The sequence below is a fragment of the Streptomyces sp. NPDC042002 genome (genome assembly GCF_055588305.1).
Genome location: NZ_JBVJCT010000019.1, coordinates 57672 through 113564, shown reverse-complemented (window position 1 = coordinate 113564; position 55893 = coordinate 57672). Strand labels below are relative to the sequence as shown.

Sequence of the window (55893 nt, the reverse complement as noted above, 5' to 3'; positions counted from 1 at the left end):
GGTCGCCGTCCTCGGGATCGAGCGCGCCACCGGGGAAGGACGGCTGCCCGGCGTGTGATCTGAGGGTGCCGGCCCGCTCCATGAGGAGCAGCTCGGGGCCGTGCCGGCCCTCGCCGAAGAGGATGAGCACCGCGGACTGACGGCCCGTGCCGTTCGCCGGGGGCAGGAAGCGGCTCAGCTGGAGCGGTTCCACCGTCTCCGCGGCGTGCGCGACCGGCCCCAGCCAGTCGGGCAGACCGTCCTTGCTGAGCACCGGCCCGCCCTGCGTGTTGCTCGCGTCCTGTGTGTTGCCTGCGCGCTTCATCGCCACCCCCGTTCTGCTGATCCCAACGCCCGCCGGGGCCGTGTTCGTTCCGTCATCCGGCGCCCAGTGGGGGTGCGGGGATGCCGCCCGCGTCCAGATAGGCCTGCGGCGGGTTGAGCCGCTGGCCGGGGAAGCCGCCCTTCTCGTACTTCAGGAGCTTCTTCGCCTTCTCCGGATCGGTCTCGCCCTCCCCGTACGCCGGGCAGAGCGGGGCGATGGGGCAGGCGCCGCAGGCGGGCTTGCGGGCGTGGCAGATCCGGCGGCCGTGGAAGATCACGTGGTGCGACAGCATGGTCCACTCGCTCTTCGGGAAGAGCCCGCCGACAGCCGCCTCGATCTTGCCCGGCTCGGTCTCCGCCGTCCACCGCCAGCGCCGCACGAGCCGCTGGAAGTGGGTGTCCACGGTGATCCCGGGCCGCCCGAAGGCGTTGCCGAGCACGACGAAGGCGGTCTTGCGGCCCACTCCGGGCAGTTTGACGAGGTCTTCGAGGCGTCCGGGCACCTCGCCCCCGAAGTCGTCCCGCAGGGCCTTGGAGAGCCCTATGACGGACTTGGTCTTGGCCCGGAAGAACCCGGTCGGGCGCAGGATCTCCTCGACCTCCTCCGGGTTGGCCTCGGCGAGGTCCTCGGGGGTCGGGTACCTGGCGAAGAGCGCCGGTGTCGTCTGGTTCACCCGCAGGTCGGTGGTCTGGGCGGACAGGACCGTGGCGACGACCAGCTGGAAGGGGTTCTCGAAGTCCAGCTCCGGGTGGGCGTACGGGTACACCTCGGCGAGCTCGCGGTTGATTCGGCGGGCCCGGCGGACGAGGGCGGTGTGCGACTCGTTCCGCGGCGGCTCGGGGACGACGGGCTGCACGGGTGCCACCTTCTCGGCGGCCGTTTTCGCGGGCGCCACCTTCTTGGAAGCCGCCTTCACCGAGACGGCCTTCTTCGAGACGCCCTCTGTGGAGAGCGCCTTCTTGGAGACCGCCTTCTTGGAGACCGCCTTCTTCGGCGTCACCTGCTTGGCGGCCGTTTTCGCGGGCGTCGCCTTTTCGGCGGTCTGACGGGCGGTCTTCTTCGCGCTCTCCCCGCCGACCGCCTTCGACGCGGTCTTCGATGCCGCCTTCGGCACCGCCTTCACCGGCGTCGGTTTTGTCGCTTTTGTCGATTCTTTGGTTCCGTCGGGGGCCTGTTCGCCCACAGCGGAATCGCGACGTACAACCACCCGCCCAGCCCCCTTGGCCTGTGCTCTCACCGGCGATTTGGACACCCGGCCAGCCTAAAGCCCGGCACTGACATCCGCCCCGGACCCTGAAGATCGGCCCCCAATTGGCCCCCTGCCACACTGGTTGGGACGCCAGTGCGGCAGACTTGTGACTGATCACACTGTTTGGAACGTCCGGCAAGATGGGGAACACGGTCCCCTGGTACCAAGGGGGAGCAAGATCCCCTGAGCAGGTCGACAAGGAGAGAACTCGTGGACGACGTTCTGCGGCGCGCCCCGCTCTTCGCGGCGCTCGATGACGAGCAGGCCGCGGAGCTCCGCGCCTCCATGAGTGAGGTGACCCTCGCGCGAGGTGACGCTCTCTTCCATGAGGGCGACCCCGGCGACCGCCTCTATGTGGTCACCGAGGGCAAGGTGAAGCTCCACCGCACCTCCCCCGACGGGCGGGAGAACATGCTGGCCGTCCTCGGCCCCGGTGAGCTGATCGGCGAGCTGTCGCTGTTCGACCCGGGCCCGCGCACGGCGACCGCCACCGCGCTTACCGAGGTCAAGCTGCTCGGCCTCGGCCACGGCGACCTCCAGCCGTGGCTGAACGCGCGGCCCGAGGTGGCCGCCGCCCTGCTGCGTGCCGTCGCACGGCGCCTGCGCAAGACCAACGACCAGATGTCCGACCTGGTCTTCTCCGACGTGCCCGGCCGTGTCGCGCGCGCCCTGCTCGACCTGTCGCGCCGCTTCGGCGTGCAGTCCGAAGAGGGCATCCACGTCGTGCACGACCTCACGCAGGAGGAGTTGGCCCAACTGGTCGGCGCCTCCCGCGAGACCGTCAACAAGGCGCTCGCCGACTTCGCGGGCCGCGGCTGGCTCCGCCTGGAGGCCCGCGCGGTGATCCTCCTGGACGTGGAGCGGCTCGCCAAGCGCTCGCGCTGACACCTTTTGGCCGGCTGACATCTTTGGCCGTACGTCGACGGGGTCCCGCCTCCTTCCGAGGCGGGACCCCGTCGTCGTAACCCTCCTGGGGCGCGGCCCGTCGGAGCTCGCCCCCGAGGTCGTGGCCCTCCGAAGCGGAACCCGTCCGCTGAACCGCCCTCTGGGCCGGGACCGGTCGCCGCGGCCGACCGCGGCTCTCCTCGCCCCGGCGCGCTCAGCCGTAAATGATCTGCCGTAAATGATCTGCGCCACGAGGGAGCTTCGGGGCACAGTGTGCGCATGGCCGCTCAGGGGCACCGCAGGGGACTGGACGCCGAGGGCTACATCGAGCGCGAGGGATCGTCCGCGCGCGTCCCGTACGCCTTCAGGCCGGTCGTCGCGGCCGCTCGTGACCGCTTCCTGGACCTCTTCGGGGCCCGGTTGAACGGCGCGTACCTCTACGGCTCGATCCCACGCGGAACCGCGCGCGTGGGACGCTCCGACCTCGACCTGCTGCTGTCCCTGCGTGACGAGCCGACCGACTTGGACCGCGCCGACGCCCGCGCGCTCGAAGCGGCGCTCGACAAGGAGTTCGCCGAGATCGACGGGGTGGGAACGCTGCTGTTCAGCCGTACGCGGCTGCTGAGCGACCTGGAGACCTACGACCTCGGCTGGTTCGTCGCCTGCCTCTGTACTCCCCTCCTGGGCGAGGATCTGGCCGAACACCTGCCGCGCTACCGCCCCGGCGCGCTGCTCGCCCGCGAGACGAACGGCGACCTCGCCCTGATGCTGCCGCGCTGGCGCGAGCGGATCGCCGCCTCCGCGGACACCGACGAGGCCAGGCGCCCGCTGGTCCGCTCGATGTCACGGCACCTCGTACGGACCGGCTTCACGCTCGTCATGCCGCGCTGGAACGGCTGGACCAGCGACCTCGGGGAGATGGCCGAGGCGTTCGGCGCGTACTACCCGGAGCGGGCCGCCGACATGCGGAACGCGGCCGTCCGCGGATATGAACCGACCGGCGAACCGGCCGCGCTCCGCTCGTACGTGGAGGACCTGGGGCCCTGGCTCGCCGGGGAGTACGCGCGCGTGCACGGCGTCAAAGCCCACCGCCCGTGACGGCCCTCTACAGGACCCCGGAAACGCCGCGCCGGCCCAGTGCCTGTCCTAGATGAGCCCGTGCTCCCGCAGATATTCCATCTGCGCCCGCACCGACAGCTCGGCCGCGGGCCACAACGACCGGTCCACGTCCGCGTAGACGCGCGCGACGACCTCGTCCGGCGACCGGTAGCCGTTCTCGACGGCGGTCTCGACCTGGGCGAGCCGGTGGGCGCGATGGGCGAGATAGAACTCGACCGCGCCCTGCGCGTCCTCGAGGACGGGCCCGTGACCGGGCAGCACGGTGTGGACGCCGTCGTCGACCGTCAGGGAGCGGAGCCGGCGCAGGGAGTCGAGATAGTCGCCCAGACGCCCGTCGGGATGGGCCACCACGGTCGTCCCGCGCCCCAGGACGGTGTCCCCGGTCAGGACGGCCCGGTCGGCCGGGAGATGGAAGCACAGCGAGTCTGCGGTGTGCCCCGGGGTCGACACGACGCGCAGCTCGAGCCCGCCGAGGCTGATCACGTCTCCGGCGGCCAGTCCCTCGTCCCCCAGCCGCAGCGCGGGGTCCAGGGCGCGGACGCCGGTCCCCGACAGCTCGGCGAACCTCGACGCGCCCTCCGCGTGATCGGGATGCCCGTGCGTGAGCAGGGTCAGCGCGACACGCTTTCCGGCCTTCTCGGCCGTGTCCAGGACAGTACGCAGATGTACGTCGTCCAGGGGCCCGGGGTCGATGACGACCGCGAGCTCGGAGTCCGGCTCGGACACGATCCACGTGTTCGTGCCGTCCAGGGTCATCGCGGAGGCGTTGGGGGCGAGGACGTTCACCGCGCGCGCGGTGGCGGGGCCGGAGAGGACCGCGCCTCGCGGCTGGCCGGGGAGGGCTGCCGCGTCGGTCATGCGGACGCTCCGCCGGTCGGGATGTGCTTGGTGAACTCGTCGTGTCCTGGCCAGGAGAGGACGACCTCGCCCTCCTCAAGGCGTGCCTTGGCCAGGACGGGGGCCAGATCACGGGCGGGCGCGGCGGCGAGGGCGTCGGCGGCCCTCTCGTACTCCACGATCCCGCGCAGGGTCGCGATGGTGGGCGGCATCATCAGCAGCTCGCCCTTGTCGTAGCCGGCCGCCGCGTCGGCCGGACGGATCCACACCGTGCGGTCGGCCTCCGTGGAGGCGTTCCGTGTGCGCTGGCCCTCCGGGAGGACGGCCACGAAGAACCACGTGTCGTAGCGGCGGGACTCGAACTCCGGGGTGATCCAGCGGGCCCAGGCCCCGAGCAGGTCCGAGCGGAGCACGAGCCCTCTGCGGTCGAGGAACTCCGCGAAGGACAGGTCCCTGGCGACCAGGGCCGCCCGGTCCGCCTCCCAGTCGTCCCCCGTCGTGTCACCGACCACGGTGTCCGGGCCGGGGCCGGCGAGCAGGACGCCCGCCTCCTCGTACGTCTCCCGTACGGCCGCGCACACGACGGCCTGGGCGGAGGTCTCGTCCACGCCGAGCCGCTCGGCCCACCACGCGCGCGCGGGCCCCGCCCAGCGGATCTGGTGCTCGTCGTCGCGCGGGTCCACGCCGCCGCCCGGATACGCGTACGCGCCTCCGGCGAAGGCCATGGAGGCGCGTCGGCGCAGCATGTGGACCACGGGACCGGCCTCGGTGTCCTTGACCAGCATCACGGTGGCGGCGCGCCGGGGCGTGACCGGCGTCAGCGTGCCCTCGGCGAGTGCCCGAATCCGCTCCGGCCACTCCGCCGGAAACCATTGCCCATTCCCCATGGCCGGAGGCTATCCCGAGCCGGGCGGATGTTCGAGGCCCCACCGCCCCGACAAGCGTTCCTCGCCCCCTCCGCCCCCGCCCTTCCCGCCTCCGGGGTCCGCTCAGACCCGCTCGTCAAACGCCGGAGAGGCTGGGACGTGTACGTACGGAAGGGGCCGTGCCGGTGCATCCCTGACGTACCGGCACGGCCCCGGCCCACGACGAACCAGGCACCCGAAGACGCCCGGAGGACTACGCGTGCGTGAGCTCCACCTGGATCTCGACCTCGACCGGCGCGTCCAGCGGCAGCACGGCCACACCGACCGCGCTCCGCGCGTGCACACCCTTGTCGCCGAGCACCGCGCCCAGCAGCTCACTCGCGCCGTTCAGCACACCCGGCTGCCCGGTGAAGTCCGACGCCGAGGCCACGAAGCCCACGACCTTCACGACACGCGCGATGCGGTCGAGGTCGCCCACGACCGACTTCACCGCCGCCAGCGCGTTCAGCGCACACGTACGGGCGAGCTCCTTGGCCTCCTCGGCGGTGACCTCGGCGCCCACCTTCCCGGTGACCGGAAGCTTCCCGTCCACCATCGGAAGCTGCCCGGCGGTGTACACGTACACGCCCGACTGCACGGCGGGCTGGTACGCGGCCAGCGGCGGCACGACGCCCGGAAGGGTCAGCCCGAGTTCGGCGAGCTTCGCCTCGACCGCCCCGCTCACGCGGACTTCTCGCGCTTCAGGTAGGCAACCAGCTGCTCGGGGTTGTTCGGCCCGGGCACGACCTGGACCAGCTCCCAGCCGTCCTCGCCCCAGGTGTCCAGAATCTGCTTCGTGGCATGGACGAGCAGCGGCACAGTGGAGTATTCCCATTTGGTCATGTGGCCGACTGTAGCCGTTGAGGACCGCCGTCTCCCGCCCGAGCCACCCACCCCGCCCCGCCCCCGAAAGCGCAGCTTGTCCACAGCCTCCTGCTTACTCCGGCGGCGGACTGGTTAGGCTCGAATACGTGAGCAGGCTCCAGGTCGTCAGCGGCAAGGGCGGTACCGGCAAGACCACGGTAGCCGCGGCCCTCGCGCTCGCCCTCGCGACCGAGGGCAAGCGCGCCCTCCTCGTCGAGGTCGAGGGCAGACAGGGCATCGCGCAGCTCTTCGAGACAGAAGTGCTGCCCTACGAGGAGCGGAAGATCGCCGTCGCTCCAGGGGGCGGGGAGGTGTACGCCCTAGCCATCGACCCCGAACTGGCGCTGCTGGACTACCTCCAGATGTTCTACAAACTGGGCGGCGCCGGCCGCGCCCTGAAAAAGCTCGGCGCGATCGACTTCGCGACCACCATCGCGCCCGGACTGCGGGACGTGCTCCTCACCGGCAAGGCCTGCGAGGCGGTGCGGCGCAAGGAGAAGAGCGGTCGCTTCACGTACGACTACGTGGTGATGGACGCACCCCCCACCGGCCGCATCACCCGCTTCCTGAACGTCAACGACGAGGTCGCCGGCCTCGCGAAGATCGGCCCGATACACAATCAGGCCCAGGCCGTCATGCGCGTCCTCAAGTCCCCGGAGACGGAGGTCCACTTGGTGACGCTGCTGGAGGAGATGCCCGTACAGGAGACCGCGGACGGGATCGCGGAGCTGCGTGCCGCGAAGCTTCCGGTGGGCCGGATCATCGTGAACATGGTGCGCCCGGCGCTCCTCGACGACGCCGACCTGGCACTCGTGGAGGCCGCTCCCCGTACGGCGATCGCCAAATCGCTCTCCGCGGCCGGCCTCGGCGGCGCGCGGCGCGGCGGACGGGCCGAACGGCTGGTGGAACCGCTCCTCCAGCAGGCCGAGGAGTACGCCGAGCGGTACGCCCTGGAGACCGAGCAGCGGGGCGTACTGACCGAACTGGGCCTGCCGCTGCGCGAACTCCCGCTGCTCGCCGAGGGCCTGGATCTGGCGGGCCTGTACGAACTGGCCGCACAGCTGCGTAAGCAAGGGATGTCATGAGCCTGGACCCCGCCCGCGTCCTCGATCTCGACCCGCTGCTCGACGACCCGAAGACCCGCATCGTGGTGTGCTGCGGCTCGGGCGGCGTCGGCAAGACGACCACGGCGGCGGCCCTCGGGCTGCGTGCCGCGGAGCGCGGCCGCAAGGTGGTCGTGCTCACCATCGACCCCGCGCGCAGGCTGGCGCAGTCCATGGGCATCGACTCCCTCGACAACACCCCGCGCCGGGTGAAGGGCGTCGAGGGGAGCGGCGAGCTGCACGCCATGATGCTCGACATGAAGCGCACGTTCGACGAGATCGTCGAGGCGCACGCGGACGGCGACCGGGCCGCCGCCATCCTCAACAACCCCTTCTACCAGTCGCTTTCGGCGGGCTTCGCGGGCACGCAGGAGTACATGGCGATGGAGAAGCTGGGCCAGTTGCGGGCCCGCGACGAGTGGGACCTGATCGTGGTCGACACGCCGCCGTCCCGCTCGGCACTGGACTTCCTGGACGCCCCGAAGCGGCTCGGGTCCTTCCTCGACGGGCGGCTGATCCGGCTGCTGACGGCGCCGGCGAAGCTGGGCGGCCGGGCGGGCATGAAGTTCCTGAGCGTCGGCATGTCGATGATGACCGGCACCCTGGGCAAGCTGCTCGGGGGCCAGCTCCTCAAGGACGTCCAGACGTTCGTCGCGGCCATGGACACCACCTTCGGCGGTTTCCGCACGCGGGCGGACGCCACGTACAAGCTGCTCCAGGCGCCCGGCACCGCCTTCCTCGTGGTGGCGGCGCCCGAGCGGGACGCGCTGCGCGAGGCCGCGTACTTCGTGCAGCGGCTGGCCGCGGAGGACATGCCGTTCGCCGGGCTGGTACTCAACCGGGTGCACGGCAGCGGGGCCGCCCGGCTGTCCGCCGAGCGGGCGCTCGCCGCCGCGGAGGAGCTTGACTCCGCCGACGCGGAAAATCTTGACGACGCCCGCATTGTGGATCAGGGGGACGGGAAAGCTGGACTTCGTAACTCTCCCGACACGTACGGCAGTTCAGAATCACCGGCTTCCGAGACATCAGATCCTGACGAAGGCTCCCCCGCCGCCACGGACAGGACAGCCCCCACGGAACGCACCACCGCTACGGACCGGACCGCCGCCACGGACCCCGAGCGATCCATCGACCAACTCACCGCAGGTTTGTTGAGACTCCACGCCGAGCGCATGCAGTTGCTCTCCCGCGAGCAGCGCACGCGTGACCGCTTCGCCGCGCGCCACCCGGAGGTGCCGGTGGCCGAAGTGGCCGCGCTGCCCGGTGACGTACACGATCTCGCCGGGCTGCGGGACATCGGGAACCGGCTCGCGGCCCACCGGCCGGAGCTGCCCGAAAGCTGAGCATGGCGCGGAGGCCCTGAGGGGACGCCCTCAGCCCTGCCGGGCCTCCGCGGCACCGGACGGGCCCTGGAAGGGTCCGGACGGGCCTGAGAGGCCCGAGGGTGGCGTCCTGCCCCGAAGGGCGAACTTCCCTCAGCCCACCGCCGCGTAGCGCTCGTACACCTCTTCCTCGTCGAGGGGCAGCAGGCCCGCGCCGCGCTCGTACTCCGTACGCGCGGTCTCGAGCAGGCGTCGCCACGAGGTGACGGTCGGCCGGCGGCGCAGCAATGCGCGGCGCTCACGCTCGGTCATGCCACCCCACACGCCGAATTCGACGCGGTTGTCGAGCGCGTCGGCGAGGCACTCCGTGCGAACCGGACATCCGGTGCACACCGCCTTGGCCCTGTTCTGCGCTGCTCCTTGAACGAACAGTTCATCTGGATCGGTAGTGCGGCAGGCCGCCTGCGCACTCCAGTCGGTTACCCAGCCCATACCGGCGCCGTCCTCTCCCGAATCGAGGCTCCCCCACGGCGGCAGCGGCATATTCACCGCCGCCAGTTGAGGACGTTACGGAAGGTGGGCACAGCGCAACACCCCCTTCGGGCCCAATCTTGAATGGCCCGAACGGACTATGCGTAAGCGGCAGATCACCCGGGGGAGTGAGCCGAGGACATGCGCGACTATCCCGGCAAACCCGGACAGTTCAGTCGAGTCACAACGGACGCCATGTGACACACAAGGCTGATTCGGACACGCGCTCCACAAGAACGCGGAACCTCCGGAACGATTCGGGTTCGCCGGACGTATTGATACGTGGCCGCACTGCTGTGACAGTTGAGAGCAGCTTAGGCCAAGGCATATACGCGTGTCCGGCGAATGAGAACGTAGGCTGCCCTCATGCCAAAGAAGCGCTCGGGCGGTGGTCTGTCCACTACGCAGCAGGCCGCCAAGTTCCTCGGTGTCAGCGTGCTCGCGGGCGCCGTCATGGCCGGAATCGCGCTGCCCGCCGCGGGCGCGCTCGGCCTGGCGGCCAAGGGCTCGGTCCAGGGGTTCGATGACATTCCGGACAATCTGAAGAGTCCGTCGCTGAGTCAGCGGACCACGATCCTGGACAGCAAGGGCGGTCAGATCGCGACGGTCTACTCGCGCGACCGCACAGTGATCGACCTCAAGAACATCTCGCCCTACATGCAGAAGGCGATCGTCGCGATCGAGGACTCGCGCTTCTACCAGCACGGCGCGATCGACCTCAAGGGCGTCCTGCGCGCGGTCAACCAGAACGCGCAGAACGGCGGGGTGGCCCAGGGCGCCTCCACCCTGACCCAGCAGCTGGTGAAGAACTACTTCGTGGAAGAGGCCGGCGACGACCCGACCAAGGTCGCCCAGGCCACCCAGCAGACCATCGGCCGCAAGATCCGCGAGCTCAAGTACGCGATCCAGCTGGAAGAGAAGCTGGGCAAGCAGAAGATCCTCGAGAACTACCTGAACATCACGTTCTTCGGGGAGCAGGCTTACGGCATCGAGGCCGCCTCCCAGCGCTACTTCTCCAAGCCCGCCAAGGATCTGAACCTCCAGGAGTCGGCGATGCTCGCGGGCATCGTCCAGTCGCCGAGCCGGTACGACCCGGTCAACGACGAGGAGGAGGCCACCAAGCGCCGCAACACGGTGCTGGAGCGCATGGCCGAGGTGCACGACATCTCCCAGGAGCAGGCCGACACCGCCAAGGCGACGAAGCTCGGGCTGCACGTCAGCCAGCCGAAGAACGGCTGCATCACGTCGGTCAAGGGCGCCGGCTTCTTCTGCAAGTACGTGGAGAACGTCTTCCTGAAGGACCCGGTCTTCGGCAAGACCAGCGAGGACCGGGCGAAGATCTGGAACCAGGGCGGCCTGACGATCCGTACGACGCTCGACCCGCAGTCCCAGGCGTCGATCCAGGCGTCGATAAAGGATCACGTCTACAGGTCCGACAAGGTCGCGGCGGCGGCCACCCTGGTCGAGCCCGGCACCGGGAAGATCCTCGGGATGGGCCAGTCGAAGCCGTACGGCACCGGAAAGAACGAGACCGAGTACAACTACTCGGTCAACTACGACATGGGCGGCTCGAACTACGGCTTCCCGACCGGTTCGACGTTCAAGCCGTTCGTGGCCGCGGCCGCGCTGGAGCAGGGCCGTCCGGCGACGCAGGAATACTCCTCGCCGAACTCGATGCCGTACCCCAGCCCCGTACAGACCTGCGGCAGCAAGCCGTGGACGAACCAGGCGAACGAGCAGGTCCCGAACGAGAGCGCGTCGGAGAAGGGTCCGTACCAGCTGAAGGAGGCGATGGCCAAGTCGGTCAACACCTACTTCGTGCAGATGATCTCCGACATCGGCCTCTGCCCGGTGATGAACCAGATCGACAAGCTCGGTGTGGTCCAGGGCAACGGCGACAAGCTCCCCCAGGTGCCCTCCATCGCGCTGGGCGCCAAGGGCATCTCGCCGCTCACCATGGCGACGGCCTACGCCGCCTTCGCCTCCCGCGGCATGTACTGCACCCCGATCGCCATCGAGTCGATCAGCCAGAAGATCGGCGGACACGAGAAGTCCCTGGACGTGCCCAAGTCGACCTGCTCGCGGGCCATGTCCGAGCAGACCGCGGACACCGTCAACAGCCTGCTGAGCGGTGTGATCGACTCCGGTACGGGCCAGCAGGCCGGTCTCACCGACCGCGCCAACGCCGGTAAGACGGGTACCACGGACGAGCGCAAGAACGCCTGGTTCGTCGGCTACACGCCGAACCTCGCCGGCGCGGTCTGGGTCGGCAGCGCCTCCCAGCAGGTCCAGATGACCAGCATCCGTATCGGCGGCGTCTGGCGCGACAAGGTGTACGGCGGTCAGGTCCCCGGCCCGATCTGGCGGGACCTGATGACAGGCGCTCTCGCGGGCAAGGACGCCCCGTCCTTCAACCTGATCAACATTCCCGACCCCGACAAGAACAAGGGCAAGGGCCAGGACGACGGGAACAACGGCCGGAACGGCGGGAACGGAAACGGCGGGAACGGGAACGGCGGGAACGGGAACGGGAACGGGAACGGGAACACCAACACCGGCCAGACCGACGGTGGAGTGGTCTTCCCGACGCCTTCCTTCTCCCTTCCCCAGGGATGGATCCAGGGCAACACGAACAGCGGCAACGGCAACGGGGACGGCGGCCAACGCAACTGACCCGCACGCCGGGAACGGGCGCGTGAGCGCCTGAACCCCGAACGCCCTGTGGGCCAGGAGTCGAGTCGATCCTGGCCCACAGGGCGTTCGGGGTGTTACGGGGTGGGCGTGCCACGGCTGGGCGTTGTCCACGGGCACGTTGCCCGCGGGGCTTGCGGAGACACCACGACTGGGCCGGTCTACGAAGGTCCCGATCCAGCGGGGTTCCGCGAGGCCGGTCCGGCGGTGGCGTCAGCCGGTCCCGGGACCGGCGGCGGAATCATTCGGCCCAGGCACCGGGGGTGAAGGCAGCCGAAGCCGGAAAGGGCGGCGGAATCAGCCGCCGCACAAACCAGGGGTCACGGCAGCCGAAGCCGGAAAGGACGGCGGAATCAGCCACCGCACAAACCAGGGATCACGGCAGCCGAAGCCGGAACCGGCGACGGAATCAGCCGGCGAGCAACTGCTTCACGACGGCGGCGACGCGTCCGCCCTCGGCCAGGCCGGCCACCTTCGGGTTCACGATCTTCATGACCTGGCCCATGGCACGCGGCCCCTCGGCACCCGCCGCCTTCGCCTCCTCGACGGCCTGGGCGACGATCCGCTGAAGCTCGTCGTCGGACAGCTGCTTGGGCAGATAGGTGGCGAGCACCTCGCCCTCCGCCCGCTCCCGCTCGGCCGACTCGGGGCGCCCGCCCTGCGTGAAGGCCTCGGCGGCCTCACGACGCTTCTTGGCCTCGCGGGCGATCACCTTCTGCACCTCGTCGTCGGAGAGTTCGCGCTTGGTCTTGCCCGCGACCTCCTCGTTGGTGATCGCGGAGAGGGTCAGCCGGAGCGTCGAGGAGCGGAGCTCGTCGCGCCCCTTGATCGCGGCGCTGAGGTCTTCCTGCAACTTCGACTTGAGCGTGGTCATGCCGTCCAGTGTCGCAGGTGCGGTGCTGCGGACGCCTGTTGATTTCGCAGCGCGCCTGACGGGCACCCAGAGGCCTCCCGCGGCCCGCCCCGGTTTCGTGCGGAGGCCTCTCAGAGCCCTCGACCTCTCCGCCCCCTCTCCGCCTCCCCTCCGCGGCTTCGCTCCGGGTTTCCGCGTTGTCCACAGGCGGGTACGAGGGCTTGTCGGGGTCTGACACGATGGACGTATGCGCGCGCTATACGGAGTACCCCTGGGAATCGCGGCGGTGGGCGCCGCCGGTCTGCTGTACTCGGCGGGGTTCGAGGCCCGTTCCTTCCGCCTGCGGCGGGTGACGGTCCCGGTCCTGCCGCCGGGGATGCGGCCGCTGCGCGTCCTCCAGGTCTCGGACATCCACATGGTGAGCGGACAGCGCAAGAAGCAGCGCTGGCTGCGCTCCCTGGCGGGCCTGCGCCCCGACTTCGTGATCAACACCGGGGACAACCTCTCGGATCCGGAGGGCGTGCCCGAGGTACTGGACGCGCTCGGCCCCCTGATGGAGTTCCCGGGCGCCTACGTCTTCGGTTCGAACGACTACTACGGCCCCAAACTCCGCAACCCGGCCCGCTACTTGTTCGAGAAGACACACGGCCGTCACGGGCTGAACGGCAACAAGCCGGTCGTGGGCGCCATCCACAACCCGTGGGGTGACCTGCGCGACGGCTTCGACACCGCGGGCTGGCTGAACCTGACGAACGCCCGGGGGACGCTGAAGATCGAGGGCGCGGAGATCGAGCTGACCGGCCTCGACGACCCGCACATCAAGCGCGACCGCTACGCGCGCGTGGCCGGCGGCCCGTCCGAGTCCGCCGACTTCTCGATGGGTGTGGTGCACGCCCCGTACCTGCGCACCCTGGACGCCTTCACGGCCGACGGCTACCCCCTGATCCTGGCGGGCCACACGCACGGCGGCCAGCTCTGCCTCCCCTTCTACGGCGCCTTCGTCACCAACTGCGACCTGGACACGGACCGCGTCAAGGGCCTCTCCCGGCATACGGCGGAGGGCCGGACGTCGTACATGCACGTCTCGGCGGGCTGTGGCACGAACCGCTACACACCGGTCCGCTTCGCGTGCCCGCCTGAGGCGTCGCTGCTGACGCTGGTGGAACGGAAGTAGAAGTAGGGGGCGCCTCCGGGCCCGCTCCGGCGGCGATTCCCGACTGCGATGCCCCACGCGGGCCGGGAACCACGCAAACGAAACCGCCGCCGCGGGCCGTCACCACGGCCGGAGTAACCCGCCCAGTCGACCCATATCGCCCGAAACGCCCGATCCGCTTAACGTGGGGCCATGATCACCCCCATGCCCAGGGACATACCCGATCTCCCCGCGATACCGGGCATCCTCCCGTCGACCCACTCCTTCGTCCCCGCGACGGCGGTGGTGGCTCCCACCCGCCGCCGGGCCACGGCGGCCTACCGCGTCCTCGTGGCCCTCGCGGCGGCGGCGGGCGTGGCCATCGAGATGAAGCTGGGCGACCCGGTCCGGGTGCTGAGCTACTTCACGATCCAGACCAACCTGCTCGTCGCCGTGGTCTTCGCGGCATCGTCCCGCCGGGCCTGGTCGGCCCGCCGGCCCCTGCCCGGGGTACTGACGGGCGGCACGCTGATCTACATCTCGGTCACGGGCCTCGTCTATCACCTGATCCTGGCGAACGAGTCGACCCCGTTCTCCATGACCGGAGGCAACGACACGCTCTCCGGCTGGCACACGGTCGCCAACCAGCTCCTCCACACGGTCACGCCGATCGCCGTGGTCCTCGACTGGCTGCTGCTGACCCGCCCGACCCCGCTGGCCCTCCGCAACGCGGCGACCTGGCTCCTCTACCCCCTCGCCTACCTGGCCTTCTGCCTCGCCCGCGGTGCGATGCTGTCGCCCGGGACCCAGGCGCGCTACCTCTACCCCTTCATCGACGTGGACCGGCACGGATACGGGGGCGTCCTCGGCAACACCGCCATCCTCGGCATCGCCTTCTACGCCCTGGCCCTCCTCATCGTCGTCCTCGACCACGTGCGCCCCGACCCGGTCCGACGCCGCGTCCGACGCCCCGAAAACCGGATTTCGTCTCAGGCCAGCGGTGGGCTAAAGTAAACGACGTCGCCGCGAGAGCAGCGACGATCGGGGTGTAGCGCAGCTTGGCAGCGCGCTTCGTTCGGGACGAAGAGGTCGTGGGTTCAAATCCCGCCACCCCGACAGCTGAAAACGCAGGTCAGGCCCGGTTTCCTTTCACAGGAAACCGGGCCTGACTCGTTTCTGGAACGCCTGGGGAGTGAGCTGGGGAGTGGATCATGGTCTCCACTCCCCAGCGGCTCTACTGCCGAGCGCTCAGCAAGACATCGAGTACCGCGACGGGTGACCTCGGGCACATGGCCCGTCGAGCTTCCAACGCCTCCTCCCACAGCTCGGTCAACCCCACCATGAGCCGACTCCTCATCCCTGCCGTGATGTGCTTGTAGCGGGCTTGAACCGAGCCGTCCTCGTGCCCCATACGCTCATCGATGAGGATCGGGCGGGTTCCGAGGTCCTCCATCAACGTGGAATGCGCGTGACGAAGCCCGTGCGGAGTCAGCCCCTTCGCGATGGGTACCCAGCACGCCTCAGCGCGCCCGGAGGAGTTACGCCCGCGAATGGGCACTCCGGACCACGGGGCGGCCGTCACAGGAACCGGACGGGCTTCCTGGGGAGCCTTCTTCGGATACCAGCCGGTCGCGGCCGGCTGGAAGAGCCACGTTGCGAACCCGTTCCGCCGCCAGTGGGCTGCCAACTCCCCCGACTGTCCGAAGCGGACGTAGCCCAGCTCCGCGGCTGCCAACTCCACCTTGACCCGTGTTGCCTCAGGGACGGACTCCGGCCGGTTGAAGACGTTCGAGACTGTCCCCGTCGAGACTCCGGCGTGACGAGCGACGTCGACCAACTTCGGTCCGGGTTGGCGAGTTGCCGGGTTGGCCGCGCCATGCCCACTGAACATGTACGTGAGCCCGTGGCACGCGCACGGCTTGGGGTTGGTCCGTGCGATGTGATCCATGTGTAGCGAGGACAGGAACCGAGGGGAGTCGATCGACCGGTACGAGTCATCCTTGGGCGGGCAGCGGTGCAGCTCCCCAGAGTCCAGCTCGTACAGCTGCCACTCCACCCGCACCTCGTGGGGCCTTACGAACTTGGTTTCCAGGCCGACGAGTTCGCCCCACCGAATGCCCGTGAACCCCTTCGTCACCACTCCTACGAACTCATCGTCTCGACCGGACAACAGCGAGGCCCGTTCACCGATGAGCACGATGCCGAGTGCATCGGTCACTGCCTTCTCCGGACCACGGTTCCGCGAACGCCCTGCGCGCTTGCCTCGTCCGCGCCGCTTCGCTGCCGGGTTGGACGTCCGCAACCCCTCATCCACGGCATCGCCAAGAATGAGGTGCAGCGTGCCGTGCCACGTCTTCACGCTGGAAGCCGCGTAGGGCACTGCTCGCTCTTGCTTCTCCCACACCGCGACGTGCCTCGCCGTGATATCGCCGATGGCCTTGTCCCCGAAGGCCGGAAGAAGGTGTTCTTCGATGTGCCGCTTGTAGTTCTGCATGGTGGAAGCGGCAAGTTCCTGCGCCTCGTACCAACCATTGACGTACTCGGCGAAGGTGACCCGTCCGGCGTCCGGGTCATACGTCGTGTTCTCTTTGGCCGCCTCCTTGGCCTTCTCCCTGACCTTGGCTTCTTGGTCGTTCGCCGCCTTCGCCGCGTCGCGCTTGTTGGTGAAGCGCACCGTCTCACCGTTGGCATCCACGACCGTGCGGAGCTGGGCGGGGCCGATCCAGTATCGAGCCCGGTAGTACCCCGCGCGCTTTTCGCCGTATCCCAATTTCCTTCTCCTTCCTGCAGGTTCACGCAGCAGCGAGTGAGGGTGCGAGCTGGCTCGCCCGGCGCGGGGGCTTTGCCTGCAGACGCGTGGACGGAACGGGCTTCTGCTGGCGGCGGGGGCGAGGAGCAGCCTCCTGCGACTGAAGAGCCTCCGGGCTCCGCAGCGGACGTTCCTCGAAGAAGCGGATGATCTCGTCTACGTGCTCCGCCGTGAAGCGGTAGGCGCCACCGAGCCGCGTGAACGGGATACGCCGCTGCCGTGCCTGCTCCTTCAGCCACCACTCGGAGACTCCGAGAGCCTTGGCGATCTCCGCCGGACGGAAGAGGCACGGCAACTTCGGGCCCGTGACAGTGACTGCGGTGACGCTGTGACTGGTGTGACTCGTCATGCCTGTCCCCCGTTCTCACCGGGGACGACATAGCCCCCGTCCTTGCGGATGAGCTGGACGTCTTTCGCCATGCGCGAGCAGGTCTGCCGTACGAGATCGGACGCGAGCCCGGTCCCTTCGGCGATCTGCTTCGGCTTGGCTCCGGGGTGTTCGCGGACGTAGCGCAGGATCGTCACGCGGCTGTCGCCAATGGTGTGCTCGGCAGCAGGTCCATCGAGGAGCTGCCAGGCGCCGGCCTCCGGATGGAAGCGGAGGGCGTACTCGGCTTCGTCCACATCGCGGCCGGTGACGTGCAGGACGCCGTCCGCCTGGCCGCGCGAGCGCTTGAGTACGAGCGTGGCGTCTGCGGCTCCGGCCAGGCCGTTGGTGCCGGAGACCTCGGCGAGGAAGTCATCCGATGCCGCCTTGCGAACGTGGTGGACGAGGACGACGGCGATGCCGTAGTGATCGGCGATGCGCTTCGCGTGGCCGACGGCCGCATAGTCGGCGTCATACGCCGAGGTTCCGGGAGCCGAGTTGCCGCGCATCTTCGCGAAGACGTCGATCACGACCATGCGTGCATCGGGATTGCGCTCGCACCACTGCGCGATGGCCTCGCTACCGCCCACAGGGAGCGGCGGACATGAGGTCGCCAGCGTCAGTGACGAGGGCGCGCGGTTCCCGGCGAGGAGCTTGCCCATGCGGGTCTGCAGGCGGCGGGCGGTGTCCTCCAGAGCGAGGTAGAGCACCGGGCCGCCTTCGACGGGCACACTGTCCATGGCCGTGCCGCCCGCCGCGACCGAGAGGGCCAGGCCGAGGGAGAGCCAGGACTTACCCACCTTCGGCGGACCGGCAAGGAGGTTGACGCCTTCGGAGATGAGCCCGGGGACTGCCCATTTGGGCTCCGGGAACGTCGTGTTCATCAGCTCGTCGGCGGTCCATGCCGTTCGAATGCGCTGCTGTGCGGGCTGGAGTGCCTGAGGCTCCGGCGTCGGCTGCGCCCAGTGGAGGTGAGGCGGGTTGTACGGGTCGTCGTTCACTTCGCCTCGTCACTTTCGTCGCGGACCTGCGCGGTAATCCACTTCGCTGCACCAGCCAGGGAGGGAAGCCTCGTCTCGGCTCGGCTCCATCGGATTCCGCTGATCCCGTATTCGCCGCTCGGATTCGGCAGCGCCCCTGCCGAGAACTGCTTGCCGCCGCGCGGGCCGATCCCCTGGAAGATCTCGCCGATCACGTCCGCCTCCACCAGGCGACCCGTCGGCTTGCTCCACGTCACGAGAAACTCGCGCGGCCCGTCGTCGAACCACGGCTCCCCCGGCCACACGTACAGGCCAGCAACCTTGTGCGGCGGCTGGCCGAAGCCCGTTGCCTTCGTGGTCGTACCGCGGCTGCTGCCGCTCTCGCCGCTGATGACGTGAACCGTGTGGCAGGACAGGCAGACCACGCGAACGGTCGTGCGGGGATACGAGCCGCTGTGCTCGCAGTCCTCGTTGAGGCAGGAATGTCGTTCGAGCGCCCCTGCGTACGACGCGCGATACGCCTCGTCATCGCGGACGTCGACCATCCACGACGGCCGCGCGCAATCCTTCATGTGCGACAGCTCGTGCCAGCCGAGGTACGTCTCCTGAACGCTGCGCATCATGCTGCCCTCCGTACGACGTTGCGGGGCTTCCTCGCTCCGGCACGGAGGCCGGAAGCGATGGTGCGGCGCGCCTCGATATCCGTCAGGCCGCCACCGACGGCGGCCCGCATGAGCCGCTCCGTCACGTCCGCCTCGGTCAGCTCGCCACCTGCAACGAGCTGACCGAGTGCCACCGAAGCGAGGTAGAGCGAGATGTTGCGCTTGCCTTCACCAGCTCGGGCGACCCGCCGCAGCTCGGCGAAGACGGCAGCGGCCAGGTAGGCATCGGTCTTGCTCTCGTACGCCAGCGAGGCGAGCGTGCGGACCTGCGGCGGCAGCGGGGCCGGCGCGAGTCGCTTCCTCAGCCACTCCGGCAGCAGAGCCGGTGCCGTCTCACAGACGACCGTGTACGGCTTCCCGTCGATCACGCTGCCCGCGCCAACGACGTATCCGCCACACGCCCGGGTGTCGATCTTCCATCCGAGGGTGCCAGCGGTGTTGCGGAGCTCTACCTCGGCGGGCGCCTCGAAGTAGAGGTGCGTGCCGCCGCTCGCCGTACGAACGGAGTACGTGTCGGTGGGGAAGTTCTCGCCGTGCTCCTCGGCGAGCAGCGCCAGGACGTCCGCGCCGTCCTTCACCGCCGAAGGGGTTCCGATGGGCGGGGCGTCCTCGTCGTGCTTGGGAACGTCCAGGTCGACGACGACGAGCCGCGAGGGTCCGGCGACGACGCCCACGTTGAAGGCCCCCACCGCCCAACAACCGGCGACGCGGTCAAGGTCGGTCGTGGCGCGCTGCTCCCACGAACGGATTGCGGGGCGCTTTGCGCCGGGAACGAGCGGGATGACATGCCAACCGCGCTCTACCGCCTCGAAAGCGGCGCGGGGCAGCGGACCAGGGGTGATGTGGTGCATCCTGATGGCACCTCCTGTTTCTTGGATGGGATGGGAGTGACCGGAGCAGCGGGCTTCATTGACCCGTCGGCCGCTGCTCCGGGCGAAATCAGAGATGCTGCGAGGCGCTCCGTGTGCCGTGTTCGGCGTGGATGCGCTCGTGCTGGTGCTGGTCCCCGTGGCTCGATCCGGGGGACGTGGTGACGTGAGACTCGGCCGTCACTGGCTCTCCTCCGAGATGTGGTTCAGACGAGCCGCGAGAAGAAGGAAGTGCATGGCGCTTTCGGCCTCCGCGCCGTACGCGAGAGCGCTGTCCGCCAGCCCAGCCGCGCGCTCGGCGATGCCAGCCGTTGCTGAGTCGCCGTACTCCGCCAGGCCCTCGAAGAACGACAGCTCCCTGAGCTCTGCCGCAGCGCGCTCGCGCTCGATGAGCCGTTCCCTGAGCACGGCGAGCCGCGGGCTGTTCACCCACTGACCGAGCGGCTCGAAAAGGTCAGGGATCCTGCCGGTCGGCACCACGTACAGGCCGTCTCGACGGTCCATCTCGATGTACATCGGGCGCTCGCCTTCTAGCACGGACAGAAGGACCCGGGCGGTCCCGTGCGCGTACGCGAGCGCGGTGTTCTCGTACAGCGCTTTGACGGCCTGGTGCTGCTCGGCATAGAGATCGCCGAGCTTCACCATGGCGTCGTCATGCGGGCTGAGGTAGTCCCGGCGGGGGACCTTCACCGCGCCGCCCACAGGGAGCAGCCGGATCGGGTCAACGTGCCAGTTCGCGACCGTGGCCGCTTGGAGGGCAGTCCAGTACTCACGGGCGGCGGTGCCGAGGGCGCTCACGCTCTCGGCCACGGTCTGGAACCACGCGGTGGTGGGGTTGGGCATGGGGCGTCGTCCTCCGAGTACGCGCGGGCCGGCCTTTCCGGTCCTCTGCGACGGCTCCACCTCATAGGCGAGTTGGAGCCGCGCAGAGGGCCGTCAGGCCTGCGGCAGGCGCTCGGCTGTGATCAGGAGAAGCGCGCGGAGGTCGCTGCCGATGACCGCTGCGAGACGCTTCTCAATCGCCTGCCAGGACTCTTCATCGATGGCCAGCAACGCCGAAATGGCAGTAGCGGCCTGGCCGAGCTCGATGGCGGTCAGTGCGTCTCGGAGTTCGCCCGAGGCCATCAGCGAGATACAGGGTCGGGTGCTGGTGAGCTGATCAGTCATGCGGAGACTCCTCGCTCGTTGTGGGAAGGGGAGAGGTCAGTTCAGAAGGCCGCTGAGTGCGCCCTTGAGCGCGGTCATGACTTGGTCGACGGAGGGGGCCGCGCCGCTCCTGGCGAGGTAGAAGCCGAAGAGAACGGCGACCACGGCGACGACGACGCCCACGGCCTTGAAGCGCACGAGCATCGCGAGCAGCAGGCCGAACAGTGCGAGTGCGGAGATGGAGAAGGCCATGGAGGCGCCTTTCTGCAGGGTCAGCGGGTGCCTTCGTGGCGAAGGCGGGAAACGAGGTTGTAGATGCGGCGGCCTATGCGGAGGCGCTGGCCGTAGCCGTGGCAGCGACGGCACTCACGGCCGCGCTTGAGCCGCCCCGTCCACCGAGACGTGGAGACCTTCGAGCCCCAGCCCTTGCACTTACGGCAGGGGCCGAACGGGCTCGCAGCGCACATTGCGACGTAGCAGAGCGCGACGATCATGAAGACGGGCAGGAACTGAAACCAGGCGGGCATGAAAGGGCCTCTCTGTCCAGGATTCGGGGTGCTCGGAAGAGGTCCGCTAGAAGCTAGTTCGCAGGTGAAAGCCGGTATGGCCCGCTAGCGGGGGTGCTAGACCTAGCGGGGGTGCCCGCTAGGTCTAGCGGCGAGTTGAGCTACGCGGCGTCGGCATTTCCGTTACGGTCCGCAGCCGACTTGAGGAGGTCGGTGCGCTTGATCCCGCGCCGGTTCGCGCCCTTGCCGTCCTCCGTGATGCCCCACACCTGAGTGGTTCGGATGCCGTACGGCTTGATGGCTGCGGCCAGTTGCTCCGCCGTCCACTCGCCGTACGCCTCGGGGCGCAGCTCCGCGAGCCGTGTGAGAACGGCCTCGGACCAGACCTTCGATTCGCCGTTCGGCACGACGGAGAGGAGGTCGGTCAGCAGGTCGTACGAGACGGCCTGCTCGGCTTCGGCCTGCTCGCCGAGCGCGTGCCCGGCGAGAGTGCCCGCACGCTCGCGAAGGGCGCGAGCACGGAGGGCGATACGGTCCGCCTCCACAGCGTTGATGAACGCCGATCGGACGATACGAGCGTCAGCTCCTTCGCCGAGGAAGTAGCAGATGCCCTTGTCTCCCCAGGCGAACATGTTGGCTCGTACGCCGCGCTTGTAGGCGCCGGTGCCAAGCACCATGTCGTTCTCGATCTGGCCCATGACCTTCAAACACCAGCGGGCCGACGCGTTGGCGCTGATGGACGTCGGGATGGCGTCCTTGTCCGGCCGCTGCGTCGCGAGCAAGAGCACGATCCCGGTAGCCGGTCCGCGCTTCACGAGGTCGGTGCAGATCTCCTTGAACTCCGCACCGTGCTTCGGGTGCTCAAAGAGGATCTGGCACTCGTCGACCCCGATCACGATCGGGTGGAGACCAAGAGACCGCCTGCTGGCGAGTTCGGTCGTCACCTTCGACTCCGGGCACAGGTCCCGGGGCAGCGAGCGGATGACCTTTGCTCGCCGACGCAACTCGCCCTGCAGTTCCCGGAAGTCGGCAAGCATGTACTCGATGTCGGCCTCTTCCTCGCCGGCACGGTGCCGGTAGGAAACGCGATCGCCGACCGGGTCAAGGTCGCCGGTCCCCTTCAGGTCGAAGGTGTGCAGCTCGGCACGTACGTCCAGAGCGGCGATCAGCATGAGGAGCCGCAGAAGGAACGTCTTCCCCATTCGCGGAATCGCACCGATCACGCCCGCGATGAACATCATCGTCAGCCCAACCCACCGGCCGCGCTGGTCAGTTCCCCAGTTGACGGGCTGGAAAAGGTCCACGCTCCCGGACTTTTCGAGCGGCCACTCCGCCTTCTTGGTCTGCGACATGTCCTGATCGCCGACCCACAGACGCAGACGGCCCGTGTGCTCGTCGGGCACGGCCTCCGGCCATACGCACCCGAGCGGGCGGCGAAGGCCCGAAGCCAGCTTGTCGCGACGGTCGATCACGTCCGTCACGGTCACGCCGTACGGGAGGTCGCCCTCGGCAAGCCACCCGGGGCCGTCCCGGGTGATCGGGGCAGTGAAGTTGAACCCCGGACCGCCCTTGGACTGCGCCTGATTGATCGCCGGAATCCCGAGGGCTCCGAGAGCACGAAGGACGATGTCACTGGTGAGCTTGGTCACCTTCGGGATTTCCACAGCCCTGTGGACGACCGGAGCGTCAGCGGGCTGTCCGAGCCGCCCCATGGCCAGGGTTACCACTGAACCCACCGTGGCGAGGAGCCAGTTGGGGGCGAGCACGTACAGCGAAAGCGCCGTGGCCAGGCCCACGATCCCGGCACCGATACTGACTACCGTCCGCCAGCGAACCCGCCGGTCACGCTGACGGGACAACTTCAGGTAGCTCTCGATGTCGTCGGTTGAGGCTGCCACCTGACGCAGCGGTTCGCCTTCCCCATCGACGGTCCACTTGATCGTGTCGCCAACGAAGTGAGCGGCACCGCGTGGCGCCTGCAGTACGAGACGCAGTGTGTACCAGGGCGTACGTACCGCGTGGTAGGCCGCTACGTGCCATCCGTACGCGGCCACTCCCTTGCCTACCTTGTTGAACTCGTCCCACGACCGGGTCCACTCGGGGATGACCGCGCGGCGTTTGGCGCCAAACACTCGGTCCAGCAAGCCGGGCCCGGTCGGACCGCCGGGGCGATCAACCTTGATGATGTCGTCCGGATCGCTCGCGCTCTCCGAGCCCGTGTCTTCCGGCTCGGTCGGCGCTCCGGTGCCCAACTTGCTTTTCGTGAAGTCGAGTACGGAGCCGCCAGTGTCGGCGGCGTCCGGCTCGGCTTCGGGGTCCATCTCTTTCTCCAGGCGCTCGAAGAGCTCCTGCTCGTGATCGTCAGAATCCTCGTGTTTCACTGGCACTTCCTTCCGACTGCGGGAGGGAAAGCCGGTGCCCGGCTGCTGCTTTGACGGGTAGGGCCGGGCACCGGTGAAGGAAAATCAGGACGGGCCTACGGGCGTCGCGGCTGCATGACGAGCCGGACGAGTTCGGCATAGAGCGGGTCGCTGGCCTGGCCGAAGAAGCACTGCGCTTCGTCCATCAGGATCACGACGACCGGTGGTGGGGCCTCCGTCTTGGTCTGCTCAACGGGGGTATGGGATTCGTCGGTCACAACGGCGATCCTCTGCGGGAGATTGAGCAACGCCCCTCTTCAGGGCGCTGCGGGACCAGTACTGTCCGGCTCCTCTCTGCCGCTGCCGTTCACCAAGGCGAGTTGGTCAGGGGCGGGGCGAGGACCGTGTTCGGCGCTGAGCTTGGTGAACCGCTCGTGCACGTAGCTCGGGGCTCGGGTGGCGCGCTCTGCTGTCTGCCGGACAGAGAGGCCTTTGACCCACCCCTCTTCGATGGCGGCCTTGGCCTCTTCCGTGCTCAGCTTCTCCGCCTCGTCAGGGCCTGCGGTGGACAGCGGATGAGGGGCAGGGTGTTCAGGTGAACGCTCCCCGGTGTCCACCCCGTGAGCTGGGTCGACGTCGGCGAAGAGCAACCGCGGTTTGGCCTGGCTCCGGATTTCCTCGGTCGCCCGATACATCTGCTCTCGCGTCTGGGAAGCCAGCGCGGAAGCCGCAGCGTCGGGGCGAAACTCGTCCCATGGCGAGGGGAGATCGATCGTGGCGAGGCTCGATGCGTGCCTCCGTGCCGCGAGCTGATCGAGCAGTTTCCGTCGCTGTTCACGGTCCATGCCCACAGACGCGCGGGCGATGGCCTTCGACAAGCGCCGGCCCGTGCGCTTCCCGCGGCCCTTGCCACGCTGCTCAGCGGTCATCTGCGCAAGGCGGGCGGCCAGGTCGACCGCCCGCAGGGTGGCGCGGTCACGCGTGATCTGAGCTGCGTCCCTGTCCCGCTCAACGATCCCGAGGCGGGAGAGAGACCGTTCGCGGAATTCCCTGCCCAGCCTCGAAAGCAGTCCGCGAGATTCGGCGTCGGGCTTGCGGTGCCGAAGCTCGATGCCCATGGCCAGGTGCCAGAGCATCGCGGCCATGATCGGGCCGACGAAGGCTCGTACAGTGCCGCCGATGACGCCCGACTCGGCGTACGCCGGAATGACCTGAACCCCGGTGATCACCCAGACCAGGACGCCCGGCGCACCGGGCGTTCCGTTCGGGCCGTTGAGGTTCTGCCGGGCGAGGAGCGAGTTGGCGAACAGCGCCAACTCGGCGGCCGCGAACATCGCGGCTCGCTCGATGGTGCTGCCCATGTCCAAGTAGTCGGCGGCGAACCGCCAGGACGTGTCAGCGCTGTATGCCGTGCAGCCGATCGCAGCGACTCCGGCAACCCAGACAGCGGGTGTCCCCCGCACGCCGAGTCGCCGCGCTCCGCGCACTGCCTTCCACAGCAGCCACGTTGTAGGGGCCAGTACGGCCAGGAGCAATGTGTTGTCGCTGCTCAGCGAAGCAACGTGCGGGAGGTTCATGCTGCAGTCCGCACCGAGTTCATGCGGGCGGCAATCCGGCGCGTACGCAACGGCGTCACGCAGGCGAGCTGCGCCGCGTACATCGCGTTCAGCAAGTCGATCTCGCCGTTCTGGCCCGACTCCAGCAGCTCCGCGAGCACCTCGCGTGCCACCTGCTCGCGCGCCGCCCGCTCCTCGTAGTCCTCGCCAGGAAGGCCGAGGAACAGATCCCGGAAGTCGTTACCGACCCCGTAGGCAAGCTCCTCGAACTCATCGACGTTCACGGCCTGCTGCTCGCCAACGTAGGTGTCCATTGATCTCTCCATGGTCCTTGGATGGGATGGGAGAGCCGGAGAACGCGGTGGGCTGATTTGACCCGTCGGCCACCGCTTCCGGCTGTTGTACGAGTGCGTCAGTCAGACGCGGTAGCGCTGCGGGCCAGTCGCGAAAAGTGCCACGCGGTAGCCGACTTCGAAGGTCATGTAGGCCCCAAAGGCCGCCATGTACATCAGCACCCAACTTCCGCCCAGCAGGTGGACGGAGTGAGCAGCGACGTAGCCGACGAAGAGGCCGGCCAGGACCACGAGCAGCGCCACAAGGCGGTGCCTGGAGGTCAGCGGCCGAGAGCTGCGACGCACGATCTCCAGGTCCCGCCCGGAGGTCACGCGCATCGCGCCGCCCTGCACGTTCACCACGACGAGCCGGGTGTTCCCGCTGTCGAGGCTGATGACGGTCCCGATCGCGCTGTCACTGCGATCACGGACGGTGTCGCCAACGGCGAGGCGCATCAAGGTCCCCTTTCAGGAGATGGCAAGAGCTGGCCAGAAGGCCTGACCAGCGGTCCTCAAGGGAGACCACTCCAACGACGAGCGGTCATGACCTCCGACGCCGCCAACTGCGGGAAGACGTACGTCGAAGATCAAAAACACTCGTTCGCCGAGTCCACTGTTGAATTCGCAAGGAGCTGACGCTTCCTCCGTACTCACCCCCTCGGGCTTTCCTTCGGGCGCAATAACTCCTAAAGAGAACCTGTCCTCTAGTCCTCTTTAGGAGTTGCCAAGACTATGGACCTCCACACCTCCACTCGTCAAGACCTCTTTAGGAGTCGTATGCTGATCCGTATCGGACGACGGAACGGTGAGCAGAGATGGGCAAGGCATACGAGCGGATCGCGGACGAGCTCCGCAGAGAGATCCGCGCAGGTCAGCTAAAGCCTGGCGACAAGCTGCCTGCCGAGTCCGCCCTCTCCGAACGCTTCGGCAAGAGCCACGTGACAATTCGCGAAGCGCTCCGCGTGTTGCAGACCGAGGGGCTGATCGACAAGCAGCACGGCCGCGGTTCCTTCGTTCGCCGCCCGCGCACACTGGTCCAGCGGACGAACAGCCGGCACCAATGGGAGAAGGACCGCGCGCGCCAGTCCGAGGAGAATCGGCTCCAGACCGGTGCCACCGAGCGCGACACGGGGCTTGGCTTCAATGACCTCGTCTTCCACGCGGCATACCGCGAGATCAAGGCACCGACGGATATCGCGGAGGCGATGGGCGTTCCTGAGGGAACTGCCCTGGTCGAGCGTGTCTACCGGACGCGATACAGCGCCGAGCACGCCCCCTTCAACCTGGTCACGTCCTATCTGGTCCGCGAGCGGGTTGAGAGCAATCCCGATCTCCTGGACGAGACCAAGGAGCCATGGCCCGGCGGTACGTGGAACCAGCTCCACACCGTAGGTATCGAGATCGACCACATCGAGGAGCGGGTGACCGCCCGTCCGCCCACGGCAGAGGAAGCGGAGGAGCTGGACCTACCGCCAGGGACATCGGTCCTGGTGCTCCGCAAGACCTCGTTCGACACCGAAGGCGTCGTTGCCGAGATGTCAGACGTCACGCTGCCCGGCGACCGTACGGAAATGCTCTTCACGACTCACTTGGAAAGGTGGTGAGCCGTGACCCGGCGCATCATCATCGTCACGGCTGTTCACGCCCCTTCGGCTCAGTTCCTGCCGGACGCGTACAAGTCCCTCTGTGGTCAGGAGCTTCCCGAAGGCTGGGAGTGGCATTGGCTGATCCAGGAGGACGGCGCGACGGACGACGTATCTCCGTACGTCCCCGACGACAAGCGGATCACGTTTGGCCAGGGTCGGCGCGGCGGTCCAGGAGTCGCGCGCACCATCGCCCTGGCGAACGCCGACGGCGATTACGTCAAGGTGCTCGATGCTGACGATCAGCTTGCTCCTGGCACTCTGGCGCGCGATCTCGCGGCACTGGAGGCAGACCGGACCATCGCTTGGGCGACGTCGCGCGTACTCGACCTGCTTCCCGACGGGTCGACTGTCGGTTTCCCGGGCGACCCCGATCACGGACCGATTGAGCGCAAGGCCGTACTCGACTACTGGGCAGCGCATGATTTCCGGGCGCAGGTCCACCCGGCAACGCTCTTCATTCGCCGTGATCTGCTCGTCGCCCTCGGCGGGTGGATGGCGCTTCCGGCCTCGGAGGACACCGGCCTACTTCTCGCCTTGAACTCCGTCGCGCGTGGTTGGTTCTCGTCCGAGGTGGGGCTCCTCTACCGAAAGTGGGAGGGCCAGGCCACGGGGCAGGCGGCGCACACCAACGCCACCGAGCGGGATGCCCGCATGGCCGTCGTGGAAGCACGAGCGCGAGCGCTGGACTACTTCCAGTGGAAGTACCCGATCAGCTCGGAGTGATCGGGATCTCGTACTCGACCTGCCGAAGTGCAGCGGGTACGACGATGTCCGCCGTTTCGACCGCGCGCCCGTCGTCGCTGAAGTACGTCCGCTGAATGCGAGTGACCAGCGCGCCGCGCTGAATGCCGAGGAGGTCTGCCTCCTCGGCATTTGCGTGTCCGGGCTCGGGCCGCTCGACCGCGCGGCTGACCGTGATGCCGATCTCCGCCATGCGGCGCACGACGCCCTTCCCTGCGAGCGGCCCGCCTTCGGGCATCACGACGAGCGTGCCGCCCGTGATGCTGTACGGCTCCCAGCTCGTGGCCACGTGGGACGGCTGGCCATCGGCCAGGTACTCGTACGAGGTCCGCACGCAGTAGTCACCCTCGGGGACGCCCAGGCGCTCAGCGATATCCGCAGGCGCTGGCACCATCGCATCGCCGTGAGTCTCCCACGTTGCCTTCTTACCGAGCGCGGCCATGTCCTCACGGAACGAAGACTCGCTCTGCTCACGCTGCTGAGACCGGACCATGAGCAGCCGCGTACGAGGCTGAGCGACATAGGTCCCCGACCCTGCTCGCCCCTCCAACACGCCCTGCTCAATGAGTGCTTCCTGCGCACGCCGGATGACGGCAGCGCTCACTCCGCAGCCCCGCGCGAGCTCCGCACGGGACGGCAATTGATCACCTGGTGACCATTCCTGATCCGCGATGCGCTGTCGAAGTACGTCAGCGATGCGGAGATAAGACGGCTGCTCGCGCATATGGCAAATCTAGCCGACCATCTCTAAGCTAGACGGCTAGGCCATAGCTAGACGTCCAGCTTGCATTTAGACGGCTAGCTCTGCCGAGCGATCCGGTGGCGACGGAGGAACGTCTTGGGCTCGACCGAAGCACGTGCACGTGAGCTCATGGCGCGCCTCTCCGCAGCTGGATTCACTCCACGCCTGCAGGACCACGCCGACCACATCGCCATAGCCGCCAAGGTTCCGAACTCGATCTCCGCCGAGCAGTGGAGAGAGCTCTACCGGCTGGTGGCAACCGCTGATCGGTGGGGGCTCGACAGCGACGAAAGCGGCTGCACGGCACGAGCCGCTTTAAGGAAATGCACCCCCGCAACGAAGTAGTCGTCCGGGGGCACGGTCCTCAGCTTGAGGGAGCTGAAAACGTGTTCAACCGTATCCGCCGCGCTACCGCTTGGACCAGAGAGCAGTACGCAACGCATCCGCTTCGCTACCGTCGCCGCCAAGCGCCGGCCGCAGTCGTCGCGCAGCCGGACCGTCGGCCCAGGACCGAGTTCATACGCCACAGGCCCGTCCGGTACGCAGATCCAAGTCTCGCCGAGGAATACGCCCTCGTCCGCCTGTACGTACTGGCTCCCGAAAAACTCACCACGCAGCACGAGCAGTTGACGTACCCCGGGGCCCCACAACTCTGCCCGAGCTACTCGATCGCGGAGGCCGTCTGATGTCTGTGCGAGCGCTTGACGCCCCGAAGCTGTACCGGTCCCTTGCCTGCCGCATCGGCACTCACGCCGCATGCACCGACGCAGAACAGAGGCCTGCCCCTGAGGGGCTGCCTGTGGTCTACGAGGTCTGCCACTGCCCGCGCCATCAATCGGCCGCGCCTCCAGCCGGAAGGGAGGCGTTGTGACTCTTCGCCCCGGTGTCCCCGTGGTCGTCCTCGAAGTCACGTCCCGGACGATCCAGCAAGCCGACGTACTCACGATCGGCGGCCAGTCCTTCAAGGTTCTGAACCTCACTGAACTCCCCGGCCAAGCGAAGCGGTTGCGCTTCGTGACCGGCGAAACCTTGACCATGCATTCCCAAACTCGCCTGTCCGTGACCCGGGCAGCCAGGAAGTGGTGACCCACCGGATGGCGACGAACCGCTACTCCCACATCGCGGACGACATCCGCCACCAGATCACCTCAGGAGTGCTCACCGCAGGCGACCGACTTCCCTCCGAAACCGAACTTTCCAGCCGGTACGAGTGCAGCCACGTCACCGTGCGCGAGGCCATCGCCGCACTCGAAAACGAGGGCATGGTCGTGCGACGACACGGCCGCGGCAACTACGTGCGCCACACCTTCGGCGAGATCACGTACTCGGCCGACACCTTCGCGTCGGGCAAGCAAGCAGCTACCAACGCCCCCGTAAAAGTCAGCGTCCGCAGCAACAAGCTGGAGGCCGACGCCGAGCTCGCGGGACGCCTTCGCGTTCCGCCTGAGACTCAGCTGACCGAGTACGTCTACCTCGGCGTCTACAGCGAGTTCCCCTGCAGCCTGGCGCGGGTCTACGTCCCGTGCGACGTCGCGACTCTCGACGTGCCTCCTGCGAGCCAATCGCCCTTGGGCGACGACATCCGGGACCGGCTCGCCGAGGCCGGAATCCACGTGGCCAGCACGGTATCCCGCGTCACCTCCCGTGTTCCTGATGCCGAGGAAGCGTGGACTCTGCGCATCGGCACAAGTACCGCCGTCCTGGCCATCGAGCGCGTATCGACGGACACCACGGGAAGGGTGGTGGAGGCCGCGCTCCTGGTGCTCCCTGGGCACAGTTCGGAGGCCGTGTTCACCGCGTCCGTCCCCGTTGGCGAACTGGAGGCAGCGGGATGACAAAGAAGCCGACGCCGGAAGAGACTCCGGTACAGGTCCCATACAACGGCACCTCATCCTTGAGGTTGCTGCCGTGGGCGAGCGCGGAGGGGAAACGGTGCTACCTGAGCCCCAGCGAATCGGGCAGTGTTCTGTCCCGTCTCGCTGACGAGGTGGAGACGGTGCAGACGTCTTCCGCCGAGTCCGTCCTTGAGGGCGCGCAGGCGGTACTCGATGACCCACGCGCTGACGTTCCTGCGCTCCGCTTCGCTCTCACACGCACTCACGAGGCACTTCGCGAGGTACTCCGGGTGGCAGAGAGCCGGGGCTACCGACTGCCAATGACCGATGAGCCCGAGGCAGACGACGAGGACGAGGAAGAAGACGGGCCGAAGCTCGACGCGGAGTCCTTCGGATAACAACGCCCCCGGCCAAGGAGAGGCCGCAGATAGCCGATCCCACACCTGCACCCACGGCCTACTGCGGTTGGTGCGCCGGCCACTGTGAGGTTTGGTGCCCGGACTGCTTGGGCTTCACCGGGTGCTTCAGGTGCCGGAAGACATGCCGCGTGCCCTGTCCCGAATGCCTCGGCGGCAACCGTCCGCCGTACTACCTCTGACATCCCCCGCCGCAAGGGCCCGACTCTCGATCCATCCGAGAGTCGGGCCCTTCTCGTGTCAAACCAACCACTCGGCGTCCACCCGTGAGAACACCAACTCGGTCTCACCCTCGATCGGCTTTCGCCAACGCTGGGGAGGTACGGGCGCTCGCATCGCCTCGGGGTAGCTCCCGGGCGCGTAGTCGTTGACGAGGCGGTACGTGTTGAAGCCGTGCTTCTGCATGCTCTCCATGAGCTCGTCAACAGAGTCGCCCAGTTGATCCATCCGATCCGGCGTGACCTCCACAGCAATCTCCACGTCCTGGCGGAGCTGATCCAGCACAGGAGCCAGCCCCTTTATGACGCTGCCTTCTGCCCCTTCAACATCGATCTTGATCACTCGGGCATTGGCGATCTCGTCCGGTTGCAGGAGCTCATGCAGGGGGAGAGCCTCGATGTCGAAGGTGGATTCCGCAGGCCCGTCCCACGGCACGATGCTGTTCGCGCCGAGGTTGTGAGAGCTGGCGAGGACGAAAGTCAGCATCTTCCGGCTGTCCGCCGCCGCTGCGTTCACCGCACGGATGTTGTCATAGCCGTTGAGTTCCGCGTGCAGCAGCACGCGACGATGAAACTCGGGGGATGCCTCGATGGCCACGATGCGGCCAGCACTGCCGACGAGCGGAGATCCCAGCATCGTCAGATACCCGATGTTCGCGCCGACGTCGACCATCACGTCACCAGGACGAAGGCGGCTCTCAACCCATCGGGTCATATGAGGCTCCCATGTCCCAAATAGGTACAAATAGCGCTGAATCAAGTCGCCTGAATCAACAAGGAATTGCGCACCGAACCGGGCCTCGACCACACGCTGACGAGGGTGATCCCGCAGGTACGGATTCAGGAGATGAGTGGCCAAGAACGCCTTGCCGAGCCCCCCCGGAGCATCGCGCACATAACGCCGCCCAAGGGTGGCAATGACCTCTGAAACGGGATTACTCATCCGGTCGCCTCTCCGAGATACGTCGCGCGAACCGTGGCGCCGAGAGGCCGGATCACCCCTCAACACCGCACCACGACCGGAGCGCTGGCTCAGCGACCGCTGACAGCCGTCCGGTCCTGGTCAAACGGCAGGTCCAGCATACGAATCGCATTGCCTCGAAGGAGCTTGTACACCACATCGTCGGGCAGGCCTGCCATGTGATCGGCTGCCACCTGCTTCGTGTGCGGCCATGTCGAGTCGACGTGCGGATAGTCTGTCTCGAAGGTCGCGTTGTTCACGCCGACAGTCTCAATGGCCTCAATGCCGTGCTTGTCCCGGAAAAAGCAGCAGAAGATCTGCCGGTAGTAGTACGACGACGGAGGCTCCGGGATCAGATCCCTGACCCCGCCCCACGCCCGGTGCTCCTCCCACACATCGTCGGCACGCTCCAGTGCGTACGGAATCCATCCCATCTGCCCTTCGCTGTACGCCAACTTGAGCCGGGGAAACTTCACCAGGACCCCGGAGAAGAGAAAGTCCATCATCGACGCCATCGCGTTGTTGAAGCTCAGCGCGGCTTGGACTGCAGGAGGGGCGTCAGGGGATGCTGCGGGCATCTGCGACGACGAGCCGATGTGCATGTTCACAACGGTTCCCGTCTCCTCGCAGGCCGCGAAGAACGGGTCCCAGTAGCCCGAGTGGATGGACGGCAGGCCAAGGTGCGTCGGGATCTCCGAGAAGGTCACCGCGCGCACTCCGCGAGCGGCATTACGCTTGATCTCTGCAACGGCGAGATCAACATCCCACAACGGGATGAGGCACAGAGGGATCAGCCGGCCTCGGCTGTCGCCACACCACTCCTCAACCATCCAGTCGTTGTACGCACGAACACAGGCGAGCGCGACCTCCTTGTCCTTGGCCTCAGAGAAGGTCTGCCCACAGAAGCGCGGGAAGGTCGGGAAGCAGAGCGAGGCCTCGACATGGTTCAGGTCCATGTCCTCCAGGCGGGCTTTCGGGTCCCAGCATCCACGGCGCATCTGCTCGCGCGTGATGCCGTCAAGCGTCATCTCGTCTCGGGAGAATCCGACGGCCGCGATGATGCGCTTGTACGGGAAGAACGAGCCCTCGTACTCCCACCAGTCGGTGGTCTGCCCCTTGGGATCGGTCTGGAACTTGTACTTGCCGCCGATGTACGCGAGCTCGCCGATACCGGCAGTGAAGGGCTTCGGCCCCTTCTCCCGGTACTTACTGGGGAGCCACGTCTCAAAGAGGTGTGCGGGCTCGATCACGTGATCATCCACGCTGATCACCCGGGGGAGATCCGTACCGCCAATATCGTTGCTGGCCAAGCGACTTACCCCCTGCTGTCTGCCGATTTCACCGGCCCATATCTGACGATCCATCAGATTCAGGGTATGGCTCGCCTTGGTAGACGGCAAGCGCCCCGCCGGAACCCGACCCTTGCGCGGTCGACGTCGATCAGCTGAACTGACGCTCCGTCAGCTTGAGTCCGGGAGGGCACACCCATGCACACGATGTGGCTCAGCGGAGCCGACTGGCTCGCCATACTCCGGATCGGCCTCGGCCTGTGGTGGCTGGAAAGCTGGCGCCACAAGGACAAGGAGGAGTGGTTCGGCGGCGGCGGGATCGCATGGGCGGCCCGCGTCGCGGACAAACACCGCTGGGCCTTCGTCCGATCAGGCTTCGACGTGGTGGTGAAGCCGCGACCGCGCCTAATGGCGTACGTCGTCGCCTACGCGGAGCTGGCCCTCGGCCTCGGACTCATCGTCGGCTCCCTCACGCCGATCGCCCTCGTCGGCGGCCTCGTGCTCAACCTGATCTATCTCGTGCTGATGATCCACGATGAGGGGGAGCAGGGGCAGAACCTGATGATGGCGTTGATCTCCGTCGTCGGACTGTTGGGCATGTGCTGGCAGACGTGGTCACTCGACAAGGCACTCGGCTTGTTCCTCTAGAACGGCACGCACCGGCCCCGTAGATGGCCCCTGGCCCTTGGCACAGCGATGGGGCAGAGTCCTGAGCAGATGAAGTTCGGACAGTGCACTGTCAGAGGGGTGATCCACGAGTGCAGATCTCGTTCCGGCTGTTCCTGTGGTTGATCGTCCTCGGAGTCGTCATCGGCCTCATGCACTGACCTGCCGTCCGGAGTCACAGGACGCTGATCACACACAACAGCGCTGAAACAGAGGGGCGTGTCACAGCGGTCACAGTGTCACGCGCCCAGTCGTGGGGCCCAAGGAAGCCTTGACAGGCCGTGACTCCCCTCTGTTTCAGCAAAATCTCTCCCCCACACGGGCCGCACTCCTAAAATCGTCCAGACCTCTTTAGGAGTGGACCGCATCGGGGGATGGCGTGGGAACCGGCGAGCAGCTCGTAACGATCGCTGCCGTGCTGTTGGGCGCGCTGACCACGCACTTGACGACGTATTTCATGGAGCGGAGTCGCAACAAGTACGTCCTCCTCACACGATGGGACGACCGTAAGTTGGATGCGTACGGCGGCTACGTCGACCGGGTGCGGGCGGCTATCTTCGCGGCCGTACAGCTCTACGAGCACAAGGAAAGCATCCGCCGCAGCGAGAAGTCTGACGCCGAGCTCCTGGAGGAGCTGCACGAGGCCGCTCGCCAGCGCGGCCGAGCCTTCGAGCGAGTCATGCTGCTTGGTGGTGACGATGTGGTGGAGGCAGCGCATCAGCTGAATGCGGCGGCCCTGCAGGTCGACTGGCAGGCAGAGGGAAAGGTTTCCGGGACCTTGGAAGAGTGGCGCGACAGAAACCGTGCCGCCTTCCGCGAGACCAACGAGTTCCATGAGTTCGCCCGAGTCGACCTGGGCGTTCAAGGCAGCGTCAAGGGCGAGCGACACCCGCAGCGAGACCTGATCTTGCCCTCCTCCCGTCGGGATGATGACAACAGCACCCCTTGATTGGCCAAGATTCAGGAAATAACAGCGCTCAACAACTGCCGCTCTTCTCTGGTCTGTTGGACCTTGGCATGTCACCCTGCCCGACGTCTCCTGCTCGCTTACAGCCAGCGGAAGGCCGGAAGCGCACCGTTGTCCTGACCGACAAGGAGATGCCGGTGAACGTGCCCGAGCAACAGGAAGAGCCCATTCGTCAGGCGGAAGCCTTCAGGGCGATCCATGCCGCACGTGCGCAGAGCGCCGCAGCCCGAGCAGCGGGACTCTGCGGCTACGTTGAGCAGCACGGTTCGAATGAGGTCACAGACGCCAGCTCGGACATAGCAGCAGCGGCCTGGAAGGCTGCTCACGCAGCTCGGGTGGCGGCGCAAGCTCTCGCCGCACTCGCCGAGAGCGAGCCTGACCCTGCTGCGGATGCCCGGTACGCACGGAACGCTGCGGCATCGGCCGCACAGGCATCGCAGATGGGGAAGCTGGTCGACGCTGACTCCGAACTCGCCGTTGTTGCTTGCCAAACCGCGCTCCGCGCATCCCTGGCGGCCGGCACTGCAGCCGGGACGAAGTGCCTCGGCGTCGACGAGGCACTGAACGCCGAGGCGGACAACGCGGAGAAAGACGCTGTCGCCGCTGCAGAACGCGCGGGATGGATCAAGCCCGGCGAGAACGCCGTTGCGGTCGAAACTGGCGTGCGAAGCGCGGAGATCATGTCGATGATGCACTTCTGACTCCGCCGCGATCTCCTCGGTAGCCAACTCAGCTACAACAAACGGTGAGGGCGAAGCACTACCGACTCGACTGCCGTCTGACCCACCGTAACGTCTGCCCCTCCGGGGAGTGAGCGGGGAGTGGATCATCAGAACCTCTCTTCTCACTACCAACGGAGACCAACGCAGGCCAACGCCCTGACCTGCACCAGAGCGAAAACAGCCAGGTCAGGGGCTTGCGCGAACTTCATTCGGGACGAAGAGGTCGTGGGTTCAAATCCCGCCACCCCGACAGTGAAGTACCAGGTCAGGGGCCTGATCCGCATTGCGGGTCGGGTCCCTGAGGGGTTTCGCGGGTCTTTTGGGGAGCCGTTCGAGAGCCGCCCGTCGGGTTACGGCTCGGACCATCCCGCAGGTGCTCTTCCCCGCCTTCGGCTTCCCGGGCGACCGCCGCCGCGCTCGCGCCGGCGACCGGGCTCGCCTGCCCCGCAGAGGCGGAAGCAGACCCGGTGCGCGGTGCGCGGTGCTTGATCCGCGACGCGTGGCCGGGTGGAGCCCCCTTGGGGGCCCGACCGTCGTCGGTCATCGTCCGGTGCCGGCGGTCCTGCGTTTCCTCGGCACGGCGAACACCCCGGGCGCGGGTCCGCTTCGCCGGCAGACCCGCGCCCGTCACGTCGGTCTTCGGTGAGAAGTACCGGCGCGCCCGTTACGTCAGGCTTCGGTGAGAAGTACCGGACGTCAGCTGGTGAAGATGAAGTACTTCCAGGTTCCGTACGTCGTCGAGTTCACGTTGTCGCCCGATGTCGTGTCGACGTAGGACGACCGGATCCGGAAGCGGACGCCCGTCGGCGGGGTGCCCGTGAGCTTGAGCGCGTCCTTGCCGTCCGCGCCGAGTACGAGGTACTCGGAGTGCGTGGTACGCCAGGCGCCCTGGTAGTAACCCTGCATCTCCACCTTGTACTTGCGGCCCGGGTACGGCGTCATCGTCGTGTCGTAGACGGGGTCCTTGGACTTGTGGAAGTAGCGGTACGTCTGGCTCCACGCCGTCTTGCTCGTGTAGTAGCCGCTGAGCGCGGTCGACACCTTGGCCTGCGCGCCGACCGTGCTGGTGGCCGTCGCGGACGCGTACCGGGTGTCGCCGGTGAACTTGGCGGTGAGCTTGGTGTCGCGGGTCAGGGAGAGAGTGACGGACAGGTTGCCGGAGGAGTCGACCGTGCCGGACTCGACCAGCTTCTCGGGCTTGTCGGCGCCGTAGGGGTTGGCGTAGATCGCGACGGTGCGGTTCTTGTACGTCGTCCCCAGGTGCGCCGTGAACTTCACCGCGCTGTTGTACGCGTACACCTTGCCGTTGTTGTCGAGCGTCACCGTGGTCGCCGTGCGGGTGACGTTCACCGTGGTCGTGGCGGTGGCGCCCGCGTGGTTCCCGTCGCCCGCGTAGCTGACCATGTACTCGACCTGGCCGCCGGCCGGCGGGGTGTCGGCGAAGGAGTACGAGCCGTCGGCGCCGACCGTCGCGGTGCCGAGCAGCTTGCCGGACGGGGACTCGGCGTCGGTGCGGCGGACGGAGACCTTGGTGCCGGACGGGAATGCGGTGTCCGACGTCAGCTTGCCCGTGACGTCGAGGGACTTGGCGCGGGTGGGGGTGGCCGGGGCCGTCGCCGTGAGGCCGGTGGCCGCCTTGGTCGGGTCGTCGAGGACGCGCAGCGAGTACACGTCCGCGTCGTTGTACGACACCGCGAACAGCTTGCTGGTGTCCGGCGCCCAGGCGAGACCGGAGGCCGCGAGGGTGTCGGAGCCGCTGCTGCCGCCGGTGTTCGGGAAGTCGTACTGCCGTACCGGCGTGGAGACGCCCGGCTCGAAGATGTGGACGTCCGGGTCGTACCAGGAGAAGGTGCCCGCGGCGACGGTGCCGTTCGGGGCGATGTCGACCGCGTTCGGGTAGGGGTCGGTGGTGTAGCTGCCGTCCTCCGACAGGTCCGAGAGCTTGAACACCTCCTGCTTGTAGGGGGCGCCGCTGGCCGTGACGACGTCCTTGCCGTCGGGAGTGACCGCGAGGTCGCTGAGGTTGCTGCTGTTGCCCGGATCGAAGGCGTACGCGGTGCGGTTCGCCGAGCCCGACGACACGTCGAACACGGCGAGTTCGACCGGGCTCTGCTCGGGGGCGCCCGCGACGATGGTGCCCGGTGCGCCGGACGAGGAGCCGAGGATCGGGGCGTAGCTCCAGGTACGGGTGGTGTCCTGGTCGAGGGCCACGACCGGGTCACCGGTGCTCAGGTCGAGCGAGCCGATGTTGCCTCTGCCGGAGCCTCCGTAGCCGAACCAGATCTTGCCGCCGGCGAGGGCCGGGTACTCGGGCCGGGTGCCGTCGCCCGTCGCGTATCGGTGGGCCTCGGTGGCGGTCGCCGTGTCGATGGCGACGATCGCGTCGGCGTCCTCGACGGCCGCGTACAGGGTGCCGGAGTCGGCGGACAGTTCCAGACCGCGGACGCCGGGCAACGAGTCGACGGTGCCGACGACCGTGCCGCTGTAGTCGGTCGCGACGACCTTTCCGCCGGTCGGGTCGCTGATGAAGACCCGCTTGTGGACGCCGTCCACGACGACGTCGCCGGTCGACTTGACCGGCAGGACGGTGCTGGAGTCGGCCAGCGCGGGCGCGGCCGAGGTGACCGCGAGCGCGGCCGAACCGAAGAGGACCGCGAGCGCCGTCGCGGCCGGAAGAGTGCGTATGCGCACGATGGTTTCGAACCCCCCGGAACGAAAAAGAGCCCCTGTTGTTGAACTGGGGATGCAACCGGAGCCTAGGTCACGCCAGTGACAGCGGAGGCGAACGGGGGGCACCAATGATCAGAGAAGCAGGGCGAGTTCGGCCATTCGCAGGCCCTGGCTCGCCGGGTAGGCGGCCCCGGCAGGGCATACGTCACGGGACGCCCCGCCTCGGGGGAGGCGGGGCGTCGTCGGTGCGGTCGCTTAGGCCGACGCGCCGGACGTGGTCACCCGGGCGCGGTGCGACAAGGGCGTCAGTACACGCCCTTGTACGCCTGCCACCCTGTGGCGATCCTCGTGCGGGGCCCCAACGACCCTGCGCCGTTACCGGAGTTGCGCCATACGTTGCCGGAGGTGTCGCGGGAGACGATGTCCGCCTTGCCGTCGCCGGTGATGTCGCCGACGCCCACGACGACGTTGTACGACGAGCCCCAGTTCACGGCGACCTTCACCCGGGACTTGAAGCCGCCGGAACCGTTGCCGTCGTACCGCCACAGGGTGTTGGACCGGTCCTGGGCCAGGAGATCACCGCGGCCGTCGCCGTTGAAGTCGCCGACGCCCACGATCTTCTTGTAGCCGGACCAGTCCGCCGCGATCCGCACCCGCGCCGACAGCGTCCCCGTGCTCGTGCCCTTGTACAGGAACAGTTCTCCCGTCGACGCCTTGCGCGCGATCAGGTCCGGCCGGCCGTCGCCCGTGATGTCCCCCGGCGAGGTCAGCACGTTGTACTGGTTCCAGCCGGTGCCCAGCGAGGTGTGCGGGGTGCCGGTCGTGAAGGCCTGCCCGCGCATGGTCCGGTACACCCGCAGTTCGCCGCTGCCGAACCGGACGAGGATGTCGTCGCGGCGGTCGCCGTTGACGTCGCCGAACGGGACCAGCGTCACGGAGGAGGGCCAGCCCGAGGCCGAGATGCTCCCGCTGAAGGCGCCCGCCCCGTTGCCGGGCCGGTAGCCGACGGCACCGGAGGACGTGACGGTCAGGGCGTCGCCGATCCCGTCGGGCGCCCAGGCACCACCGCTGGTGAAGTCGTGGCGTACGGCGGCCCCGTCGGACACCTTCACCGTCTGCGACACCGTCAGCGCCGCTCCGGAACCGTCGGCGGGCGGGGCCGTCAGCTTGAAGGTGTACATGCCGTTGGGGACGAACGCGCCCGCGGTGTCGCGTATGTTCCACCGCGTGGTCAGAGTGCCGTCCGCCTCTCCGCCGGTGAGCGTACGGACCACGGCGCCGGTGGCCTTGCTGGTGAGCGTGGCCGTCCAGGAGGCGGCGGGCTTGGAGAGCAGTCCGCGCCACTGCCACCACGGGCTGCCGGCCGCGCTGCTCTCCCCGGCGTTGTCGGTCGCCCCGGACTCGATGACGCCGAGCGCCTGGGTGGCGACGCCGGTGGGCACCAGATGGATCCGCTGGTCCGCGTCGACGTAGGCCACGGGCCCGCCGAACTTGTCCACGGTCCAGGTCACCCCTCGCAGGCCGGAAGTGCCCGCCGCGAGCGTGCCGATCGTACGGGTGGTCGCGGTGCCGTCGGCGAAGGAGGTGAGGAGGAGTGTTCCGGCGGAGGTGTCGTGCCGGACCAGGTAGCCGTCGCCGAGCAGCGCCTCGCCGGACGGGACAGGGATGTTCTTCTTCGCCGTACGGTCCCAGACGCCGGCCGCCGCGGTGGTGCCGCACGACCAGTAGATCCAGCGGCCGACGACCTGTAGTTCCTTGGGGACGCACGGGGCGCCGGTGCTCACGGTGTCCGTGGTCTTGTGGGTCTTCAGGTCCTGGGCGGTGACGACGCCCGTGGCGGAGCCCGGGGTCCACAGCTTGGTTCCCCAGACGGAGGCGGCCGTGACGGAGCGGGTGACGACGGGCCGCAGGTCGGTGTAGACGCCGAGGTCGCCGACGTACTGCTTGGCTGGGGAGGAGCCGTTGACGATCGCGTACCGGCCGGTGACGTCCAGGACGGTCCCGGAGGCCGAGGGCAGATAGAAGAAGCCTGCCTCGTCGGTCTTGTCGACGGACTGGACGAACGAACCGACAGGGTCGGAGTCGGCGGTGAACGTCACCGCGCGGCCGTCGCCGGTGGCGTACGGGCCCACCGGCCTTCCGTCCCACCCCTGCCAGGTCCGGGCGCCCGGCGTCCCGTCGGCGGAGATCCTCTGGGTGTACAAGGCGCCCATGAAGCTGCTGTCGGCCTCCTGGGTGGCCAGGGTGCCGTTCTGCAGCGACAGCCGCTCGATCCTTGCGGCCGTCGGCGGGACGGCGGTCACCTCGGTCAGCGTCGGCGTGGCCGCGCCCGTGTCGGTGACCTCGCGCACCGCCCAGTGCGCGGAGTCGGCGCCGCCCACGGTCAGCACTCCGCCGTCCGGCGCGGCGGTGACCGAGGTGTTCGCGTGCCGGAGCAGGGTGAGCGCGTCACCGCCCGCGAGAGGGACGGCCATCAGAGGCTCGCCGGACTCATCCACCGAGTTGTAGGGGTCCGACGGTACGGAACGGGCGACCACGAGCCAGCGGCCGGCGATCCCCAGGTACGGGGTGCCCTCGGTGCCGGGCACCGTCACCGTCGTCTCGGGGGCGGAGAGGTCGGCACGGTCCAGGACGTGCGCCGTGCTGCCGTACGCGTACCAGACCAGCCGGTCGCCGCTCAGCGCGACGGCCGTCGGAGCGGAGGACACCGTCACGTCGCCGGTGACCTTCGCGGCGGCCAGGTCCACCAGCGCCAGATGACGCGTGCTCCCCAGTGCGTAGCTGATGACGGCGGTGCCGCTGTCGCCGCCCAGGACGGTGAAGTTGGTGGTGATTCCGGCCGGCCATCCGTCGACGAGGGTGCCCTCGGCGGGCGCGCCGTCGCCGAACAGCCACAGCGTGCGGTCGCCGTCGACGGTCCGGGCCTGCGTCAGCACATGGGCGCCGTACGTCGCCCAGTACGTGCCGTGGGTGAGGAGGACGTCCGTGGCGGTACCGGCGGCCATGTCCCTGAGGACGACCTTCGCGGTGGACGAGACGACGTCGGTCACGATGTCGGACGACGATCCGAGGTACGCGGGGATTTCGAGCCGGGAGAGGTTGCCCAGTCCGGTGGTCGTACCGGTGGCGTACGACGTCCACCGATAGCCGGAACTCCCCTCCTGGGCGTGCAGGTAGCCACTGGGGCCGGCGGAGTAGATCCGGTCACGGCGGGGGACGTACCGATCCGACTGGAAGACCTTCTCCCCCGCGAGGGCGGTGCTCCCGGCATCGGTGACCGCGCCGGCCGGGACGGAGAACGGGCCGGGACCAGCGGTCACGGCGAGGACCGCCAACGCGGCGGCGACGCCACGGACGGTGGTACGACGGGGCAACGCGGCCTCCGAAGGCAAGAAAGGGGCGTGGCGGGGCGGCGGCGGCCGATCAGGCACGTGCCAGCGGCGCCTCAAGAGTGCCCCAGTCCTCAACTGCCCCTGGTACAAGGCGACATGAGAGTAACAACTCCAGACGCATCAGGGGTACCGAAGATCACCTGCGGATCGAGGGAGGAGTTGGTGGAGCGGTCTCGCTGAAGTGGCTGGGCCAGAGGCCCGGTTAACCGGGTTCCGCACTGGAACCACCGGTACCCGTGCGGCAGTCTTCTTCCTCGTGGGGAATCTTCCGTCTCAGACTGTGTCGAGTGACGCCGCCGAGTACATGGTGGTGGCCGGGGACGACGCCCTGGCCCATCGGCTGGCCGCCGAGCTGCGCGGGGTGTACGGCGAGCGGGTGACCCTCGTGGTACCGCCCCCTCAGGGGGGTGTACGGCCGCCGGTCGTCGGGCGGGCGCGGGCCACGGCCCTGTTCGACCGGGTGTCCGCGGCGGTGAACCGGGCCTCCGGGAACGGGGGCGGCCCCGGAGAGTCAGGGGGTGGCCGGACCGATGAGACTCCCGGTTCCGAGCGGCTGGTGGAGGCCACCGAGCTCACCGAGGGCGCGCTCGCCTACGCGGGTGTCGAACGGGCCGCCGCGCTCGCGCTCGTGTACGACGACGACGAGACCAACATCCGTGCCGCGCTCACCGCGCGGCGGCTCAACCCGCGGATCCGGCTGGTCCTGCGGCTCTACAACCGGCGTCTCGGGCAGCACATCGAGGCCCTCCTCGACCAGGCCTCGGCACTGGCCGCCGCCGCTGCCGACAGCGCGCTCAGTGCCGGGGGCGGCGCCTCGGGACCGGACGCCACCCGGGCGGGCGGAAACGTCGAGGCCTACGACGCCTCCACCACCGTGCTGTCCGACGCCGACACGGCCGCGCCCGCGCTGGCCGCCACCGCCGTGGCCGGTACCAGCAAGGTCGTCCAGACCGACGGGCTGATGCTGCGCGCGGTGGAGCGGCCGCCGCCCGGTCCGGGTGAGGTCGCCGATCCGGGGCTCTGCACACTGGCGTTGCTGTCCGCCACGACCAACGACCCGGCGGGCGCCGACGGTTCGGAGTCCAGCGGCGCGCAGGGACCTCAACTCCTGCCCGACGAAAGGGCGGTGGCCGCCGCGACCGGACGCGGCACGGTCGTCCTGGAGAACGTGTCGTACTCCGGTCCCGAACTGAACGCGGGGCGGGGCGTCGTCCCGTGGTTCGGCTCCCTGCTGTCCCGGCGGCTGCGCTGGTCGTTCGCGGGGCTCGTCGGGTGCGTGATCGGGCTCGCCGTGGCGTCGGTGCTGGTCACCGGGGAACCTGCGCTCCAGGCGACGTATCTGACGCTGCTCGATCTCTTCGCCATCAACAATCCGGCCATCGGCGAGCCGCTCGGCCGCCAGATCCTCCAACTCTGCTCCGGGATGGTCGGGTTGCTGCTGCTGCCGGTGCTGCTGGCCGCCGTACTGGAGGCGCTCGGCACCTTCCGCGGCGGAACCGCGCTGCGCAAGCCGCCGCGCGGGCTGTCCGGGCACGTGGTGCTGCTCGGGGTCGGCAAGATCGGCACAAGGGTGCTGGCGCGGCTGCGGGAGCTGCGCATCCCCGTCGTGTGTATCGAGGCCGATCCCGAGGCGCGGGGGCTCGCGCTGGCACGGAGGCTGCGGGTGCCCGTGGTGCTGGGGGACGTGACGCAGGAAGGTGTGCTGGAGGCCGCCAAGATTCATCGGGCGCACGCGCTGCTGGCGTTGACCAGCGCGGACACGATGAACCTGGAGGCCGTGCTCTACGCCCGGACCCTGCGGCCCGATCTGCGGGTCGTCCTGCGGCTGTACGACGACGACTTCGCGACCGCCGTGTACCGCACCCTGCGGGCCGCGCATCCTGACGCGCTGACCCGGAGCCGCAGCGTGTCCCATCTGGCCGCGCCCGCGTTCGCGGGGGCGATGATGGGGCGGCAGATCCTCGGGGCGATTCCCGTCGAGCGGCGGGTACTGCTGTTCGCCGCGGTGGACGTGGGCGGGCATCCCCAGTTGGAGGGGCGCACCGTGGGGGAGGCGTTCCGTGCGGGGGCGTGGCGGGTGCTCGCCCTGGACAAGGCGACGCCCGAAGAACGCCGGGCGGCCCCGGCGTCCGCCGCGTGCGGTCCCCGGCTGGTGTGGGACCTGCCCTCCGCCTACGTCCTGCGGTCCGAGGACCGCGTGGTGCTCGCCGCGACACGGCGGGGGCTCGCGGAGCTGCTCGGCCGGCGGCCCCGGCCGCGGGCCGGAACCTAGCCGGCCCCCCGGAGGGGTCTGGCGGAAGGGGCCGGCCGGAGGACCGACCCCTCCGCCGGGGTTCCGGGGCTACTTCCCCAGGTGCCGCTCCGCGAAGTCCAGTTCCAGGCGGACCTGCTTGATGCGTTCGTCGACGACCAGGGAGCCGTGGCCCGCGTCGTAGCGGTAGACCTCGTGGACGGCTTCGCGGGCGGCGAGGCGGGTGACGTAGTTGTCGATCTGGCGGATGGGGCAGCGGGGGTCGTTCACACCGGCCGAGATGTAGACGGGGACCTTGACCGCGTCGACATAGGTCAGCGGGGAGGACGCCTCGAAGCGCTCGGGGACCTCCTCCGGGGTGCCTCCGAGGAGCGTGCGGTCCATGGCCTTCAGCGCCTCCATCTCGTCGTCGTACGCCGCGACGTAGTCGGCGACCGGGACGGCGGCGATGCCGAGGGCCCACGCGTCGGGCTGGGTGCCGACGCCGAGGAGGGTGAGGTAGCCGCCCCAGGAACCGCCGGTGAGGATCAGCCGGCCGGGGTCGGCCAGGCCGGACGTCACCGCCCACTCGCGGACCGCCGCGATGTCCTCCAGCTCGATGAGACCGACGCGGTGCTTGAGCGCGTCGGTCCACGCGCGGCCGTAGCCCGTGGAACCGCGGTAGTTGACCCGGACCACCGCGTAGCCGTGGTCGACCCAGGCCGCCGGGCCCGCCGCGAACGAGTCGCTGTCGTGCCAGGTCGGGCCGCCGTGGATCTCGAACACGGTGGGCAGCGGGCCGGTGGTGCCCGCCGGCCTCTGGACCAGGGCGTGGATACGGCCGCCGGGTCCCTCGACCCAGACGTCCTCCACGGGGACCGATCCCGGGGACTTCTGGCCGGGCGGGTCCAGGACGATCTCGCCGGTCGTCGAACGGACGGCCGACGGCTCGGCCGCCGACGACCACAGGTACTCCACCGTCCCGTCCGGGCGGGCCGTCGCCCCGGAGACCGTGCCCGGCGGGGTCGCGACCCGGGTCAGCTCGCCGGAGGCGAGGTCGTAGCGCCACAGGTCGCTGCGCGCCTCGAAGCTGTGGGCGACGAGGAGGGCCGAGCCGTCCGGATACCACTCGGCGGCCACGTCACCGGGGAGGTCGAGGCCCAGGTCGGTCTGCTCGCCGGTCGTCACCTCCCACACGAGGGGTTCCCAGCGTCCGCGCCGCTGATGCCCGATGAGCAGCCGGGTGTCCCCGTCGACGGGGGCGAAGCCCAGCACCTCGAGGCCCAGCTCGACGGTGCCGCCCTCGGTGTCGTCGAGCTCGGCGACCGCCGAACCGTCCGGGCGCAGCACCTTGAGCGCCGAGTGCATCGCGTCGCCGTGCTCGGTGTGCTCGACGGCGATCAGCGAGCCGTCGTGCGAGAGGTCGCCGACCCCGGCCGACTCGCGGTGCCGGTAGATCTCCACCGGTGCCTCACCGGCGCGGGCCAGGTGGATCGTCGATCCGTCGTCGTCCGTCGAGCGGCCCACCACGGACGTACGCCCGTCGCGGCCGATGGCCAGGCCCGCCGGGTAGGAGGGTTCGAGGCCGGGGACGGCCGGCTCGTCGACTCCTCCCTCGACCAGTGGGGCGTCGAACGGCCGGCGCCGCCAGATGCCGAACTCGTCGCCGTCCTTGTCGTCGAACCACCAGATCCACTCGCCGTCGGGCGCGAGCACCCCGTCCGTCGTGCCGTTCGCCCGGTGGGTGGCCTGGCGCTGCTCCCCCGTCGCGCGGTCCCACGCGTACAGCTCGTACGTCCCTGTCGCGTTCGAGACGAACAGGGAGCGGTGCGGGGCGTCCTCCGCCCAGTCCGGCAGCGACACCCTCGGTGCGCGGAAGCGCTTCTCCCAGTCGGGCATGTCTGCCTGCTGCGGCTCGGTGGACCTGGTGCTCTCAGTCATGGCCCCATAGTGCCTGGCGCACCCCGCCTCGCGCCGACGAGGCCCCCGGCCTGTGGACAACCTCGCGGCCGTGGGGCGTGTGTGCGGGTCAGGGCCGTTGTCAGTGGCGGGGTGCAGACTTTTTCGCATGACCGATCTGCGCAAGACCGTCGAGAGTTACTGGGCCGCCGCGGACGCCCGGGAGTGGGGAGCGTTCGCGGACCTGCTCGCCGAGGACGTCGTCTACACCCTGCCGCAGACGCGGGAGCGCGTCAGCGGCAGGAAGCGGTACGTCGAGTTCAACCGCGAGTATCCGGGCGACTGGCACGTCCGGATCGAGCGCGTCATGGTCGAGCCCGGTCAGGCCGTCACCTGGACCCACTTCACGGTGGGCCTGGAGGAGATGCACGCGATCACGTTCTTCACGGCGGACGAGGAGGGCCGGATCGCCACGGTGACCGACTTCTGGCCCGAGCCGTACGAGCCTCCGGCGGGCCGGGAGCATCTGGCCGAGCGGTACTGAGCGGGCCCCACGGCCGAGTCCGGCTCGGCCGCCCCGTACCGTGGAAGGCGTGTACCGCTTCCTGCTGACGCCCCGCTGGTGGGGGATCAACGTCTTCGTGCTGTTGGCCATCCCCTTCTGCGTCTTCATGGGGTCGTGGCAGTTGGGGCGGTTCGAGGACCGGGTGCAGGAGCACCGGACGGCGGACGCGGCGGCCTCGACGGCTAAGACGGAGCCCGCCCGGCCGCTGGCCGAGATGCTGCCCGTGACCACGGAGACGTCCGGCAAGCAGACCACCGCGAAGGGCCGGTACGGCAAGCAGCTTCTCGTGCCCGGCCGGGAACTGGGCGGCAGGAGCGGGTACTACGTGCTGACGCTCCTGCGGGTCGACGGCGGCAAGGCGCTGCCCGTCGTGCGGGGCTGGCTGCCCGGTGCCGCCGACCCGGCGAAGGCCCCGGCCGTGCCCGGCGGCGAGGTCACCGTCACGGGCGCGCTCCAGGCGTCCGAGAGTCCCGGGTCGAACGGTGTCAGCACGGCCGGAGGGCTTCCCGCGGGGCAGACCGCGGCGATCAGCTCCGCCTCGCTGGTGAACCTCGTGCCGTACACCCCGTACGACGCGTGGATCACGCTCGACAGGGCCGACGCCGGGATGAAGGCGGTGCCTCCGACCGCGCCGGACAACACGGGCCTGGACCTCAAGGCGTTCCAGAACCTCGGCTACACCGGCGAGTGGTTCGTCTTCGCGGGCTTCGTCGTCTTCATGTGGTTCCGTCTGCTGCGCCGCGAGGTGGAGTTCGTCCGCGACACCGAACTGGGGCTCATCCCTGACGCCCCGGACGCCGTTGACGCCCCGGGGAAGAAGTCCGAGGACGCCGACACCGGCACCACCACCGCGGCGACTCCGTCCGCCACGGCCTGACAGGCCGGCGCGCGGCGGCCGGGGCGAACCCCGAACCGCGCACCGCACACCCGTCAGTCTTCACGACTCACACGCACCCGTCAGCACGACGCTTCGCGTGCCCGTCAGTCAGGACGACGCCAGGATCCCCGTGTGGTAGACCGTGCCCGCGCAGGCGTTGGGCACCGTGACCGATGCCATCGCGCCGCCCGTCTCCGCCGTGCTGGAGACGATGACGCTGCCGTCCTGCACGCCGTCCTCGACGAAGAGCTGGGGCGAGGTGCCGCTGACCGCCGCGTCGGTGGTGGTGCCGCCGGTGTCGGTGGCGCCCTGCGTCGGGGTCGGGTCCGGTGAGGGCTCCGCCGCGGTCGGACACGTCGCCGAGGGGACCCAGGCGAACTTCACCACGTACGAGGTGCCCGGCTGGAGCACCAGGGAGGTGACCTCCGTGGAGGGGTCGGGCAGCCCGGTGGCCGCGTCGCCCGCCACATGCGTCGCCGCTCCGACCTTGGTGGCGTCCGCCGCGCCCTGGGCGAGCGTGTCGACGGTGCCCGCGCCGGTGACCGTACAGGCGGTGGCGGAGACGTTCGAGACGGTGAACGAGCCGTAGACCGCGCCGGTGGAGTCCGGGCCGGCGGCGGTGCCGGAGGCTCCGCCGAGCTGGTCCGCCGTACACGGGGTGGCGGCCGAGGCGGAGGCCGAGGGATCGGCACCGCCCGTGGCGGCCCCGGCCGCGCCCTTGTCCTTGTCGCCCGGTGTCTGCGTCCTGCCGCCGGTGCCGTTGCCCTTGGACGTGCCGGCGGAGCCGCCCGCGTCCTTCCCGGCGCCGCCGTCCGAGCCCTTGCCCTGGCTCGCGCCGCCCTGGGCCTGTGAGCTGTTGGCCGCGATGGACGGGTCGGCGTTCGACCCGGAGGAGTTCGAGACGTGGACGAAGGCCGGGATCGCCGTGCCGATGAAGAGCGCCGCCGCCGCCATGCCGACCACGGCCTGGCGCTTCCTGGCCCGTCGGGCCGGTACCGCGCGGCGCAGATGGTCCAGGGTGCCGTCGGTGGGTTCGATCTCCTGGACGGCCTGGTGCAGCAGCCGACGCAGTGCCAGCTCGTCGGAGCCGAGCAGCCCTTCGGGTCCCAGTCCGTCCGTGCCCGGTGTGCCGGGCTGTTCGTCGGGGCCGTGGTTCACAGTTCCGTTCCCAGCGTGCGATTGCTTGTGCTCGTGTTCCGGGCGCCCCTCGTCCTCGGGGCGCCACCGGTCGTCGTACCCGCTCATGCCGAAGCCCCCATGGCGACGCGGAGCGCGGCGATGCCCCGCGAGCCGTACGCCTTCACCGAACCCAGGGAGACACCGAGCGTCTCGGCGACCTGGGCCTCGGTCATGTCCGCGAAGTAGCGCAGGACCAGGACCTCGCGCTGGCGGCGCTGGAGTCCCTTCATCGCCTTGATCAGCGCGTCGCGCTCCAACTGGTCGTACGCGCCTTCCTCGGCGCTCGCCATGTCGGGCATCGGCTTCGAGAGGAGCTTGAGGCCGAGGATGCGCCGGCGCAGGGCCGAGCGCGAGAGGTTGACGACGGTCTGACGCAGATAGGCGAGCGTCTTCTCGGGGTCCCGGACGCGCTTGCGCGCCGAGTGCACCCGGATGAACGCCTCCTGGACGACGTCCTCGCAGGAGGCCGTGTCGTCGAGCAGGAGCGCCGCGAGACCGAGGAGCGACCGGTAGTGCGCCCGGTAGGTCTCGGTGAGATGGTCGACGGTGGTACCCGCCGCCAGGCTGTCCTCCGCGCCGTCGCGCTGATTCGGGATGCGGGCCGGCCGCGCTGCGGGCATGGGCGCGATCACCGGCATGCCGCCGGGCGCGCCGGGGCTGCGGAGTCGGCGGGGTGGACGCAGGGCCATGCCCCTTGTCTGTACCGCGGTGAATTCGAGTACCTCTGCCACGCCAGTTGGACACACATCCCCCCGGCAGGGTTGTACGCGACAGGCATCACATTCGCGCCGGGCGTCACATCGGCCGGAACCCCGTCCACCGGAACGCCCCCTCGACCCCCCGCCGTTACGCCGTACAGCGCGCGCGACAGTGCACTAGATGCCCTCATGCGTAACAGCTCTTCTCCTATGCCCAATGCTCTGCCGCCCCCCGGACGCCCCTGAATGGCGACCGCAAAGACGCTCCCCGTCCGCTGCGCGGTTGCGCGGGACGGGGAGCAAAATCTTCGAACGCCGACACGGGTACGTTCAAGTGGTCCGGACCATTAAGTTGATCACTGAACCGAGAGAGATCCTACAAACCCACCGCCCGCGTAGCACCGGGATTACGGCCCGTGCTCGCCGGGACCGCAGAACCCGCGGAGCCGACGCCCATCCGGACGGCCGGACCCACCGGGTCGAGCCCCGTCCGGACGGGTCGGACCGGCGCACCCTGGACCCGGGCGGACAGGGCCCGGGCGGACAGCGGGACCCGCGCCGCCGAAACCCGGGCGGAGAACCGGACCTACGCCGTCGCGGCGATCTCCGCCGCCACCAGCTCCGCGATCTGGGCGGTGTTCAGGGCGGCGCCCTTGCGCAGGTTGTCCCCGCACACGAACAGTTCGAGGGCCGTCGCGTCGTCCAGCGCCCGGCGGACCCGGCCCACCCAGGTCGGGTCGGTGCCCACCACGTCCGCGGGCGTGGGGAACTCCCCGGCGGCCGGGTTGTCGAAGAGCACGACCCCGGGCGCGGTGGCCAGGATCTCCCGGGCCTTGTCGACGGTCACCTCGTCCTGGAAGCGGGCGTGCACGGTCAGCGAGTGCGTGGTCACGACGGGGACGCGGACGCAGGTCACGGCGACCTTCAGACGGGGCAGCCCGAGGATCTTGCGGGTCTCGTCGCGTACCTTCATCTCCTCCGAGGACCAGCCGTCCTCGACGAGCGACCCGGCCCACGGCACCACGTTCAGGGCGACCGGCTCGGGGAAGGGGCCCGTGTCGTCGCCCACCGCGCGGCGCAGGTCACCGGGACTGTTCCCCAGTTCCGTACCCGCGACGAGGGACATCTGCCGGCGCAGGGTGTCGACGCCCGCGCGGCCCGCGCCGCTGACCGCCTGGTAGGACGAGACGACGAGTTCGCGCAGCCCGAACTCCGCGTGCAGGGCGCCGAGCGCCACGATCATGGACAGCGTCGTGCAGTTCGGGTTGGAGACGATCCCGCGGGGGCGCACGCGCGCGGCGTGCGGATTGACCTCGGGGACGACGAGGGGCACTTCCGGGTCCATCCGGAAGGCGCCGGAGTTGTCGACGACGACCGCGCCCTTGGCGGCGGCGATCGGCGCCCACTGGGCGGCCACCTCGTCAGGAACGTCGAACATGGCGATGTCGACCCCGTCGAAGGCCTCCTCCGACAGGGCCACCACCTCGACCTCGACACCGCGCACGGACAGCTTGCGGCCGGCCGAGCGCGGAGAGGCGATCAGACGGATCTCGCCCCAGATGTCGGCGTGCTGGGACAGGATCTGGAGCATGACCGTGCCGACGGCCCCGGTCGCTCCCACGACCGCGAGCGTCGGTCGTCCGGTCATCGCCCGGTGCCTCCGTAGACAACGGCTTCGTCGCTGTCGGAGTCGAGTCCGAAGGCGCTGTGCACGGCGCGTACCGCCTCGTTGACGTCGTCGGCGCGGGTGACCACGGAGATACGGATCTCGGAGGTCGAGATCAGCTCGATGTTGACCCCGGCGTCGGTGAGCGCCTCGAAGAAGCCGGCCGTGACACCCGGGTTCGTCTTCATGCCGGCGCCGACGAGCGAGATCTTGCCGATCTGGTCGTCGTACCGCAGCGACTCGAAGCCGATCACGCCCTTCGCCTTCTCCAGGGCGTCGATGGCCTTGCGGCCCTCGGTCTTCGGGAGGGTGAAGGAGATGTCCGTCAGGCCCGTCGTGGCCGCCGACACGTTCTGCACGATCATGTCGATGTTGATCTCGGCATTGGCGATGGCGCGGAAGATCGCGGCGGCCTCGCCCGGCTTGTCCGGGACACCGACGACCGTGACCTTGGCCTCGGAGGTGTCGTGAGCGACACCGGAAATGATGGCCTGCTCCACCTTCTGGTCCCCTTGCTGCTGTGTCTTTCGAACGAGTGGCGCGCTGCTGACCCAGGTGCCCTGAAGTCCGCTGAAGGACGAGCGCACATGGATCGGGATGTCGTAACGGCGGGCGTATTCCACACAGCGGTGGAGCAGCACCTTGGAGCCGGAGGCGGCGAGCTCCAGCATGTCCTCGAAGGCGATCCAGTCGATCTTCTTCGCCTTCTTCACCACGCGCGGGTCGGCGGTGAACACGCCGTCCACGTCGGTGTAGATCTCGCACACCTCGGCGTCGAGCGCCGCGGCCAGCGCGACGGCCGTGGTGTCGGACCCGCCGCGCCCCAGCGTGGTGATGTCCTTCTTGTCCTGCGAGACACCCTGGAACCCGGCGACGATGGCGATGTTGCCCTCGTCGAGCGCCGTACGGATACGGCCCGGGGTGACGTCGATGATCCGCGCTTTGTTGTGGACCGAGTCGGTGATGACGCCTGCCTGGCTGCCGGTGAAGCTCTGGGCGCTGTGGCCCAGGTTCTTGATCGCCATCGCCAGCAGGGCCATGGAGATCCGCTCGCCGGCGGTCAGCAGCATGTCGAACTCTCGACCGCTGGGCATCGGAGACACCTGCTCGGCGAGATCGATCAGCTCGTCCGTCGTGTCGCCCATCGCGGAAACGACCACGACCACCTGGTGGCCGTTCTTCTTCGCTTCCACGATCCGCTTGGCGACGCGCTTGATGCCCTCGGCATCGGCTACGGAGGAACCTCCGTACTTCTGCACGACAAGGCCCACGTGCGCTCCTCGCTCAGTCCGTCTCTGCACCGCAATACTGCGGTCGGCTCAGTCTAACGAGCGGCCGGATTTCCCTTCCGGGGTATCGCATCGTGAGATGTCCCGCTCACGACGTGATCACTCCGGGCTGTCAGGTCCAAGGGACATCCGGCCGCTCCGAGACGGCACCTGCCCGTGCCGGAGCCCCGCCACTCGGAAAGTGCCCCGAGTCACACCGGAGCAGGGACGGCCGGAGCGCGGGCGGCTACTTGACCGTGCGCAGGCCGAGCGGCCCCGCGATCTCCTCCGCCATCACCTTGCCGGCCTCCTCGGCGAGTGCCTCCTCGCCGATCTCCTGGTCGGTGTCGAGGCCGTCGAGCTCCTCCAGGGGCTGGTTCAGCCGGACATGGGCCACCACGGACTGCAGGGCGCGCAGGGTCGCGGAGGCGGTGGAGCCCCAGTTGGAGAAGTAGGAGAACTGCCACCACCACAGGGCTTCTGTGGTGCGGCCCGCGCGGTAGTGGGCCATGCCGTGGCGCAGGTCGGCCATGACGTCGGCCAGGTCGTCGGAGATACGGGCCGGGACGGGGGCCTTGCGCGGCTCGTAGGGGTCGAAGACCTCGGAGTAGACGTCGATCGGCTCCAGCATCACGGCAAGACGCTCGCGGAGTTCGTCCACATCCCCCTCCGGGCCGAGGTCCGGCTCGTAGCGCTCGTCGGGGACGATGTCCTCGTGCGCGCCGAGACGGCCGCCGGCCAGGAGGAGTTGGGAGACCTCCAGGAGGAGGAAGGGCACGGCCGAGTCCGGCTCGTCGCCCTTGGCCACCTCGGTGACGGCGACCAGGAAGCTCTCCACCTGGTCCGCGATCTGGACCACGAAGTCGTCGGGGTCCGGGCTGGTCTCGTGCAGCGTGGCGTCAGACATCTAGAAGTCGTCTCCCCTCGAAGGCGCGGCCGAGCGTGACCTCGTCCGCGTATTCCAGGTCGCCACCCACCGGGAGGCCGCTGGCCAGGCGGGTGACCTTGAGGCCCATGGGCTTGATCATGCGGGCGAGATACGTGGCCGTGGCCTCGCCCTCCAGGTTCGGGTCCGTGGCCAGGATGAGCTCGGTGACCGCGCCGTCGGCGAGGCGGGCCAGGAGTTCCCTTATCCGCAGGTCGTCCGGGCCGACGCCCTCGATCGGGCTGATCGCGCCGCCGAGCACGTGGTACCTGCCCCGGAACTCACGCGTGCGCTCGACCGCGACGACGTCCTTGGGCTCCTCCACCACACAGATCACCGAGAGGTCGCGGCGCGGGTCGCGGCAGATGTTGCACAACTCCTCCTGCGCCACGTTGCCGCAGGTCGCGCAGAAGCGGACCTTCTCCTTGACCTCCAGGAGGGTCTGCGCGAGCCGGCGGACGTCCGCCGGCTCCGCCTGGAGGATGTGGAAGGCGATCCGCTGCGCGCTCTTGGGACCGACGCCGGGGAGCCGCCCCAGTTCGTCGATGAGGTCCTGAACTACGCCTTCGTACAACGGACTGCCTTTCCGAGTGTTCTGGTACCGCCTGGTTCCGTCCCGCGTTTCTTCCTGGTGCGTACGGTAGTTGGCCGCCGCCGGTCTTAGAAAGGCAGACCGGGAATGCCGCTGCCGCCGCCGAGCCCCTGGGTGAGCGGGCCCAGCGTCCGCTGCTGGAGCGCCTGCGCGTTCTCGTTGGCCGCCTGGACGGCCGCGACGATCAGGTCGGCGAGCGTCTCGGTGTCCTCGGGGTCGACCGCCTTCGGGTCGATCACCAGGGCGCGGAGCTCTCCGGAGCCCGTCACGGTCGCCTTCACCAGGCCGCCGCCCGACTGGCCCCCGACCTCCGTCCGCGCCAGCTCCTCCTGCGCGCTCGCCAGGTCCTGCTGCATCTTCTGGGCCTGCTGCAACAACTGCTGCATATTGGGCTGGCCACCACCGGGAATCACGATCAGCTCCTGGTTTCGAGTACGGCTGTGTGGACCGTTTTTCCTGTCCAGCACGAGCCTACGTGGTCGACGGGCCCGTCGCCCAAGCACTCTTTCGAGTGACACCGTCATGGCTCCTATACCTGATCAAGACCCTCTTCCAGGCGGAAAAGCCGGTAAACCCGGTCCATCGCCACCCATTGGGCGGTAGGAAGGGGGCGGCGCATTTGCACCACGCGTCACAGGACGTCACGCAGTGTCAGTGCCGTCACCGTCGTCACCGTCGTCCGTCATCACCGTCGTCAACTAGGGAGTACCGGTGAGTCAGCCGGAGATGCAGCCGGAGGGGCCGCCCCAGGACGGGCGGAGCGAGGGCGCGGCGGGGCTGCGGCCGGGTGATCTGACCGGCCGGCCGTTTCCGCTCGGCGACTGGGGGGAGCCCGCCGAGCGGCTCCACGAGCTCTACCGGTGGGTGGAGCAGGGGGCGCTCGACACGGCCGCCTGGTATCTCTCCGACCGCGTGTGGAAGCGGTGGGGGGCGCGGCTGCTGCGGTGCGGGGCCTCGCTGGGGGCCGTCGCCGGGGCCGCGCTGCCGCTGCTCGACCTCACCGGGTCGGTGCGAGGGGCGGCTCCGTGGGGATATCTGGCGCTGCTGCTCGCGGTCTCCTGCGTCGCCGTCGACCGGTTCTTCGGAGTGACCTCCGGATGGATAAGGGATGTGGCCACCGCGCAGGCCGTGCAGCGGCGGCTTCAGGCACTTCAGTTCGACTGGGCGTCCGAGAGCGTGCGGGAGGTCCTCGGACCAGCGGACGGGACCGCCAGCGAGGCGGCCGACCGGTGCATCGGGGTGCTGCGCAGGTTCTCGGAGGACGTCACGGAACTGGTGCGCACCGAGACCGCGGACTGGATGGTGGAGTTCCGTACGGGACCGGCGCCGCTGGGGATCCAGTCGTCGTCGGCGGGAGCGCCCCGGCCCGACGGATCGCCCCTGAACGGGCGGATCCCGCTCCCGCCGGGAACCCGCCCGAACATGCCCCGCCAGCGCCCGCCCGAGCCCAGGTAGCGGTCCCGCGCGGCGCGTGTGCCGAGCTGCCGCGGTGTCACCCGGCTCCGCAGATCCTCAGTCCGACCGGCGTCCCGCAGGGCAGATGGCCGTGGGTGCGGACGACGTCCTGGCCGCTGCCCCGGCTGATGTAGGAGAGGAAGCTGGAGGCGAGGGAGTCGGCGGGCGGCTGTCCGTAGGTGTAGGCGTACTCGATCTCGCGGTACGGGTAGTCCGAGGTGCCGCGCTCCAGATCCTCGACGGAGGCGGTGAGACCGTCGAGGCTGATCCTGTGCAGGCCCTTGTGGCCGCCGGCGTCGTTCAGTTCGCTGTAGCCGATCGCGCCGGGCAGCTTGGCGACCGTGTTCAGCACCTGGTCGGTGGAGTCGAGTTCGCAGCGCACGAGCGGTGCCGTCGCGTCGTCCTTGTGGACGCAGTCCAGCGAGGAGTCGGCGATCTCGCCGCGCCCGAGCACCCGGCGCTGGAACACCTGCCGGGTACCGGAGTTGGCGTCCCGGCTGACGAGGAGGACGGGCCTGTCGGGTCCGCCGAGCCGCTTCCAGTTCGTGATCTCGCCGCGGTACAGCCGTCGTACGTCGGTCAGCGACAGGTTCCTGACCGGGACGGCGTCGTTGACGACCAGCGTGAAGACCGACACCGCGATCCGGTTCTCCCGCAGTTGCGGGAAGTCGCCCGGCTTGGGGCCGTCGGAGAGGGCGACGAGCGCCGGCGAACCCTTCGTCGACGCCCGCCCCGCCGTGTCGAGTTCGCGTACACCGGCCGTGCTGCCGTGGGCGTCCACCGTGATCGCGGAACCCTGGCAGTCGTGCTCGTACTTCTCGGCCAGTTCGCGCATCACGGGCTCGAAGGCGGTCGAGCCGGTGACGGTCAGGGTGCCCCGCTCGCAGCCGAT

54 protein-coding genes, 1 tRNA gene and 1 pseudogene (2 of these 56 running past the window's edge) are annotated in these 55893 nt (G+C 68.9%); 20 read left to right on the top strand and 36 right to left on the bottom strand.

What is annotated here, in order from left to right; translation table 11 throughout:
* Both ACZ6KY_RS26065 and nth read right to left on the bottom strand, forming a co-directional pair.
* Positions 1-304, bottom strand: partial view of an NUDIX hydrolase gene (locus tag ACZ6KY_RS26065; protein ID WP_469312701.1) — the 5' end (the start) only. Its footprint begins 407 nt before the window's first position; only the first 304 of its 711 coding nucleotides appear in the window; the start codon lies at positions 302-304; its stop codon lies beyond the left edge, outside the window.
* 52 nt (positions 305-356) lie between these two features.
* Complete coding sequence (gene nth, locus ACZ6KY_RS26060) at positions 357-1418, bottom strand: endonuclease III (protein WP_469312700.1); 1062 nt, start codon at positions 1416-1418, stop codon at positions 357-359.
* A 345-nt stretch (positions 1419-1763) separates the two neighbouring features.
* Here nth and ACZ6KY_RS26055 point away from each other — a divergent pair, with 345 nt between their 5' ends.
* Both ACZ6KY_RS26055 and ACZ6KY_RS26050 read left to right on the top strand, forming a co-directional pair.
* Positions 1764-2438 carry a Crp/Fnr family transcriptional regulator gene (locus tag ACZ6KY_RS26055; protein WP_006382668.1) on the top strand — a complete coding sequence of 225 codons (675 nt, stop codon included), beginning with the start codon at positions 1764-1766 and terminating at the stop codon, positions 2436-2438.
* Between the two features lie 279 nt (positions 2439-2717).
* The gene (locus ACZ6KY_RS26050; RefSeq protein WP_469312699.1) at positions 2718-3536 is read left to right on the top strand and encodes a nucleotidyltransferase; all 819 of its coding nucleotides are present in this window, start codon (positions 2718-2720) and stop codon (positions 3534-3536) included.
* A 48-nt stretch (positions 3537-3584) separates the two neighbouring features.
* Here the strand turns inward: ACZ6KY_RS26050 and ACZ6KY_RS26045 are convergent, their stop codons facing one another.
* The 4 genes from ACZ6KY_RS26045 to ACZ6KY_RS26030 all read right to left on the bottom strand — a co-directional run bounded on the left by ACZ6KY_RS26045 (position 3585) and on the right by ACZ6KY_RS26030 (position 6142).
* On the bottom strand, positions 3585-4415 hold the full coding sequence (locus ACZ6KY_RS26045; protein ID WP_469312698.1) for an MBL fold metallo-hydrolase: 831 nt from the start codon (positions 4413-4415) through the stop codon (positions 3585-3587).
* Positions 4412-5281, bottom strand: a complete 870-nt coding sequence (locus ACZ6KY_RS26040) for an NUDIX hydrolase (protein ID WP_469312697.1) — start codon at positions 5279-5281, stop codon at positions 4412-4414. The genes ACZ6KY_RS26045 and ACZ6KY_RS26040 overlap by 4 nt, the downstream gene beginning before the upstream one ends.
* Positions 5282-5513: 232 nt before the next feature.
* Positions 5514-5984: a RidA family protein gene (locus tag ACZ6KY_RS26035; protein ID WP_261704750.1), complete on the bottom strand. Its 471-nt coding sequence runs from the start codon at positions 5982-5984 to the stop codon at positions 5514-5516.
* A complete protein-coding gene (locus ACZ6KY_RS26030; RefSeq protein WP_261704751.1) occupies positions 5981-6142 on the bottom strand; it encodes a DUF4177 domain-containing protein in 162 nt (53 codons plus the stop codon). The genes ACZ6KY_RS26035 and ACZ6KY_RS26030 overlap by 4 nt, the downstream gene beginning before the upstream one ends.
* Before the next feature lie 128 nt (positions 6143-6270).
* On the opposite strand from ACZ6KY_RS26030, the gene bagA reads away from it, so the two are divergent.
* Both bagA and bagB read left to right on the top strand, forming a co-directional pair.
* Positions 6271-7248 carry an ATPase BagA gene (gene bagA / locus ACZ6KY_RS26025; RefSeq protein ID WP_469312696.1) on the top strand — a complete coding sequence of 326 codons (978 nt, stop codon included), beginning with the start codon at positions 6271-6273 and terminating at the stop codon, positions 7246-7248.
* On the top strand, positions 7245-8609 hold the full coding sequence (bagB, locus tag ACZ6KY_RS26020) for an ATPase BagB (RefSeq protein ID WP_469312695.1): 1365 nt from the start codon (positions 7245-7247) through the stop codon (positions 8607-8609). Before bagA ends, bagB begins: the two co-directional genes overlap by 4 nt.
* Positions 8610-8741: 132 nt before the next feature.
* Here the strand turns inward: bagB and wblA are convergent, their stop codons facing one another.
* Positions 8742-9080, bottom strand: coding sequence for a transcriptional regulator WblA (wblA, locus tag ACZ6KY_RS26015; RefSeq protein ID WP_028799159.1), 339 nt, complete (start codon positions 9078-9080; stop codon positions 8742-8744).
* Positions 9081-9485: 405 nt separating this feature from the next.
* On the opposite strand from wblA, the gene ACZ6KY_RS26010 reads away from it, so the two are divergent.
* Positions 9486-11792: a transglycosylase domain-containing protein gene (locus ACZ6KY_RS26010; protein ID WP_469312694.1), complete on the top strand. Its 2307-nt coding sequence runs from the start codon at positions 9486-9488 to the stop codon at positions 11790-11792.
* A gap of 427 nt (positions 11793-12219) precedes the next feature.
* Here the strand turns inward: ACZ6KY_RS26010 and ACZ6KY_RS26005 are convergent, their stop codons facing one another.
* Complete coding sequence (locus ACZ6KY_RS26005) at positions 12220-12684, bottom strand: GatB/YqeY domain-containing protein (protein ID WP_469312693.1); 465 nt, start codon at positions 12682-12684, stop codon at positions 12220-12222.
* A 226-nt stretch (positions 12685-12910) separates the two neighbouring features.
* On the opposite strand from ACZ6KY_RS26005, the gene ACZ6KY_RS26000 reads away from it, so the two are divergent.
* The 3 genes from ACZ6KY_RS26000 to ACZ6KY_RS25990 all read left to right on the top strand — a co-directional run bounded on the left by ACZ6KY_RS26000 (position 12911) and on the right by ACZ6KY_RS25990 (position 14911).
* Positions 12911-13837, top strand: a complete 927-nt coding sequence (locus ACZ6KY_RS26000) for a metallophosphoesterase (protein ID WP_469312692.1) — start codon at positions 12911-12913, stop codon at positions 13835-13837.
* A 183-nt stretch (positions 13838-14020) separates the two neighbouring features.
* Positions 14021-14809, top strand: coding sequence for a Pr6Pr family membrane protein (locus ACZ6KY_RS25995; RefSeq protein WP_469312691.1), 789 nt, complete (start codon positions 14021-14023; stop codon positions 14807-14809).
* A 28-nt stretch (positions 14810-14837) separates the two neighbouring features.
* Positions 14838-14911: transfer RNA gene (locus ACZ6KY_RS25990), tRNA-Pro, on the top strand.
* Positions 14912-15029: 118 nt separating this feature from the next.
* Here the strand turns inward: ACZ6KY_RS25990 and ACZ6KY_RS25985 are convergent.
* The 14 genes and pseudogenes from ACZ6KY_RS25985 to ACZ6KY_RS25920 form a co-directional block, all read right to left on the bottom strand.
* Entirely contained in the window at positions 15030-16565 is a 1536-nt protein-coding gene (locus ACZ6KY_RS25985) for a LacI family DNA-binding transcriptional regulator (RefSeq protein ID WP_469312690.1), read from the bottom strand.
* A gap of 22 nt (positions 16566-16587) precedes the next feature.
* The gene (locus ACZ6KY_RS25980) at positions 16588-16953 is read right to left on the bottom strand and encodes a helix-turn-helix domain-containing protein (RefSeq protein WP_469312689.1); all 366 of its coding nucleotides are present in this window, start codon (positions 16951-16953) and stop codon (positions 16588-16590) included.
* Entirely contained in the window at positions 16950-17972 is a 1023-nt protein-coding gene (locus tag ACZ6KY_RS25975) for an AAA family ATPase (protein WP_469312688.1), read from the bottom strand. The genes ACZ6KY_RS25980 and ACZ6KY_RS25975 overlap by 4 nt, the downstream gene beginning before the upstream one ends.
* Positions 17969-18574, bottom strand: a complete 606-nt coding sequence (locus ACZ6KY_RS25970) for a hypothetical protein (protein ID WP_469312687.1) — start codon at positions 18572-18574, stop codon at positions 17969-17971. Before ACZ6KY_RS25970 ends, ACZ6KY_RS25975 begins: the two co-directional genes overlap by 4 nt.
* Positions 18571-19464 (bottom strand): bifunctional DNA primase/polymerase, encoded by an 894-nt coding sequence (locus ACZ6KY_RS25965; protein WP_469312686.1) that lies wholly within the window; start codon positions 19462-19464, stop codon positions 18571-18573. The genes ACZ6KY_RS25970 and ACZ6KY_RS25965 overlap by 4 nt, the downstream gene beginning before the upstream one ends.
* Before the next feature lie 198 nt (positions 19465-19662).
* Positions 19663-20325: a hypothetical protein gene (locus ACZ6KY_RS25960; RefSeq protein WP_469312685.1), complete on the bottom strand. Its 663-nt coding sequence runs from the start codon at positions 20323-20325 to the stop codon at positions 19663-19665.
* A gap of 93 nt (positions 20326-20418) precedes the next feature.
* Positions 20419-20649 carry a hypothetical protein gene (locus ACZ6KY_RS25955; protein ID WP_469312684.1) on the bottom strand — a complete coding sequence of 77 codons (231 nt, stop codon included), beginning with the start codon at positions 20647-20649 and terminating at the stop codon, positions 20419-20421.
* 36 nt (positions 20650-20685) lie between these two features.
* Positions 20686-20880: a hypothetical protein gene (locus ACZ6KY_RS25950; protein WP_469312683.1), complete on the bottom strand. Its 195-nt coding sequence runs from the start codon at positions 20878-20880 to the stop codon at positions 20686-20688.
* Between the two features lie 20 nt (positions 20881-20900).
* The gene (locus ACZ6KY_RS25945; RefSeq protein WP_469312682.1) at positions 20901-21155 is read right to left on the bottom strand and encodes a hypothetical protein; all 255 of its coding nucleotides are present in this window, start codon (positions 21153-21155) and stop codon (positions 20901-20903) included.
* Positions 21156-21295: 140 nt separating this feature from the next.
* Complete coding sequence (locus ACZ6KY_RS25940; protein WP_469312681.1) at positions 21296-23515, bottom strand: cell division protein FtsK; 2220 nt, start codon at positions 23513-23515, stop codon at positions 21296-21298.
* Between the two features lie 95 nt (positions 23516-23610).
* Positions 23611-23772 (bottom strand): hypothetical protein, encoded by a 162-nt coding sequence (locus tag ACZ6KY_RS25935; RefSeq protein WP_469312680.1) that lies wholly within the window; start codon positions 23770-23772, stop codon positions 23611-23613.
* 447 nt (positions 23773-24219) lie between these two features.
* Positions 24220-25071, bottom strand: a pseudogene (locus ACZ6KY_RS25930) (hypothetical protein); the annotation flags it as partial.
* Positions 25068-25364 (bottom strand): hypothetical protein, encoded by a 297-nt coding sequence (locus ACZ6KY_RS25925; RefSeq protein WP_469312679.1) that lies wholly within the window; start codon positions 25362-25364, stop codon positions 25068-25070. The pseudogene ACZ6KY_RS25930 and the gene ACZ6KY_RS25925, both read right to left, overlap by 4 nt.
* Before the next feature lie 102 nt (positions 25365-25466).
* On the bottom strand, positions 25467-25838 hold the full coding sequence (locus ACZ6KY_RS25920; RefSeq protein WP_469312678.1) for a hypothetical protein: 372 nt from the start codon (positions 25836-25838) through the stop codon (positions 25467-25469).
* A gap of 359 nt (positions 25839-26197) precedes the next feature.
* Between ACZ6KY_RS25920 and ACZ6KY_RS25915 the strand changes: the two genes are divergently transcribed.
* Together ACZ6KY_RS25915 and ACZ6KY_RS25910 are read left to right on the top strand one after the other, a co-directional pair.
* Positions 26198-26986: a GntR family transcriptional regulator gene (locus tag ACZ6KY_RS25915; RefSeq protein ID WP_469312677.1), complete on the top strand. Its 789-nt coding sequence runs from the start codon at positions 26198-26200 to the stop codon at positions 26984-26986.
* Between the two features lie 3 nt (positions 26987-26989).
* The gene (locus ACZ6KY_RS25910; protein ID WP_469312676.1) at positions 26990-27751 is read left to right on the top strand and encodes a glycosyltransferase family 2 protein; all 762 of its coding nucleotides are present in this window, start codon (positions 26990-26992) and stop codon (positions 27749-27751) included.
* On the opposite strand, the gene ACZ6KY_RS25905 is transcribed toward ACZ6KY_RS25910, so the two are convergent.
* Positions 27738-28493: a GntR family transcriptional regulator gene (locus ACZ6KY_RS25905; protein ID WP_469312675.1), complete on the bottom strand. Its 756-nt coding sequence runs from the start codon at positions 28491-28493 to the stop codon at positions 27738-27740. The genes ACZ6KY_RS25910 and ACZ6KY_RS25905 overlap by 14 nt on opposite strands.
* Before the next feature lie 909 nt (positions 28494-29402).
* Between ACZ6KY_RS25905 and ACZ6KY_RS25900 the strand changes: the two genes are divergently transcribed.
* Genes ACZ6KY_RS25900 through ACZ6KY_RS25890 form a run of 3 tightly spaced genes read left to right on the top strand, consistent with a single transcriptional unit; the run spans position 29403 to position 30744 of the window.
* Positions 29403-29597 (top strand): hypothetical protein, encoded by a 195-nt coding sequence (locus ACZ6KY_RS25900; protein ID WP_469312674.1) that lies wholly within the window; start codon positions 29403-29405, stop codon positions 29595-29597.
* Positions 29598-29605: 8 nt separating this feature from the next.
* A complete protein-coding gene (locus tag ACZ6KY_RS25895) occupies positions 29606-30346 on the top strand; it encodes a GntR family transcriptional regulator (RefSeq protein WP_469312673.1) in 741 nt (246 codons plus the stop codon).
* Positions 30343-30744: a hypothetical protein gene (locus ACZ6KY_RS25890; protein ID WP_469312672.1), complete on the top strand. Its 402-nt coding sequence runs from the start codon at positions 30343-30345 to the stop codon at positions 30742-30744. Before ACZ6KY_RS25895 ends, ACZ6KY_RS25890 begins: the two co-directional genes overlap by 4 nt.
* Before the next feature lie 258 nt (positions 30745-31002).
* On the opposite strand, the gene ACZ6KY_RS25885 is transcribed toward ACZ6KY_RS25890, so the two are convergent.
* Positions 31003-31923, bottom strand: a complete 921-nt coding sequence (locus ACZ6KY_RS25885; protein ID WP_469312671.1) for an FkbM family methyltransferase — start codon at positions 31921-31923, stop codon at positions 31003-31005.
* An 89-nt stretch (positions 31924-32012) separates the two neighbouring features.
* The gene (locus ACZ6KY_RS25880) at positions 32013-33305 is read right to left on the bottom strand and encodes an amidohydrolase family protein (protein WP_469312670.1); all 1293 of its coding nucleotides are present in this window, start codon (positions 33303-33305) and stop codon (positions 32013-32015) included.
* Between the two features lie 123 nt (positions 33306-33428).
* On the opposite strand from ACZ6KY_RS25880, the gene ACZ6KY_RS25875 reads away from it, so the two are divergent.
* From ACZ6KY_RS25875 to ACZ6KY_RS25865, 3 genes are all read left to right on the top strand, one after another.
* Positions 33429-33878, top strand: coding sequence for a DoxX family protein (locus tag ACZ6KY_RS25875; protein ID WP_469312669.1), 450 nt, complete (start codon positions 33429-33431; stop codon positions 33876-33878).
* Between the two features lie 397 nt (positions 33879-34275).
* A complete protein-coding gene (locus tag ACZ6KY_RS25870; RefSeq protein WP_469312668.1) occupies positions 34276-34845 on the top strand; it encodes a hypothetical protein in 570 nt (189 codons plus the stop codon).
* Between the two features lie 155 nt (positions 34846-35000).
* On the top strand, positions 35001-35564 hold the full coding sequence (locus ACZ6KY_RS25865) for a hypothetical protein (protein ID WP_469312667.1): 564 nt from the start codon (positions 35001-35003) through the stop codon (positions 35562-35564).
* A 717-nt stretch (positions 35565-36281) separates the two neighbouring features.
* Here the strand turns inward: ACZ6KY_RS25865 and ACZ6KY_RS25860 are convergent.
* Together ACZ6KY_RS25860 and ACZ6KY_RS25855 are read right to left on the bottom strand one after the other, a co-directional pair.
* Entirely contained in the window at positions 36282-38276 is a 1995-nt protein-coding gene (locus ACZ6KY_RS25860) for a YncE family protein (RefSeq protein WP_469312666.1), read from the bottom strand.
* 284 nt (positions 38277-38560) lie between these two features.
* Entirely contained in the window at positions 38561-41629 is a 3069-nt protein-coding gene (locus tag ACZ6KY_RS25855) for an FG-GAP-like repeat-containing protein (RefSeq protein ID WP_469312665.1), read from the bottom strand.
* A 322-nt stretch (positions 41630-41951) separates the two neighbouring features.
* Here ACZ6KY_RS25855 and ACZ6KY_RS25850 point away from each other — a divergent pair, with 322 nt between their 5' ends.
* A complete protein-coding gene (locus ACZ6KY_RS25850) occupies positions 41952-43919 on the top strand; it encodes an NAD-binding protein (RefSeq protein WP_469312744.1) in 1968 nt (655 codons plus the stop codon).
* Positions 43920-43988: 69 nt separating this feature from the next.
* On the opposite strand, the gene ACZ6KY_RS25845 is transcribed toward ACZ6KY_RS25850, so the two are convergent.
* Positions 43989-45818 carry a S9 family peptidase gene (locus ACZ6KY_RS25845; protein ID WP_469312664.1) on the bottom strand — a complete coding sequence of 610 codons (1830 nt, stop codon included), beginning with the start codon at positions 45816-45818 and terminating at the stop codon, positions 43989-43991.
* 127 nt (positions 45819-45945) lie between these two features.
* On the opposite strand from ACZ6KY_RS25845, the gene ACZ6KY_RS25840 reads away from it, so the two are divergent.
* Together ACZ6KY_RS25840 and ACZ6KY_RS25835 are read left to right on the top strand one after the other, a co-directional pair.
* Positions 45946-46320, top strand: coding sequence for a nuclear transport factor 2 family protein (locus ACZ6KY_RS25840; RefSeq protein ID WP_469312663.1), 375 nt, complete (start codon positions 45946-45948; stop codon positions 46318-46320).
* 49 nt (positions 46321-46369) lie between these two features.
* Complete coding sequence (locus tag ACZ6KY_RS25835; protein ID WP_469312662.1) at positions 46370-47218, top strand: SURF1 family protein; 849 nt, start codon at positions 46370-46372, stop codon at positions 47216-47218.
* A 108-nt stretch (positions 47219-47326) separates the two neighbouring features.
* On the opposite strand, the gene ACZ6KY_RS25830 is transcribed toward ACZ6KY_RS25835, so the two are convergent.
* The 7 genes from ACZ6KY_RS25830 to ACZ6KY_RS25800 all read right to left on the bottom strand — a co-directional run bounded on the left by ACZ6KY_RS25830 (position 47327) and on the right by ACZ6KY_RS25800 (position 53959).
* A complete protein-coding gene (locus ACZ6KY_RS25830) occupies positions 47327-48463 on the bottom strand; it encodes a hypothetical protein (protein WP_469312661.1) in 1137 nt (378 codons plus the stop codon).
* Positions 48460-49086, bottom strand: a complete 627-nt coding sequence (locus ACZ6KY_RS25825; protein ID WP_401328506.1) for a SigE family RNA polymerase sigma factor — start codon at positions 49084-49086, stop codon at positions 48460-48462. Before ACZ6KY_RS25825 ends, ACZ6KY_RS25830 begins: the two co-directional genes overlap by 4 nt.
* Positions 49087-49681: 595 nt before the next feature.
* Entirely contained in the window at positions 49682-50743 is a 1062-nt protein-coding gene (locus ACZ6KY_RS25820; protein WP_469312660.1) for an aspartate-semialdehyde dehydrogenase, read from the bottom strand.
* Positions 50740-52032: an aspartate kinase gene (locus tag ACZ6KY_RS25815; protein ID WP_351871532.1), complete on the bottom strand. Its 1293-nt coding sequence runs from the start codon at positions 52030-52032 to the stop codon at positions 50740-50742. The genes ACZ6KY_RS25820 and ACZ6KY_RS25815 overlap by 4 nt, the downstream gene beginning before the upstream one ends.
* 244 nt (positions 52033-52276) lie before the next feature.
* Entirely contained in the window at positions 52277-52936 is a 660-nt protein-coding gene (locus ACZ6KY_RS25810) for a DUF5063 domain-containing protein (RefSeq protein ID WP_355842956.1), read from the bottom strand.
* Entirely contained in the window at positions 52929-53528 is a 600-nt protein-coding gene (gene recR / locus ACZ6KY_RS25805) for a recombination mediator RecR (RefSeq protein WP_469312659.1), read from the bottom strand. The genes ACZ6KY_RS25810 and recR overlap by 8 nt, the downstream gene beginning before the upstream one ends.
* An 86-nt stretch (positions 53529-53614) precedes the next feature.
* Positions 53615-53959 (bottom strand): YbaB/EbfC family nucleoid-associated protein, encoded by a 345-nt coding sequence (locus ACZ6KY_RS25800; RefSeq protein ID WP_469312658.1) that lies wholly within the window; start codon positions 53957-53959, stop codon positions 53615-53617.
* A 298-nt stretch (positions 53960-54257) separates the two neighbouring features.
* On the opposite strand from ACZ6KY_RS25800, the gene ACZ6KY_RS25795 reads away from it, so the two are divergent.
* A complete protein-coding gene (locus ACZ6KY_RS25795) occupies positions 54258-55001 on the top strand; it encodes an SLATT domain-containing protein (RefSeq protein WP_469312657.1) in 744 nt (247 codons plus the stop codon).
* Positions 55002-55038: 37 nt separating this feature from the next.
* Here the strand turns inward: ACZ6KY_RS25795 and ACZ6KY_RS25790 are convergent, their stop codons facing one another.
* Positions 55039-55893: the 3' portion of a substrate-binding domain-containing protein gene (locus tag ACZ6KY_RS25790; RefSeq protein WP_469312656.1), read on the bottom strand. Its footprint extends 678 nt past the window's final position; 855 of the gene's 1533 nt are visible here — the last part of the coding sequence; its start codon lies off the right edge, out of view; its stop codon occupies positions 55039-55041.

What these genes read in the sequence shown, in the direction of transcription:
- ACZ6KY_RS25915 (WP_469312677.1), top strand. Translation starts at nt 26,198, where the DNA reads ATGGGCAAGGCATACGAGCGGATCGCGGACGAGCTCCGCAGAGAGATC.
- ACZ6KY_RS26005 (WP_469312693.1), bottom strand. Translation starts at nt 12,684, where the DNA reads ATGACCACGCTCAAGTCGAAGTTGCAGGAAGACCTCAGCGCCGCGATC.
- ACZ6KY_RS26040 (WP_469312697.1), bottom strand. Translation starts at nt 5,281, where the DNA reads ATGGGGAATGGGCAATGGTTTCCGGCGGAGTGGCCGGAGCGGATTCGG.
- ACZ6KY_RS26045 (WP_469312698.1), bottom strand. Translation starts at nt 4,415, where the DNA reads ATGACCGACGCGGCAGCCCTCCCCGGCCAGCCGCGAGGCGCGGTCCTC.
- ACZ6KY_RS25995 (WP_469312691.1), top strand. Translation starts at nt 14,021, where the DNA reads ATGCCCAGGGACATACCCGATCTCCCCGCGATACCGGGCATCCTCCCG.
- ACZ6KY_RS25920 (WP_469312678.1), bottom strand. Translation starts at nt 25,838, where the DNA reads ATGCGCCTCGCCGTTGGCGACACCGTCCGTGATCGCAGTGACAGCGCG.
- ACZ6KY_RS26010 (WP_469312694.1), top strand. Translation starts at nt 9,486, where the DNA reads ATGCCAAAGAAGCGCTCGGGCGGTGGTCTGTCCACTACGCAGCAGGCC.
- ACZ6KY_RS25875 (WP_469312669.1), top strand. Translation starts at nt 33,429, where the DNA reads ATGCACACGATGTGGCTCAGCGGAGCCGACTGGCTCGCCATACTCCGG.
- ACZ6KY_RS25960 (WP_469312685.1), bottom strand. Translation starts at nt 20,325, where the DNA reads ATGCCCAACCCCACCACCGCGTGGTTCCAGACCGTGGCCGAGAGCGTG.
- ACZ6KY_RS25895 (WP_469312673.1), top strand. Translation starts at nt 29,606, where the DNA reads ATGGCGACGAACCGCTACTCCCACATCGCGGACGACATCCGCCACCAG.
- ACZ6KY_RS26030 (WP_261704751.1), bottom strand. Translation starts at nt 6,142, where the DNA reads ATGACCAAATGGGAATACTCCACTGTGCCGCTGCTCGTCCATGCCACG.
- ACZ6KY_RS25810 (WP_355842956.1), bottom strand. Translation starts at nt 52,936, where the DNA reads ATGTCTGACGCCACGCTGCACGAGACCAGCCCGGACCCCGACGACTTC.
- ACZ6KY_RS25850 (WP_469312744.1), top strand. Translation starts at nt 41,952, where the DNA reads ATGGTGGTGGCCGGGGACGACGCCCTGGCCCATCGGCTGGCCGCCGAG.
- ACZ6KY_RS25980 (WP_469312689.1), bottom strand. Translation starts at nt 16,953, where the DNA reads ATGACGAGTCACACCAGTCACAGCGTCACCGCAGTCACTGTCACGGGC.
- ACZ6KY_RS25820 (WP_469312660.1), bottom strand. Translation starts at nt 50,743, where the DNA reads ATGACCGGACGACCGACGCTCGCGGTCGTGGGAGCGACCGGGGCCGTC.
- wblA (WP_028799159.1), bottom strand. Translation starts at nt 9,080, where the DNA reads ATGGGCTGGGTAACCGACTGGAGTGCGCAGGCGGCCTGCCGCACTACC.
- ACZ6KY_RS25945 (WP_469312682.1), bottom strand. Translation starts at nt 21,155, where the DNA reads ATGCCCGCCTGGTTTCAGTTCCTGCCCGTCTTCATGATCGTCGCGCTC.
- ACZ6KY_RS25885 (WP_469312671.1), bottom strand. Translation starts at nt 31,923, where the DNA reads ATGAGTAATCCCGTTTCAGAGGTCATTGCCACCCTTGGGCGGCGTTAT.
- ACZ6KY_RS25830 (WP_469312661.1), bottom strand. Translation starts at nt 48,463, where the DNA reads ATGAGCGGGTACGACGACCGGTGGCGCCCCGAGGACGAGGGGCGCCCG.
- ACZ6KY_RS25845 (WP_469312664.1), bottom strand. Translation starts at nt 45,818, where the DNA reads ATGACTGAGAGCACCAGGTCCACCGAGCCGCAGCAGGCAGACATGCCC.
- ACZ6KY_RS25970 (WP_469312687.1), bottom strand. Translation starts at nt 18,574, where the DNA reads ATGATGCGCAGCGTTCAGGAGACGTACCTCGGCTGGCACGAGCTGTCG.
- bagB (WP_469312695.1), top strand. Translation starts at nt 7,245, where the DNA reads ATGAGCCTGGACCCCGCCCGCGTCCTCGATCTCGACCCGCTGCTCGAC.
- ACZ6KY_RS25965 (WP_469312686.1), bottom strand. Translation starts at nt 19,464, where the DNA reads ATGCACCACATCACCCCTGGTCCGCTGCCCCGCGCCGCTTTCGAGGCG.
- ACZ6KY_RS25925 (WP_469312679.1), bottom strand. Translation starts at nt 25,364, where the DNA reads ATGGACACCTACGTTGGCGAGCAGCAGGCCGTGAACGTCGATGAGTTC.
- ACZ6KY_RS25955 (WP_469312684.1), bottom strand. Translation starts at nt 20,649, where the DNA reads ATGACTGATCAGCTCACCAGCACCCGACCCTGTATCTCGCTGATGGCC.
- ACZ6KY_RS25890 (WP_469312672.1), top strand. Translation starts at nt 30,343, where the DNA reads ATGACAAAGAAGCCGACGCCGGAAGAGACTCCGGTACAGGTCCCATAC.
- ACZ6KY_RS26000 (WP_469312692.1), top strand. Translation starts at nt 12,911, where the DNA reads ATGCGCGCGCTATACGGAGTACCCCTGGGAATCGCGGCGGTGGGCGCC.
- ACZ6KY_RS26050 (WP_469312699.1), top strand. Translation starts at nt 2,718, where the DNA reads ATGGCCGCTCAGGGGCACCGCAGGGGACTGGACGCCGAGGGCTACATC.
- ACZ6KY_RS25880 (WP_469312670.1), bottom strand. Translation starts at nt 33,305, where the DNA reads ATGGATCGTCAGATATGGGCCGGTGAAATCGGCAGACAGCAGGGGGTA.
- ACZ6KY_RS25840 (WP_469312663.1), top strand. Translation starts at nt 45,946, where the DNA reads ATGACCGATCTGCGCAAGACCGTCGAGAGTTACTGGGCCGCCGCGGAC.
- ACZ6KY_RS25905 (WP_469312675.1), bottom strand. Translation starts at nt 28,493, where the DNA reads ATGCGCGAGCAGCCGTCTTATCTCCGCATCGCTGACGTACTTCGACAG.
- ACZ6KY_RS25825 (WP_401328506.1), bottom strand. Translation starts at nt 49,086, where the DNA reads ATGGCCCTGCGTCCACCCCGCCGACTCCGCAGCCCCGGCGCGCCCGGC.
- ACZ6KY_RS25950 (WP_469312683.1), bottom strand. Translation starts at nt 20,880, where the DNA reads ATGGCCTTCTCCATCTCCGCACTCGCACTGTTCGGCCTGCTGCTCGCG.